General features: G+C 40.9%; 34 protein-coding genes (1 of these 34 only partly in view). 2 read left to right on the top strand and 32 right to left on the bottom strand.

All coding sequences use genetic code 11. The features are described from left to right. Nucleotides 1-569 precede the first annotated feature (569 nt). The 4 genes from V7783_RS14040 to V7783_RS14025 are packed head-to-tail and all read right to left on the bottom strand — an operon-like array spanning nt 570 to nt 7,060. Nucleotides 570-2,975: a GNAT family N-acetyltransferase gene (locus tag V7783_RS14040; protein WP_335679240.1), complete on the bottom strand. Its 2,406-nt coding sequence runs from the start codon at nt 2,973-2,975 to the stop codon at nt 570-572. Next, nucleotides 2,975-4,168, bottom strand: coding sequence for an MFS transporter (locus V7783_RS14035; protein WP_335679239.1), 1,194 nt, complete (start codon nt 4,166-4,168; stop codon nt 2,975-2,977). The genes V7783_RS14040 and V7783_RS14035 overlap by 1 nt, the downstream gene beginning before the upstream one ends. Beyond that, on the bottom strand, nt 4,165-5,481 hold the full coding sequence (locus V7783_RS14030) for a lysine N(6)-hydroxylase/L-ornithine N(5)-oxygenase family protein (protein ID WP_335679238.1): 1,317 nt from the start codon (nt 5,479-5,481) through the stop codon (nt 4,165-4,167). The genes V7783_RS14035 and V7783_RS14030 overlap by 4 nt, the downstream gene beginning before the upstream one ends. Further along, entirely contained in the window at nt 5,474-7,060 is a 1,587-nt protein-coding gene (locus tag V7783_RS14025) for a pyridoxal phosphate-dependent decarboxylase family protein (RefSeq protein WP_335679237.1), read from the bottom strand. The genes V7783_RS14030 and V7783_RS14025 overlap by 8 nt, the downstream gene beginning before the upstream one ends. A 113-nt stretch (nt 7,061-7,173) precedes the next feature. On the opposite strand from V7783_RS14025, the gene V7783_RS14020 reads away from it, so the two are divergent. Together V7783_RS14020 and V7783_RS14015 are read left to right on the top strand one after the other, a co-directional pair. Beyond that, on the top strand, nt 7,174-9,276 hold the full coding sequence (locus V7783_RS14020) for a TonB-dependent siderophore receptor (protein WP_335679236.1): 2,103 nt from the start codon (nt 7,174-7,176) through the stop codon (nt 9,274-9,276). Between the two features lie 14 nt (nt 9,277-9,290). Continuing rightward, a complete protein-coding gene (locus V7783_RS14015; RefSeq protein WP_335679235.1) occupies nt 9,291-10,049 on the top strand; it encodes a siderophore ferric iron reductase in 759 nt (252 codons plus the stop codon). A 77-nt stretch (nt 10,050-10,126) separates the two neighbouring features. Here the strand turns inward: V7783_RS14015 and V7783_RS14010 are convergent, their stop codons facing one another. The 28 genes from V7783_RS14010 to V7783_RS13875 all read right to left on the bottom strand — a co-directional run. Further along, the gene (locus V7783_RS14010; RefSeq protein ID WP_335679234.1) at nt 10,127-10,720 is read right to left on the bottom strand and encodes a DUF1240 domain-containing protein; all 594 of its coding nucleotides are present in this window, start codon (nt 10,718-10,720) and stop codon (nt 10,127-10,129) included. Further along, complete coding sequence (locus tag V7783_RS14005; protein ID WP_335679233.1) at nt 10,720-11,307, bottom strand: hypothetical protein; 588 nt, start codon at nt 11,305-11,307, stop codon at nt 10,720-10,722. The genes V7783_RS14010 and V7783_RS14005 overlap by 1 nt, the downstream gene beginning before the upstream one ends. A gap of 37 nt (nt 11,308-11,344) precedes the next feature. Then, nucleotides 11,345-11,935 (bottom strand): DUF1240 domain-containing protein, encoded by a 591-nt coding sequence (locus tag V7783_RS14000; protein ID WP_335679232.1) that lies wholly within the window; start codon nt 11,933-11,935, stop codon nt 11,345-11,347. A 54-nt stretch (nt 11,936-11,989) separates the two neighbouring features. Beyond that, nucleotides 11,990-12,580 carry a DUF1240 domain-containing protein gene (locus V7783_RS13995; RefSeq protein WP_335679231.1) on the bottom strand — a complete coding sequence of 197 codons (591 nt, stop codon included), beginning with the start codon at nt 12,578-12,580 and terminating at the stop codon, nt 11,990-11,992. Further along, entirely contained in the window at nt 12,580-13,095 is a 516-nt protein-coding gene (locus V7783_RS13990; protein WP_335679230.1) for a hypothetical protein, read from the bottom strand. Before V7783_RS13990 ends, V7783_RS13995 begins: the two co-directional genes overlap by 1 nt. Before the next feature lie 77 nt (nt 13,096-13,172). Then, nucleotides 13,173-13,517, bottom strand: coding sequence for a hypothetical protein (locus tag V7783_RS13985; RefSeq protein WP_335679229.1), 345 nt, complete (start codon nt 13,515-13,517; stop codon nt 13,173-13,175). 108 nt (nt 13,518-13,625) lie between these two features. Next, complete coding sequence (glmU, locus tag V7783_RS13980) at nt 13,626-14,984, bottom strand: bifunctional UDP-N-acetylglucosamine diphosphorylase/glucosamine-1-phosphate N-acetyltransferase GlmU (protein WP_335679228.1); 1,359 nt, start codon at nt 14,982-14,984, stop codon at nt 13,626-13,628. Nucleotides 14,985-15,327: 343 nt separating this feature from the next. Next, nucleotides 15,328-15,750, bottom strand: coding sequence for a F0F1 ATP synthase subunit epsilon (locus V7783_RS13975; protein WP_335679227.1), 423 nt, complete (start codon nt 15,748-15,750; stop codon nt 15,328-15,330). A 13-nt stretch (nt 15,751-15,763) separates the two neighbouring features. After that, on the bottom strand, nt 15,764-17,149 hold the full coding sequence (gene atpD / locus V7783_RS13970) for a F0F1 ATP synthase subunit beta (protein WP_064668236.1): 1,386 nt from the start codon (nt 17,147-17,149) through the stop codon (nt 15,764-15,766). Nucleotides 17,150-17,182: 33 nt separating this feature from the next. After that, a complete protein-coding gene (atpG, locus tag V7783_RS13965; protein WP_064668237.1) occupies nt 17,183-18,043 on the bottom strand; it encodes a F0F1 ATP synthase subunit gamma in 861 nt (286 codons plus the stop codon). A gap of 60 nt (nt 18,044-18,103) precedes the next feature. Beyond that, on the bottom strand, nt 18,104-19,645 hold the full coding sequence (gene atpA / locus V7783_RS13960) for a F0F1 ATP synthase subunit alpha (RefSeq protein WP_335679226.1): 1,542 nt from the start codon (nt 19,643-19,645) through the stop codon (nt 18,104-18,106). A 14-nt stretch (nt 19,646-19,659) separates the two neighbouring features. Continuing rightward, nucleotides 19,660-20,193, bottom strand: coding sequence for a F0F1 ATP synthase subunit delta (atpH, locus tag V7783_RS13955; protein WP_335679225.1), 534 nt, complete (start codon nt 20,191-20,193; stop codon nt 19,660-19,662). 16 nt (nt 20,194-20,209) lie between these two features. Beyond that, nucleotides 20,210-20,680: a F0F1 ATP synthase subunit B gene (atpF, locus tag V7783_RS13950; protein ID WP_016710497.1), complete on the bottom strand. Its 471-nt coding sequence runs from the start codon at nt 20,678-20,680 to the stop codon at nt 20,210-20,212. A gap of 41 nt (nt 20,681-20,721) precedes the next feature. Further along, nucleotides 20,722-20,955, bottom strand: coding sequence for a F0F1 ATP synthase subunit C (gene atpE, locus V7783_RS13945; protein WP_004588071.1), 234 nt, complete (start codon nt 20,953-20,955; stop codon nt 20,722-20,724). 60 nt (nt 20,956-21,015) lie between these two features. Continuing rightward, complete coding sequence (gene atpB, locus V7783_RS13940; protein ID WP_064668240.1) at nt 21,016-21,870, bottom strand: F0F1 ATP synthase subunit A; 855 nt, start codon at nt 21,868-21,870, stop codon at nt 21,016-21,018. A gap of 15 nt (nt 21,871-21,885) precedes the next feature. Beyond that, nucleotides 21,886-22,266 carry an ATP synthase subunit I gene (locus tag V7783_RS13935; RefSeq protein WP_335679224.1) on the bottom strand — a complete coding sequence of 127 codons (381 nt, stop codon included), beginning with the start codon at nt 22,264-22,266 and terminating at the stop codon, nt 21,886-21,888. Nucleotides 22,267-22,408: 142 nt separating this feature from the next. Next, on the bottom strand, nt 22,409-23,326 hold the full coding sequence (locus tag V7783_RS13930; protein ID WP_335679223.1) for a ParB/RepB/Spo0J family partition protein: 918 nt from the start codon (nt 23,324-23,326) through the stop codon (nt 22,409-22,411). A gap of 17 nt (nt 23,327-23,343) precedes the next feature. Continuing rightward, the gene (locus tag V7783_RS13925; RefSeq protein ID WP_064668243.1) at nt 23,344-24,129 is read right to left on the bottom strand and encodes a ParA family protein; all 786 of its coding nucleotides are present in this window, start codon (nt 24,127-24,129) and stop codon (nt 23,344-23,346) included. Nucleotides 24,130-24,143: 14 nt separating this feature from the next. After that, the gene (gene rsmG / locus V7783_RS13920; RefSeq protein ID WP_335679222.1) at nt 24,144-24,764 is read right to left on the bottom strand and encodes a 16S rRNA (guanine(527)-N(7))-methyltransferase RsmG; all 621 of its coding nucleotides are present in this window, start codon (nt 24,762-24,764) and stop codon (nt 24,144-24,146) included. A gap of 15 nt (nt 24,765-24,779) precedes the next feature. After that, complete coding sequence (gene mnmG, locus V7783_RS13915; RefSeq protein WP_335679221.1) at nt 24,780-26,669, bottom strand: tRNA uridine-5-carboxymethylaminomethyl(34) synthesis enzyme MnmG; 1,890 nt, start codon at nt 26,667-26,669, stop codon at nt 24,780-24,782. 428 nt (nt 26,670-27,097) lie between these two features. Then, the gene (locus V7783_RS13910) at nt 27,098-27,547 is read right to left on the bottom strand and encodes a flavodoxin domain-containing protein (protein WP_335679241.1); all 450 of its coding nucleotides are present in this window, start codon (nt 27,545-27,547) and stop codon (nt 27,098-27,100) included. 635 nt (nt 27,548-28,182) lie between these two features. Continuing rightward, nucleotides 28,183-28,341: a hypothetical protein gene (locus V7783_RS13905; RefSeq protein WP_335679220.1), complete on the bottom strand. Its 159-nt coding sequence runs from the start codon at nt 28,339-28,341 to the stop codon at nt 28,183-28,185. Next, nucleotides 28,328-28,885, bottom strand: coding sequence for an isocitrate lyase/PEP mutase family protein (locus tag V7783_RS13900; RefSeq protein WP_335679219.1), 558 nt, complete (start codon nt 28,883-28,885; stop codon nt 28,328-28,330). The genes V7783_RS13905 and V7783_RS13900 overlap by 14 nt, the downstream gene beginning before the upstream one ends. A gap of 156 nt (nt 28,886-29,041) precedes the next feature. Further along, a complete protein-coding gene (locus V7783_RS13895) occupies nt 29,042-29,614 on the bottom strand; it encodes an OmpA family protein (RefSeq protein ID WP_335679218.1) in 573 nt (190 codons plus the stop codon). Between the two features lie 5 nt (nt 29,615-29,619). Beyond that, nucleotides 29,620-30,924 carry a TolC family outer membrane protein gene (locus V7783_RS13890; RefSeq protein WP_335679217.1) on the bottom strand — a complete coding sequence of 435 codons (1,305 nt, stop codon included), beginning with the start codon at nt 30,922-30,924 and terminating at the stop codon, nt 29,620-29,622. A gap of 12 nt (nt 30,925-30,936) precedes the next feature. Further along, the gene (locus V7783_RS13885; RefSeq protein WP_335679216.1) at nt 30,937-32,244 is read right to left on the bottom strand and encodes an HlyD family type I secretion periplasmic adaptor subunit; all 1,308 of its coding nucleotides are present in this window, start codon (nt 32,242-32,244) and stop codon (nt 30,937-30,939) included. After that, nucleotides 32,237-34,351 (bottom strand): type I secretion system permease/ATPase, encoded by a 2,115-nt coding sequence (locus V7783_RS13880; protein ID WP_335679215.1) that lies wholly within the window; start codon nt 34,349-34,351, stop codon nt 32,237-32,239. The genes V7783_RS13885 and V7783_RS13880 overlap by 8 nt, the downstream gene beginning before the upstream one ends. Then, nucleotides 34,348-45,602, bottom strand: partial view of a T1SS-143 repeat domain-containing protein gene (locus V7783_RS13875; protein WP_335679214.1) — the 3' portion only. The gene runs 8,401 nt beyond the window's last position; only the last 11,255 of its 19,656 coding nucleotides appear in the window; its start codon lies beyond the right edge, outside the window; its stop codon occupies nt 34,348-34,350. The genes V7783_RS13880 and V7783_RS13875 overlap by 4 nt, the downstream gene beginning before the upstream one ends.

Genomic DNA, 45,602 nt, shown 5'->3' with positions numbered 1-45,602 from the left:
GCTCAATGAATTCTGAATTTATTTAATATCTTTCGATATTGAATTGACTGTGCTGCAATTCTTTTCTTAAGTAAAACCTAAGTAAGTTATTGCTGTTGGTCACTCAGTTTCAATTGAGACTCTAAATTTTTTGCCTCGCTTAGCGAACTAAGTTTGGCTGTTAGAACTCAATCTGTACGAGTGCCCACACAGATGATTGCTTTATATTGTTAAAGAACGTTTGAGTTGCCTTAGCGACTCAAGGGAAGCGAATCTTACGCTTTCCTATTTTTTTGTCAATACTTAATTTTTAGTTTCTTAATAAAAGATTTCAAAGCTAAGTTTTACTCGACTTACTTACCGTTTGTTCAGCGCTTTTCATTGCTGCCTGCCGGGTCAGTGGATGCGCATTATAGGGATATTCTTGAGGCCGTCAACGCTTTATTTCAGTTTTATTAAATTAATTAAATATTTGTTCAAAAGGCATACAAACAAGGCCATACAGCTCTATTTTCGCTTAAATTATCAGCTATGAGAACAATCAAGCTGCGCATACAGACCCGATCCATCTCATAGCTAAATAGTAATTATTAAATAATTACACTGTTATCTTTTTTAATGGGATTAAATACAGCTATCGGATTGATTAGTTTTCCTTCAAACTTTAGATTTTTTGCCGGATCAGCCAAATCTATCATTTGTTGGTTATTGCTTAACTGCAACCGGTTTAAACAAGACAGTGTAAAATCAGCACTAAATAGGTCGTACTTAGTAAACTTCTCTTTTAACTCTGGATGAGATTGCTGGTAACTAATTACACACTCTGAAACTTGTTGCCAAAAGTCTCGTTCTGAATAGTCGTTTTGCTGATCAAGGATATCGGCCACGAACCTAAAGAAACAATCGAACACATCAGTAAAAATTGACAGCACCTTTAATTCATCGGGCACATCGACTGTTAAACGTTGAATATTGTCAGCCAGAACTAAATCTTTATTTAAGATAGCTATTTCTTCGGCAATATCTTTCATGATTGCTTTGACTGGAATATTGTCCTCAAGTAATAGAATCAAGTTTTCACCATGAGGCATAAAGACTAAGTCATGGGAGTAAAAACAATGAAGGAGTGGATCTAAGTATGATTTTAAATATTTAGCAATCCAAGTATGGGTATCAATCTGTGCTGATTTAATTAAAGCAGGTAATAGTGCTTGGCCTTGATTATCGATATGCAGCAGCGACGCCATGGTCATTAAGCGTTGGTTGCTCTTTAAGTTAGGCATTGGGCTCTCACGCCAAAGTGCAGAGAGCATTTTTCGATATGGACTGTATTGATCGGTTGCGGCCTCTAAAGCGTGATTATAATAACCAATAGCAGCCACCTCTCGCAGTATCGTAAATCCTGAGTCAGCTAAATATGGATCTTGTGATACAACCTGCGCCACCCAATCATTTATGGCCGGTGTTGCACTCATATAATAAGGTGATAGGCCTCGCATAAACCCCATATTCAAAATAGACAGTGCGGTCTTAACATACCGTTTATGTGGGTGTGTTTTATTGAAAAAAGTACGAATAGACTGCTGCGGTTGATATTCATCTTCACTGTATCCTAAGCAGACCAAATGTTGATCAGCAATATCGTTAGAGAATAACGACGCGAGTTTATTAAACCACTGCCAAGGGTGAACGGGGAAAAAGAAGTAATCATCACTATTCACTTCACGCGCTAATAGCTTTTGTTTAAATGACTCTATGGTGTGCTGTGATAGTTCTTGCGTTATGAGTATTTGATAATCTAAATCATCGGTGGTCGAAAATACCACTCTATCTTTATGCGCACCTAGCCAAACCAACTGTAAGTGCGCGCCAGTCTCAGGCGCATATTGGCGATAATCATTGGTATCAAAACCGATCCGACCATTATTTGCGATAAAGCAAGGATGACCTTCCGTCATCGCACTCTCTACTTGTTGAAAATCGGCGGTGGTGAGTTGCTCAGCAGTCAATGCTGGCAGCTGATGCTTGTAAGCACTGCCATATAATGTACTGGCTATTTCTTCTAAATAAGTGGGCAACATAGCTTGGCTGATACCTAAACTATGTTGTAACTCACAAATAAAGGCGATTGAATCAAGCTCGGCCACTTGGTTATCGATTTGTTTCTCGATTGAGTCTGCTGCTATATGCCAGTGATTCAAACTACCCAACTTGGCTTTAAAGCGATAAACGATGTTTTGTTTATCTGTACTTAGCTCAAAATATTGCCAATCTGCATCTTCATTGGTCAATTGTGGTTTTATTAATCGCTCATGGGCAAACTCACTTAAGGCTTTGCGAACATGCAACCTATTTACATGTCGCCATAGCTCTGGGGTTAAATGACTTACGGCTTGCTCTGGGCTCAAGGGAATGTGCTTCATAGTAGTATTATCCTTATTTAATGCGTGATAGAAGTCATCACGAGTACAAAATGCGAGATGAGCGGTTTTATGCGTTAACTTCACCGCTGATTGATAACGAAAACCGGCTTTAGTATTTAAAGAATGGATTTTGTTATTGCGAATATCGGGTTCAACAATAACGCGCTGATTTTTGTCATTAGCAAAAATGAAATTCATCACCAATTGAAACACCGACCAAGTAAAGCCATGCACCTTGTTATTGCTTTGAGCAATCAGAATGTGCATACCAATATCACCTGCTTTGACGGGGTAATGATCACCTATTTCATCTAATTGAGGTTCATATAACTCAACTAAAAAACACGCGCTATTGTTTGCGTAGCCGATATAAATATCGCTGCGCGCTAACAAGCTTTGATACTCTTGCTGTAACTGAGCAATAGTGAACTCTTGCATCCCCCAAAACTGGGCATGAGATTGAGTAACCCACTGATGGATCAATGCTAAGTCTTGCTTTAAGTTAAGCGGCCTTAAACTAAGCATGGCTATATTAGTAAATTGCTGACAAAAAACGGGGGGTGAATTAGACATTACTGAGCCCTCGATGTTGTGCCTTGATAGGCTGAACAGACATGGCGTTTAGTTTGCTTACTTAGTAACCATAAGCACAGAGCGGATAGAGTAAGCCCTGCAGCGGCAATCCAAAACGGCATCACTAGGCCATAATCTTTCACCAGTACACCAGCAAAGTAAGAGGCCAATAGCACACCTAAACTTTGGCAAAAGCTGACTTTGCTAAAGTCTTGGGCATATTTGTCTGGCGTACTTACTTGGTAAAGCAGCAGGTCAAGACGCACAATGATGATAAATAGTGATAAACCAAACAGACAACGCCCAGCAATCACCACCAAATAGGCTGGACTTGCTTGTAATGCAACACCGGTGATGATCAATATAAAGACAATTAATAAGTTAATGGGTCTGGTATTTTTCTTTTGTCGCCACTGATCAAAGCAAAGCGCAAGCAATGCCATAAAAGCAGGGATAGAAAACACCATACTCGCGAGAACGATATTTGCGTTATCGCTCATACTTTGCCAATACGCAGCAAAAAAAGGTCTGATCAAAAAAGCACTGAAGTAAAAGCACAGCATAACAATGCCAAGCTGATAAATAGGCCAGCGAGTTGATGGCATAGCCGATGCGACTACAGGCTCAGGCTGCTGTTTACTCGGTGCTAACTTGATAAGATAAGCGCACACTAAGACCTGAGTAAAATCACTCAATGCCATAATTAAAAATGCCGCCTTAGCTGGCAATGCCGATAACACCACACCACCAGCAAGTGCGCCAAGTATGCCGCCAAAGTGCACCACCACACTGAGCGTTGCAATAGTGGTAACGTGCTTGGTTTTTTCTTCTAAGCTCATTAAGTACGGATAAACTAATAAGTAACTCGCTTTAAAAGCAAACATTGCCATTGAGGTAAACCAAAACCAACTTAAGTCGTTTGCAAAAAAACTACTTAAGCTGAATATACCCGCCGCGATTTGACTGTATACCAACAGTGGTAACACATGAATATATTTGCTAATGAAAGCCCAAATAGGGAAGCACACCATGACTACAAAACAGCTAGCAGCAAGATAAGTACCCACATAAGCAGGATCGTTGATAGCAAACACAGTACGAAAAAATGTAGGATAAAACGGTAGCAACATTGAATCACTGATCACTGCAAATACCGTTATCGCAATCAACAAGATTTTAAATTGCTTACTCATGCGCGAAACTGCTTTATTTCATCGCAAAACTCAGAGTTAGGTGCAGCAAATTCCTGAAAAGCAATTTTGCGTTCAATCGGGTAATGCTCATGTCCGGTGATCGCGCGAATAATGCAAGAATTTCGATAACACGCCATGCCTAAATCGGGTGTGACAAAACCATGAGTATGCTGTTCAGCGTTTTGTACAAAAATACGTTGATGCTGTTTATCAATAGAGTAATTACGGCCTACTTGATACAGGCCGTCGGCATCACTATCAATACAATGGCTAACTCCAGCTAGAAAGCTTGGCTGATAAGGCTGATAACCCGTGGCAAAAATAATGCTTTGCGTGTTTATTGAATAACATTGCTGTTGCTCGGTTTGCTCTAAATTCAGCTCATAACCTCCTACATGGCTGTGGTGCGTCATATCGATAAGCGCAGAATTTGTGTGTAGGCTAACAGGCAATTTAGCTGTCAGCCGTTTGCTATACAGTAAATCAAAAATATTGTTGATCAGCTCGCTATTAATCCCTTTGTAAAGGTTATGCTGGCGGCGGTTTAACTGCTGACGTTTTTGCTCAGGTAATTGATAAAAATAATCAACATACTCTGGCGAGGTCATTTCTAGCGTTAGCTTAGTGTATTCCAGTGGGTAAAACCGCGAAGAACGAGTAAGCCAATTAAGCTGATAATTATGTTGATCGATGTCTTGCAACAAATCATAAAAGATTTCAGCGGCACTTTGCCCGCTACCAATAATAGTAATCGATTGCTGCTGCTGTAATTGGCTTTTATTCGCAAGGTAATGACTGGAATGAATAATTCCCTCTTGCTGTATAAACTCCTGCGCACACTGTGGGTGGCGAGGCACAGGACCAGTACCTAATACTAAGTGTTTGGCCAAATAAACTTGATCGCATGTTTGTACTATATAGATATCACTATCTTGGCTGTACTCAACATGCTGAACCTCTGAATTAAAACGTAGATTAGGCAACTGCTGAGTAGCCCATTGGCAATACTGATTATATTCTTGGCGTAGTAAGAAAAAGTTTTCTCTAATATAAAAAGAATACAATCTACCTTGCTGCTTTATGTAGTTTAAAAAACTATAAGGGCTAGTAGGATCGGCAAGCGTTACCAAATCAGACATAAACGGCGTTTGTAAGCTGACCTCTGGAAGCATCATGCCTGGATGCCAATTAAATTCTGCATTTTTATCTAAAAAGAGGCTACTTACTCCTTCAAGCGGTGCGGTTAAACAGGCAAGGCTTAAATTAAATGGCCCAAGGCCAATACCAATCACATCATAAATAGGCTTATCCATAACTAACTTCCTCCAGTTTAATACTTAAAGAAGTTGACTCATTGGCTAAATCACTCGCTAGATATTGATACCCATATTGCTTTATAAGCCGAACAACATGCTGAATATCACTGATAGTCGTTGCACAGTTTAGTAAGGTGAATTTTAAGTATTGCTTATCTGCCACCTTAGTTGCGGCTATTAAAGCATCGCCTTGGCGGGACAACTGCTTACGAATGAATTTATTTACGTCGTCCAAATCTGGGTTGCTGCTACCGCCATCACCAATAAAGCGAAATACCAAGGTACTTAACTGTGGCTGATGAATAATTTCAATATGCGCTTCAGAGGCTAATAATAGATAAGCCTGTCGTGCTAAATGCATCACTTGCTCAAATGCTAAGCCAAGATTTTTTGCCCCGACTGTACGCAATGAAAACCATAACTTTAATGCGTCAAAACGTCGTGTGGTTTGGATGCTCTTATTGCATAGGTCTGGCGTGCCTGCTTGCTGCTGGCTCAGTGGATTTAAATATTCAGCATGATAAGTGACAACCGACAGGTGCTGTTTATCTTTAACAAAAAATGCACTGCAACTTACCGGTTGAAAAAATGATTTATGGTAATCAATCGTCACTGAATCCGCATATGCGATCCCCGCTAACTTATGGTTGTTATTAGGTGTTATTAATAAACCGCCACCATAGGCCGCATCAACATGAAACCAAGCGCCGGTTTGCTCAGCAATAGCGGCTATTTGCGCTAACGGGTCTATACTGCCAAAGTCTGTAGTGCCCGCAGTAGCAACTATGGCCATAACAATATCGCCCTGTTGCTGACTGTGTTCGATTGCCTGATTTAACGTAGTAATGTCCATTCTAAAATATTCATCACACGGTACGCTTACCACGCTATCGTAGCCAAGTCCTAAAATAGCTGCCGCTTTTTGAATACTAAAATGACTAACTTCTGAGGTAAAAATTTTTAACCGTTTAAAGTCCTGTGGTAGCCCTTGCTGTTTATTTATATGTCCGCTGTGTTGCTGACATTGAAAATCACGTGCGAGCAACATCGCCATTAAGTTAGATTGCGTGCCACCACTGGTAAACACGCCATCTGAGAGCTCACCAAGGTTCAGTTTTGATAACGTCCAATCGACAATGCTTTGCTCGATGAAGGTCGCGCCACCACTTTGATCCCAGGTTTCAACGGCTGTATTTATCGCTGTAGCCATTAATTCAGCAAGAATGCTTTGATAAACAATAGGACAATTTAAGTGAGCGAGGTAACGAGGATTATTGAAATAAACAGCATCTTTGAGATACAGCTGAGTCACCTCAGTAAGCGCTTCTTGTATATCAAAGAGCGGCTGATTTAGATCAATATCAGCAAATTGTTTGGCCAGCTCGTGAGGAAAAACCCCGCTAAATGGCTTTTTTTGCTCACCAATAGTTTGCGCCAACAACTGTACGACTTGCTCGACACCTATTTTAAACTTATCTAGATTTTCTTTATTAAACATTGAATTAAGCATTGAGTTAGCTTCGTGATTAGAAGCTTGTTGCTGTGCATCTGCGAGCAACACATTTAACTGAACCATGAGCACGATCACCTTTAGTTGAAAACAATTGATAAATCTAAATGAGAATGTATACTAATCGCGTTTCTGATTCAGTGTCAATGTTTAAATAACGTAAAAATTAAGGAGTGATTGTGTTAAAAAAATCAATGTTTGGGCTATCAGCCATTTCATTATGCATATTCAGCAACAATGGTGTGGCTGCAGAAGTAGCGATAGACGATGACATAGAAAATATAGCCGTGTACGGCAAGAGCTATCGTTCAACAGGCACTAAATCGAGCTTAACGCCGATTGAATCGCCTATGAGCTTTGAAGTATACGACAGTAAATTACTAGAGTTACGCCAAGTAGATACAGTGAATGAAGCACTGCGCTATGTATCAGGGATCACGCCTGAAAATCGCGCCACAGTGACTATTTTTGATCAATATACGATTCGTGGTTTTGAAAGTTATCGTAATTTTTACGATGGTTTACCACTGCAATACAACCTGGTTTATAACTTAGCGCCGCAAGTCGATGCATATGCGACGCAAAGTGTCGAAATTTTAAAAGGCCCAGCTTCTGTTTTATATGGCTCTGCACCTCCTGGCGGTATGGTTAACCAAACGGCTAAAACCCCACAAGCTCTTTCTGAGCATAACTTTAGAGCCCGAATTGGTACTAATAATTTGGCGGAGCTGGCTGTAGATAGCACAGGCGCTATTACCGATGGTGTGAATTATCGCTTTATTGCCCTTGCTCGTAGTCGCGATGGTCAACAACAAACCACAGAAGAAGAAAGAATTACCATCGCCCCTTCCGTAACTTTTGATATTAGCGAGCAAACTAGCTTAAACCTGAATTTATATTATCAAGATGATCCGAAAATGGTGCCATCAACAACGCTTCCCGCTAGAGGAACTCTTTACGATGCTAGTTATGGAAAATTGGATTCGAATGCATATGCTGGCGATAAAAACTGGGCCGAGTTTGCCCGTGAAGTGACGATGATCGGTTATAAATTGAATCATGAGTTTTCAGACTCAATGTCATTTTTACAAAACTTCCGCTACACCAATGCAGATGCCACGCAACAAAATAGTTATGACTTCGGTTTAGCTGATGCAGATAAAGTATTAACCCGTACTGCGTATAAAACCATTGAGGACGGTGAAGGCTTTGTAGTTGATAACCAACTCGCTGTGCAATTCACTTTAGCAAACACAAATCACAACTTATTAATTGGCTTTGAATACCAAACCCTTGATTCAACGTTTGACTATGCCGATACCTTTGGTGCTAGTACCCCAAGCTTAGATTTATCAAATCCTGATTACACACAGTTTAATGATGATACCACTGGCGCTTTAGATACTTATCGTCAATTTAGTCGTTTAGAGCAATCACAACGCGGTTTTTATTTACAAGATGAAATAAAAATCGATGCACTAACAGTGATTGCGGGCCTACGCTATGATAATTACTACAGCTTAACCGACACCTTGATAAGTGGTGCCACCAGCAACCAAGAGATCGATCAAAGCGATACCACTTTCCGCATGGCGGCGATCTATACCTTTGACAATAACCTTGCTCCTTATGCAAGTTACTCTGAGTCATTCGAACCAACGTCTGGAGTCGATACGTTAACTGGCCAAGCATTCAAACCAACTACCGCAGAGCAAATTGAAGCGGGGGTGAAATATCACAATAATGATTCAAGCACTAAAGTAACCGCAGCATTCTTTGATTTACGCAAACAAGATGTAGTGGTCAATACTCCTGACTTTATGCAGTACACTCAAAATGGTGAAGTGCAATCTAAGGGTTTTGAGATCAGTGTTTATCAGCAACTCACCGACACGCTTGATGTTACTGTAAATCTAACGGATATGGATGTTGAGGTAATAGATAATCCACAAAACCCAGCATTAGAAGGTAAAACACCTATTTGGGTAGCAGAACAACAAGCCTCAATGTGGTTAAATTACTTCTTTAACGATGCACTGGAATTTAATGGCGGCGTACGTTATGTCGGTGAAAGTCAGTTAGATGCCTTAAATTCCGAAACAGTACCGGGTTATACCTTGTTTGATGCTGCCGCTAGCTATCGATTTAACGACAGCTATAAAGTCGGTTTAGCCGTCAGTAATTTAACTGATAAGCGCTATGTGGGAGCCTGTTTTGATATTACTAAATGCTGGATGGGCGCAGAGCGAAGTGTAGAACTTAGTTTAAATGCCTCATTTTAAGATTTACTTTTATAATGAATCTTGAGCAACCCGCCCTTAGCAAGCTGTTAGCGCTTGCTAAGGGCTACCACAGTGCTTTAAAAACACCTGAACTGAATGACAACAATCAAGCAAGCCATTGGCTTGATAAAGAATCGAGCACTGCGCTTATCAAACAATTGCACCAGTATTGGCAGCATCAATACCCCAGCGCTGGGCGTAGCTATTGGGCAATAAAAAGTTGGGGCATGTTATATTGGCAACCGCTCTATTTAGCAATCATCAGTGTACATGAACTCACTATGAGCTTTTCTTTACAGCCGGTGCAACAACACTACCAACAAGGCGTTATCGCAGGGTTACAACTACCCTCTATAAAAGCGCAGCACCATCAAAGCCAGCAGCAGGCTATAACAATTATGGCTGCCCACTTAAAGCGCTATGTTGTTAAATTACTCGCTGAATTAAACTGCGTTACACGGCTTAATGAGCGTTTGGCCATGTCCTTACTTGCTGACACACTATTAGCAATATTACTAATTCATGCACAGCGAAAGCCGCCGTTTAATATTCAAGTCATGGCAGCGCACTGGTTGCGTGCTCTTGATATCCCAGAGGCGGGAGAGTTTATTATGCTTACAGCTTGCTCAGACTCATTAGCGCTAATGCGAAAAACATGTTGTTTGCACTACCAAATAGGTGATGCTGCAAAATGCGCTAACTGCCCAAAACAGCCTCAGCAACTTAAAGTTCAACGGATGCAACAGGAGTTAATTACAGCATGCTACAACTAAATAAACAGCAAAAGCGAGTATAAACTCGCTTTTCTAATCATTTGAGTTTACTCAATGATATTAAGCTTGATTAAATATTAACGACTTTGTTCAGCTCTGGTTTTTTGTATAAAAACTTCTAGAGTGTTAAGAGTTGGCTCAATGCCTTTTTCATTATGCATTTCAAACCAATCATAGATATCACTAATGATTACAGAACCATCTTGTAAACATAACTCATCATTTTTTAACCAAACATCAGGAGCAATCGCTGAAGGAGCTGTATACCAATTACAAAAAACATAACCTTTATCTTCTAATGTTGATTCTACAAAATAATTAAAAGGAATAACTCCAAGAGCCATAAATAAACAACTTAAAATTCCGCTTTTCATGGTCAACTTCATGGACAATTTAAAGCTAAAATTAAGTAAAAATTGAAATGTCGCGATCAGAAAATAAAACCAGAAAGGAAGGAAAGAAGCCAGCAATATTCTTCCACTGCTCTCTTTAAGAAAAAAAGAAGTACTGTCATCATCTAAAAAAAGTAACCGAAACTCAGAGTAAAATGTAACTGTTACTAGATAGATCCCCCCTAAAATCAAAAAAAACAGACATATCTTAGAAAGTATCTCCTTTCTTCGTGCCTCTTTGAACTTGAGTTCCAAAGGCTTCCACTCTAAAAGCTTCATTAGTTATAAGTCTTATTAAAGTTTAAAGTTGGCACACCAAAAAGTCCCTTTATAAAATCGACTGGACTATCTTTATAGTCTTTCTCTAATTTTTGTATTTGATTTCTAATTCTAACCTTACCTGCTTGAATGTTTTCTTCACAAATATGTAGATGTTGAGCTAAGTAGTCAACATAAACAGTCGTATCACGAAAAATCCACGCAACTAGAAAACCAACAGCAACAATAATTACCAATGGAGCTATTGCAGATCCAGCAATCAATGAACCCCCCAATGCTATTACTCCTGAACTAATTCCAATAGCAGCTCCAACTACTGCCATATCAACAGCAATTCCAGCAACTAAGTCATGCCATGTTTTTTGGTCATTTAAAACCTGGTCGATTGCATGAAATGTCACTGAAATAATTAAACTAATAACGAAGCCGGTTTTCATCGCTTTGGCAGCTTCGAGCTTACCCACTCCTATAGTGAACAGCTTAGGGTTACTCGCCAAATAACGGGTACCTGTAAGGTGAGCGCGTATTCCAGGATAAGAGTCAATTATGACTGTGGGTAGCCATTGCAAAATTTTGGCTGTAGACATCTCGAACATATAGCCGAATTATTAGGTCTGCTTTATTTTATCTACCAAGTTCCATTCTTGTCTTTTTAATAAAAGCCTCTAATTCATTTAGAGTCGGTTCAGTTCCTTGCTCATTATGCATTTCAAACCAATCATAGATATCACTAATGATTACAGAACCATCTTGTAAACATAACTCATCATTTTTTAACCAAACATCAGGAGCACGAACTGAAGCACCAGTGTACCAATTACAATAAATATAGCCTTTGCTCTTTAAATTAGCCTCTACAGCTAAATTGATCGGGATTGATAGAATTAAAAAAGCAATTAAGCCTACAACTGCACTTTTAAATGCATTAATTAAAGTTAATTCTATATCAAACCCCAAAAAGCGTTGTAAGGTCGATAAAAACGTTAAAAATAAGCAAGGTAATAATAAAAAAGATAGAAGTATAGTGGCTTGCTCTTTTATAAAAAATTGAGGCTGACTAACTAAAAATATAGTTTCCACTTCGGAAAAAAAGTTTAAGGCTATTTTATAGCACAGTCCTCCACTAACAATTAACAAGAAAAAAATAGATGCGATTTCTTTCATATTTGTAAGAGATAACTTTTTATCTGCTTTTTTCCATGCTAAAAATTTCACAAGTTATAAGTCCTAGCTTTTTGAAAATAGCCGAATTATTAGGTCTGCTTTATTTTATCGACCAAGTTCCATTCTTGTCTTTTTAATAAATGCCTCTAATTCATTTAGAGTTGGTTCAGTTCCTTGCTCATTATGCACTTCAAACCAATCAGCTATATCACTAATGATTACAGAACCATCTTGTAAACATAGTTCATCATTTTTCAACCAAACATCAGGACCTCTAAAAGATGGACTAGTATACCAATGACAAAAACTATAACCCTTTCTTACTAATTTAGACTCGATATAAAAACTATTAGCAATAGATAAAACTATATATAGCGGTATTGCCCAAAGCATAAGTTTTACCATTAGCTTAATTGTTTTCTCGTTGCGATAATTCAACACCCTTTGAAAACCGGCAATTGTCATTAACACAGGAAATGGCGCCATTGCTATTATTGGAGCCAACAAGCCAATTTCTCTAATATAATAAAGCGAATCATCAAAATAAACATTTTCAACAAACCCGTAATAAGAAAAATAAAATAAAGTCGTCGAAAATAAAACAAAAATAACCAAGCCAATAACAACTGTTAACTTATGTTCAAAAGTTTGCTCTAAGAAGCGTTCTTCAGATTTTTGCCATTCTAAAATAGACATTAATTGTACTCATTTTTATTGCGATTGATATTTATTGTTGGGACTCCAAACAGAGAATTAAAAAAAGCATAAGGATCTTCACTAAAACCCTTCTCTAATTTTTTATTAACCTCAATCATCTCAGAGCGAAGATTGCTTTCAAGTTCTCGCAACTTATAAGCAATGGCATCCGCAATAGGATCTGTTGAAAAAACCATAGTTAAAGCAGTAAAAGCTATACCTACACTGACAACAATAAGGAGAGGTATTGCAGCAGTAGTAACAATCACGGCCCCAGCAAAAGCGGTTGCAAAATACGTCACTGCAAATGTTGTAGCTATAGCAGCTCCAACCACAGCCATATCAACAGTAATTCCCGCCACTAAGTCATGCCATGTTTTTTGATCATTTAAAAGCTGATCAACAGCATGGAATGTCACTGAAATTATCAAGGTGAGAGCAAAGCCGGTTTTCATCGCTTTGGCTGCTTCGAGCTTACCCACCCCTATAGTGAACAGCTTAGGGTTACTAGCCAAATAACGGGTACCTGTAAGGTGAGCGCGTATTCCAGGATAAGAATCGATTATGATCGCGGGTGAGCCATTGTAAATTTTTATTTTAAACTTACCAAAGCATTACCTTGGCGCTGCATTGCAGCCGCTATTATGGCTAATGACTTCATATCATCAAATAAAGGGTAAAGACCTGCGCCTGTTTTTAAAGGATCTTTTATTCGCTCCCAAATACTCGATGCTGAGTTATGCTGTGCTAATACACCATCAATCCAGTCAACCGCTTCAGAACGAGATTTACCTTGTTTCATCTTTACAGAAATAATGTAATCAGCAAACTCTGCTGAATTCATTAGTAATAGAGTATGGTTGTTACCAGCAAGAAGCGTTTTTATTTGGTGTTGGCGTTGTCTTTGCGCAATTGCACGACGAGCATGAGCAGACATAGTAAATCCTTATTGTCTATTGTTAATCCATTAATTAGTCATTCTAGCGGCTTTAAAAATTATGACAATAAAAGCGAGCTAATAAAACTCGCTTTTAGGTACTTAGGCTTACTTTTTAACTGGGCGTTTCCAACCGGTTAAGTTACGCTGTTTTGAACGCGCGATGGCTAGCTGTTCATCTTCAACGGTGCTAGTGATCACTGAACCTGCACCAATGGTGGCTGTTGCACCAATATTCACTGGGGCAACCAGTGATGAGTTAGAGCCAATAAAGGCATTATCACCTATGATGGTTTTAGATTTATTCACGCCATCGTAGTTACAAGTGATAGTACCGGCGCCAATATTAACTTTTTCACCAATTTCCGCATCACCTAAGTAAGAAAGATGATTTGCTTTAGAGCCTTTGCCTAAACGGGTTTTTTTCATCTCAACAAAGTTACCAATGTGCGAGTCTTCTTCCATAATCGCACCTGGGCGCAGGCGAGCATAAGGGCCTAACGTACACTTATCGGCTACGCTAGCATCCTCAATTAAGGTATTAGCTTTAATAATTACGTTATCGCCAATAGTACAATTTTTAAGTACACAGTTAGGGCCCACTTCAACGTTGTTACCAAGGGTAACTTTACCTTCAAAAATAACGTTTACATCAATTAGTACATCTTCACCCGTTGTCACTTCGCCGCGTACATCAATGCGAGCAGGATCAGCCAGTGTTGCACCGTTTAACATTAATTCTTCTGCTTGCCATGCTTGATAAGCACGCTCAAGGCCTGCAAGTTGTACGCGGTTATTTGCGCCCTCAACTTCCATCGGGTGATCTGGTTGTGCTGAGCTGATCTCAACACCTTCACTGTGCGCCATGGCGACTATATCTGTGAGGTAGTATTCACCTTGCGCGTTTTCGTTAGATAAGTTGCCTAACCAGCTTTTTAATAGCTTGCCATTTACAGCCATGATGCCAGTGTTTACTTCGTTAATAAGTAACTGCTCTGGGGTTGCATCTTTTTGCTCAACAATCCCTACTAGCTTGCCATCAACACGTAACATGCGGCCATAACCATTAGGGTTAGCTAAATTTACAGTAAGCACGGCTAAGCCGTTTTCAGGTGTGGCAGCGAGTAAACGCTCAAGGGTTGATTGCTTTGTTAATGGTACGTCACCGTATAAAACCAATACAGTGTCTTCATCATTAATATGTGGGTTTGCTTGTGCCACTGCATGGCCAGTCCCAAGCTGCTCAGCTTGAAGTACCCATTTTACATCGTTGTCAGCAAGTTGTTGTTGTAATAATTCACCGCCATGACCAAAAACTAAGTTAGTCGATGTAGCACCGAGTGCTTTAGCATTATCGATAACATGTTGCACCATAGGTTTACCGGCAACTTTATGCAATACCTTAGGTAAAGCTGAACGCATACGAGTACCTTTACCCGCAGCAAGAATCACTGTAGTCAGAGACATTAAAACAATTTCCTTCTTTCTTTGTTTTATGAAATGAGTAAGCGTTTGTAAATTCAAAAAAGATTGAGTAAGTCACATCATGTGCACTTACTCAGCAGCAATCTAGCAGTAGCCACTGAATCTAAGCTGAAATCATTATTCGCTTTATTTGTGACTATTGTAACGAGGATTGGTGAAGGATATAAGTAAAAACAAGGCTAAATACCGCTTAAAGTAAATAAAATCAATTTACGTAGGGTTAATCAAAAAATGACAACGTAATCATATTAATAATTTTTACGGTACTCATAAAACAGACACAAAAAAGCCCACATAAAGTGGGCTTTTAATAAACCGGATAGGCTTACTTATTACGTAATTGCTGAATAACGCGTAGCTGAGCGATTGCTTCAGCTAGTTGCATTGCTGCTTGGCTATAATCTAGCTCAGCAGAGGCACCTTGTGCCATTTGTTGTTCAGCGTCACGTTTAGCTTGTTCTGCAGCTTGCTCATCAAGGTCTTCACCACGAATTGCAGTATCTGCAAGTACGGTCACTATGTTCGGTTGAACTTCTAGTGTACCGCCAGCAATATAAATGAGTTCTTCTTCACCAAATTGCTTAACTAAACGTACCATACCAGGTTTAAGGGCAGTTAGTAGTGGAGCGTGACCAGCATTAACACCTAGTTCACCTTCACTACCACTTACTTGAATAGATTCAACTAAACCAGAAAATAAACTCTGCTCAGCACTTACTACGTCAAGATGTACAGTCATAGCTGCCATACTACCCTCCTAATTACATGCTTTTGGCTTTTTCTTGAGCTTCTTCGATAGAGCCAACCATGTAGAACGCTTGCTCTGGCATATCATCAAATTCACCGTTTAAGATGCCTTTGAAGCCAGCAATTGTGTCTTTAAGTGACACGTATTTACCCGGCGCTCCTGTGAATACCTCTGCCACGAAGAATGGCTGAGATAGGAAACGTTGGATTTTACGTGCACGAGATACAAGTTGCTTATCTTCGTCAGAAAGCTCGTCCATACCTAGGATTGCAATGATGTCTTTAAGTTCTTTATAACGCTGAAGAACTGTTTGAACGCCACGTGCTGTATCGTAGTGCTCTTGACCAATTACTAATGGATCAAGTTGACGTGAAGATGAATCAAGTGGGTCTACCGCTGGGTAGATACCAAGTGATGCGATATCACGTGAAAGTACTACTGTTGCATCTAAGTGAGCAAAGGTAGTTGCTGGAGATGGATCCGTTAAATCATCCGCAGGTACGTATACCGCTTGGATTGAAGTAATTGAACCAGTCTTAGTTGAAGCGATACGCTCTTGTAGTACACCCATTTCTTCAGCAAGTGTAGGCTGGTAACCTACCGCTGATGGCATACGACCAAGTAGTGCAGATACTTCTGTACCAGCAAGCGTGTAACGGTAGATGTTATCTACGAAGAAAAGTACATCGCGACCTTCGTCACGGAACTTTTCAGCCATAGTAAGACCAGTTAACGCTACGCGTAAACGGTTACCTGGAGGCTCGTTCATCTGACCGTATACAAGCGATACTTTATCAAGTACGTTTGAATCGTTCATTTCATGGTAGAAATCGTTACCCTCACGAGTACGCTCACCAACACCTGCGAATACTGAGTAGCCGCTGTGCTCGATTGCGATGTTACGGATAAGTTCCATCATGTTTACGGTTTTACCAACACCGGCACCACCGAATAAACCAACTTTACCACCTTTAGCAAATGGACATACAAGGTCGATTACCTTGATACCAGTTTCTAAAAGTTCTACTGAACTTGATTGCTCTTCGTAAGTAGGCGCTGCACGGTGAATAGACATACGGTCTTCTTCGCCGATTGGGCCAGCTTCATCGATTGGCTCACCAAGTACGTTCATGATACGACCAAGTGTTGCTTTACCAACTGGAACTTGAATCGCTTCACCTGTGTTTGATACTAATGCACCACGACGTAAACCGTCTGTAGTACCTAGTGCGATAGTACGTACCACACCGCCACCTAGCTGTTGTTGAACTTCTAGAGTCAAACCCGCTAAATCGCCATCTGTTACTTTTAGCGCGTCATATACGGCTGGCACGTTGTCTTGTGAAAACTCAATATCCACAACGGCACCGATAATTTGGACGACCTTACCTAAACTCATGTCTATTCCTCTCGTTAATCTTTGCCAGAAGCATTAAACTGCGGCTGAGCCAGAAACAATCTCACTAATTTCTTGTGTGATTGCCGCTTGACGGGCCTTGTTATAAACAAGCTGTAACTCATCCATAAGGTCGCCAGCGTTATCAGTTGCAGCTTTCATTGCAACCATACGGGCGGCCTGTTCAGAGGCAGCGTTTTCAACTACACCTTGGTATACTTGAGACTCAATGAAACGCACTAACAAAGACTCTAAAATAGCCTCTGGGTTTGGTTCATATAAGTAATCCCATGTGTAAGCAGATACTTCTTTTTCAGCTTTTGGCAAAGGGAGTAACTGATCTATCATTGGCTCTTGCTTCATGGTATTAACGAAGTTGTTATATACCAAGAATAAACGGTCAATTTTGCCTTCAGAGAATGCATCTAGCATTATTTTTACAGGACCAATAATGTCTTGTACTGAAGGTTTATCTCCTAAACCCGCTTTTTTAGCGAGTAGTTGACCACCAAAACGTTGGAAGAAACCAGCAGCTTTGCTGCCCAAAGTTGCAAACTCAGCGTTTACACCTTTTTCTTTCCACGCTTTAACATCTAGTGCAACTTTTTTAAACTCGTTAGAGTTTAAACCGCCACACAGACCACGGTCAGTAGAGATAACAATATAACCAACTCGTTTTACTTCACGCTCTTCTAAGAACGGGTGAGTAAAATCAAGATTTGCTTGAGCAACACGACCAATCACTTTACGTAATTTGTCAGCGTATGGACGGCTTGAAGCCACTCGTTCTTGCGCCTTTTTCATTTTAGACGCAGCAACCATTTCCATTGCGCTAGTGATCTTTTGAGTATTTTTAATACTGCCGATCTTGCTTTTAATCTCTTTTCCGCTGGCCATGACTCTCTCTCCGAATCAAGGTGTGCTTTAGCTAACTAAAGCGCACCATTAATAACTAAATTACCAAGTTTGCGTAGACTTGAACTTCTCTAGAAGTTCTTTAAGTTGCGCTTCGATCTCGGCGTTGTAGTTACCAGTTTCATTGATTTGAGCCACAAGCTCTGCGTATGTGCTGTTTGCATAAGAAAGTAAAGCTGCTTCAAAATCCATGATTTTAGGGATTTCGATATCTTTCAGATAACCTTTCTCAGCTGCAAATAACGACAAAGACATTTCAGCAACAGACATTGGCGCGTACTGTTTCTGCTTCATTAGCTCTGTTACACGCTCACCATGCTCAAGTTGAGCACGTGTTGCATCATCAAGGTCAGACGCGAACTGCGAGAACGCAGCTAATTCACGATACTGAGCTAGGGCTAGACGGATACCGCCACCTAGTTTCTTAACGATTTTAGTTTGTGCAGCACCACCAACACGCGATACCGAGATACCAGCATTTACTGCCGGACGGATACCTGAGTTGAATAAGTCAGTTTCTAAGAAGATCTGACCATCGGTGATAGAGATAACGTTAGTCGGTACGAACGCAGAAACGTCGCCGCCTTGAGTTTCAATGATTGGCAATGCCGTCAATGAACCAGTTTGTCCTTTCACTTCACCATTGGTGAACTTTTCAACGTACTCAGCGTTTACACGCGATGCACGCTCAAGAAGACGAGAGTGAAGATAGAATACGTCACCTGGGTATGCTTCACGACCTGGTGGACGCTTAAGTAGCAATGAGATTTGACGATAAGCAACAGCTTGCTTAGATAAATCATCATATACGATTAATGCGTTTTCACCACGGTCACGGAAGTATTCACCCATAGTACAGCCCGAGAACGGAGCTAAGTACTGAAGTGCCGCAGACTCAGAAGCAGATGCAACAACTACGATTGTATTTGCTAGTGCACCGTGCTCTTCTAATTTACGTACTACGTTAGCAATAGTAGAAGCTTTTTGACCAACCGCAACATACACACACTTAACGCCTGTGTTTTTCTGGTTGATGATTGCATCGATTGCTAGTGCAGTTTTACCTGTTTGACGGTCACCGATAACAAGTTCACGTTGACCACGACCAACTGGGATCATAGCGTCGATAGATTTATAACCAGTTTGTACTGGCTCATCTACTGATTTACGCTCGATTACACCTGGTGCAATTTTTTCTACAGGTTCAAAACCGTCGTTATCTAGAGCGCCTTTACCATCGATAGGTGCACCTAGTGTGTTTACAACACGACCAAGTAGACCAGCACCAACAGGAACCTCTAAGATACGACCAGTTGTATAAACTTTTACGCCTTCAGTAAGGTCAGCGTATGGACCCATTACTACTGCACCAATTGAGTCACGCTCAAGGTTTAGTGCGATAGCATAACGGTTGCCAGGAAGCTCAATCATTTCACCTTGCATACAGTCAGCTAGACCGTGAATGCGGATGATACCGTCTGTAACAGATACGATAGTACCTTCGTTACGAGCTTCACTTACAACTTCGAACTGCTCAATACGTTGTTTGATCAGATCTGAAATTTCAGTGGAATTAAGTTGCATGCTCTTTTTCCCAATTACGATTGTAGTGTTGTGGCTAAGCGGTTTAATTTACCGCGTATTGAGCCGTCGATTACAGTGTCACCAGACTTAATAATAAGCCCACCAACCACTGCTGCGTCTTCACTACAATTCAGCTTAACTTTGCGTGCGAAACGTTTTTCAAGTGCCGCTACCAATGTATCCTGCTGCGCTGCAGCAAGAGGAGTTGCCGAAATCACGTCTACTTCGATTTCTTTATCGTATTCTGCTTTAAACTTAGCAAATAACTCTGCAACTGCTGGTAGGGCTATCAAACGTCCATTTTCAGCCATCACCTTAACTAGGTTCTGACCTTGTTCGTTGAGCTGCTCGGCACAAATTTTGTTAAATAACTCAGCTTGTGCTTTAGCAGTAGGCATACCAGCTAAAACGCTTGATGCTTGTTCGTTGCTGGCTACTTGGCCAGCAAAGAACAACATGTCGTTCCAACTTTCAATGGTGCCTTTTTCAACGGCAAGTTCAAAAGCCGCTTTAGCGTATGGGCGAGCGATAGTAGTCAATTCAGACATGCTCATACCCTCCTAATTACAGCTCAGCGACAAGTTTTTCAACGATGTCACTATGTGCGGCTTGATTGATTTCGCGCTCTAAAATACGTTCAGCACCAACCACTGCCAGAGTAGCTACTTGTTTACGTAGCTCTTCTGTTACGCGGTTGCGCTCTGATTCGATTTCAGAATGCCCTTGAGCAATAATTTTTTCACGCTCTTGCTGACCACGAACTGTTTCTTCGTCAACAATTAGCACGGCACGCTTTTTAGCTTGATCAATGATATCAGCCGCTTGAGCTTTTGCATCTTTAAGCTGTTCAGCAGCTTTCTTTTGCGCAAGTTCTAAGTCTTTTTCGGCTCTATCAGAGGCAGCTAAACCATCTTCGATTTTCTTCTGGCGAGCTTCAATTGCACCGTTTAGTGGTGGCCATACGAATTTCATACAAAAAAGTACGAACACCGTAAATGCAATTAGTTCACCGATAAGAGTGGCGTTTAAGTTCACGACCGCTCCTCCTTAAATAGTAAGCTGTTCAAAAAATAAAATTAAAGTACGAACAAGATTACCATCGCGATACCAACACCGATCATTGCAACAGCATCGATTAGACCAGCAAGGATGAACATCTTAACTTGTAGTGAAGGTGCAAGCTCAGGTTGACGCGCACATGCTTCAAGGAATTTACCACCCATGTTACCGAAGCCGATTGCAGTACCGATAGCACCAAAACCGATAAGTAAAGCAACTGCGATATACTTAAGACCTAATACTAGTTCCATTTTTTTCTCCAAAGTTTCAATTGTAAATTAAAGTTAAAAGTAAATTTGTAAAGCTATAAATTAGTGATTGTCTGAACTTGCCATGCTTAGATAAACAACCGTTAGCATCATAAATACGAATGCTTGTAACACGATTACTAAGATGTGGAAAACAGCCCAAACAAAGTGCAACGGTAGTTGCATTAAACCAACTGCGCCGATCAAGATGAATATCAACTCACCAGCATATAAGTTACCGAACAAACGCAGTGCTAACGAGAAAGGCTTAGACACAAGGGCAATTAGTTCTAGTAATAAGTTACAAGGGATTAAGAAAATCATTGCAATCTTATTGTTTGAGCTAAACGGATGAAGTGTAAGCTCAGCAATAAAGCCAGTAATGCCCTTGATTTTAATTGAGTAACCGATCATCAGAATAAACACGCCTAATGCTAGTGCAGCGGTTAAGTTGATGTCAGTTGTCGGTACAATTTTCATGTATACATCATGAGAATCCATACCAAACGCATTTTCGCCAACAAAGCCGGCAAATGCAGGTAAGAAGTCAACTGGTATTAAATCCATTAAGTTCATTAAGAATATCCAAACGAATATTGTTAATGCTAATGGTGCAATAAGCTTGCTCTTACCATGGAAGGTATCGCGTACGTTGTCACCAACGAACTCAACGATCATTTCAATAAAACATTGAAATTTTCCTGGTACACCAATTGTTGATTTTTTAGCGGCACTACGGAAGATCCATAAAAATATTAGACCTAGTCCGATAGACCATGCGAGGGTATCTATATGCCATGTCCAGAAACCACTGTCCGCACATGCTTTATTGAAGGCTAGACCGGTATCGGTCGAGCACATCTTAGCATTGGTTAAGTGATGCTGGATATGGCTTGATATAGTCACTTCTTCAGCCATGTTATATCCCAAAAGTTAATGTTTAAAAAAAACGGGTGCAAACAATCCACTAAATAACGCCAGTACATAACTACTAAAGAAAGGTAATAAAATTACCGGAAAATGCTTTAGTACTAGCGCAAACAATACGATTGTCAGCATAAATTTTAGTCCGTTACCACGTTTTAACGAGGCATACGCTTGATCTGCTCTGCTTGCACCCATATATCTGAATGCATAGATGGCAAATACACAGTGAGGAAGTACGGCTACAGCGCCTCCAGCTAATGCTGAGAGACCGGCACTTACTCCCCAACCTAAAAATACTATAATGGCAGCAACTACAGCTACACAGCCTTGCAAATAGATTATTTTTAATGCAGCCAAGCGATAAGGTGCTGCTAACTTATTTGTCACGTCTAGTTAACCTTATTGGCGTTCTATTTGTCAGGGCATGAAAACTGGCGAAATTATACTGATTCCTGCCAGTTTTGCAACTTGAGTCGGTGTAATGTGGTGCAAATTTACGACGAATGTCTCTTTTTGGACATGATATTTATTAATGCTCAGAATTTTCAGCGTTTATACGGTTTAGAATTCCGTCCAACTCTTCTAAGCTAGTGTACGAAATAACTAGATTTCCTTTGCCTTTTTTATTGTAGTTAATTTCCACTTTAGCGCCTAAGTTATCAGCCAATTGCTGTTCTAACTGTTTGACATCTGGATCTTTTTCCAAAACTTCCTTTTTAGGAGCAGGCTCTAAAATTGAACGTACTAGTTTTTCAGTTTCACGGACGGTGAGAGCTTTAGCAACAGCCAGTCGGGCAGCATCAGATTGCGCTTCACCTTCAAGGGCTAAAAGGCAACGCGCATGACCCATTTCAATGTCACCATGTTCCAACAATATTTTAACATCATCATTAAGATTATTTAGTCGTAATAAGTTGGTAACGGTAGTGCGAGATTTGCCAACTGCATCTGCTACTTGTTGATGAGTAAGTTCAAACTCTGTTAATAAGCGATGTAACGCAACCGCTTCTTCCATTGCATTTAAATCTTCGCGCTGAATATTCTCAATCAGTGCAATAGCCACAGCCGCTTCATCAGGTACGTCTTTAATTATACATGGCACTACATCAAGCTTGGCTATTTGTGCAGCGCGCCAGCGACGTTCACCGGCGATAATTTCATAGCTGTCCTTTGCAACCGGACGCACTACGATAGGTTGAATAATGCCTTGCGAGCGAATTGAACTGGCTAGTTCTTCGAGCGCTTCTTCTGACATGTCTTTACGTGGCTGATATTTACCTGAATGTAAAAATTCAATGGGTAGCTTTTGCAACTCACTACTGGTTGGCTGAACTATAACATCCTGCTCACTCGTATTGAGTTGTTCTTTGTCGATACTCGGTGCAGGTTTAGACGAACTTAATAAAGCATCGAGTCCTCGGCCTAAGCCACGTTTTTTAGCAGACATGTTCTTTTTACCTCAAGTTAGGCGACGATTGGGGATATTTTTTCTTTTCTGCGTAACATTTCACCAGCTAGTGCTAAATACGCTTTAGCACCACTTGATGCCCGATCATAATACATTGCGGGTGCACCAAAACTGGGCGCTTCTGCTAAACGTACATTACGTGGTATCACTGTGCGGTATACTTTATCGCCAAAATGCTGTTTAAGCTGCTCTGATACATCATTGGCCAAACGATTACGTGGGTCGTACATAGTACGTAAAATCCCTTCAATCTGTAGTTTTGGATTAACTAACTTGGCTAATTGGGTGATGGTGTCCATTAATGCGGTCAAACCTTCTAAGGCGTAATATTCGCATTGCATGGGAACTAAAATAGAGTCGGCGGCTGCCATGGCGTTCACTGTTAACATATTCAGTGAAGGAGGGCAGTCGATAAAAATAAATTCGTACTGATCCTGAATTTTTTCAAGCGCGTTACGTAACCGCACTTCACGGGCATAGAGTTCCATGAGTTTGACTTCTGCTGCGGTTACATCACCGTTTGCAGCAATCATATGGTATTCGCCTGACGTTTCTTTGATAATAACGTCATCTATTGGTTTATCTTCAATGAGTAAGTCGTAAATAGTTGGCACGTCACCATATTTATCTACGCCACTTCCCATAGTCGCATTACCTTGCGGATCAAGATCAATTAACAGCACTTTGCGTTTGGTTGCAGCCATAGACGCAGCGAGATTTACAGCGGTCGTAGTTTTACCCACACCACCTTTTTGATTTGCTAATGCGATGACTTTTGCCACAGTGTCTCTGATCCCTAGTCTTTAGATAAAATAATTAAATGCCTTTGCGCATCTAACTTAGGCACTTCCAAGGAGATTTTTTGCTCGAATTTAATACCCGCAGGTAATGATTCTAGCTCTTCACTTGGAAACACGCCTTTTAAAGCAATAAATTTACCTGAATGATCAATCAAGTGCGAACACCAGTCAACCATATCTTGTAAAGATGCAAATGCGCGACTTAATACACCATCTAATTTAACACTTGGTTGATAATCTTCAACTCTAGACTGCACTGGGGTTACATTTTTAAGGCCTAGCTCATGTTTTACCTGCATTAAAAAACGCACTCGCTTGCCTAAGCTATCTAGTAAAACAAATTGTGTGTCTGGTAATGCAATCGCTAACACGATACCAGGAAGGCCAGGACCTGTTCCAACATCAATATAATGATGACCGGGTAGGTGAGGAGCAACAACGAGGCTATCCATAATATGCTTAATCATCATATCCTCAGGTAAACGTACAGAGGTTAAATTATAAGCTTTGTTCCATTTATTAAGTAACTCAACATATTGAACAAGTTGTTGCTGTTGTTTTTCGGTTAGCGCAATATTAGTTTGCGCTAACAATGTGGTTAATTGTTGCTGTAACACAGTATTCCTTAATGGCTACGCAATTTTGCGTAGCAAGCCTTGCTTCTTCAGATACACTAATAATAGCGAAATCGCCGCAGGCGTGATACCTGAAATACGCGATGCTTGGCCTATAGTATCAGGACGCGCTTCAGTTAATTTAGCTACAACTTCATTTGATAAACCTGAAACAATCGAATAATCATAGTCTTTTGGTAAAACAGTTAATTCATGACGCAGCTGTTTATTGATCTCATCTTGTTGACGAGCAATATAACCTGCGTACTTAGTATGGATCTCAACTTGCTCTAATGCAGCAGCGTGATCAAACTCTGATCCTAAGCCATCGATCGCCATCAGATCATTATAACGGATCTCAGGACGACGTAATAATTCTTCTAAACTCGCTTCACGCGTTAATGGTGTTTTTAGTAAGCTATTTACTTGTTCAATAACTGCGTGATCTTTATGGATCCAAACGTCTTTAATACGTTGTGATTCTTTAGCAATAATGTCCATTTTGTCATTAAATGCCTGCCAACGCTCGTCATTAACCAGACCTAACTCACGACCTTTAGCGGTTAAACGGATATCAGCATTGTCTTCACGTAATAATAAACGATATTCAGCGCGGCTTGTGAACATACGGTACGGTTCTTTAGTGCCTAGCGTCGTAAGATCATCAATTAGTACACCAACATAAGCTTCATCGCGACGTGGTGTCCAAGGTTCTTTACCTTGTACCTGCAATGCCGCATTCATACCTGCAATAAGACCCTGTGCACCGGCTTCTTCATAGCCAGTAGTACCATTTATTTGGCCTGCAAAGAATAAACCGTCAATAAACTTGGTCTCTAACGACTTTTTAAGATCGCGAGGATCGAAGAAGTCATACTCAATAGCATAGCCTGGGCGACAAATATGGGCATTTTCAAAACCAGTGATCGATTGCACAATTTCTAATTGCACATCAAACGGTAAGCTCGTTGATATACCATTAGGGTAGAGCTCATAAGAAGTTAAACCTTCAGGCTCAACAAAAATTTGGTGTTTGTCTTTATCAGCAAAACGAACAATTTTATCTTCAATAGATGGGCAATAGCGCGGGCCAATACCTTCAATTACACCTGAGTACATAGGAGAACGGTGTAAATTATTGCGAATTACTTCATGAGTTTTTTCATTAGTATAAGTGATATAACAAGCAATCTGTTGTGGATGATCGGCTTGTTTACCCATAAATGAAAATACCGGTGTTGGTGCATCACCTGGTTGTTCTTGCATTTTACTAAAATCAACAGTGCGTGCGTCAATACGTGGTGGCGTGCCTGTTTTTAAGCGATCAACGCGAAATGGTAATTCACGTAAACGATTAGCTAAAGCTATTGAAGGTGGATCACCAGCACGACCGCCTTTAAAGTTCTCTAAACCAATATGGATCTGTCCACCAAGAAACGTTCCGACTGTTAGCACAACTGATGGGGCACTAAAACGTAGTCCCATTTGGGTTACAACACCGGTTACTTTATTATTTTCTACAATTAGATCATCACATGATTGTTGAAAGATCTTTAAATTGTCTTGATGTTGTAAAATATCTTGGATAGCGGCTTTGTACAATGCGCGATCAGCTTGCGCACGAGTAGCTCGTACAGCTGGGCCTTTAGAAGAATTTAAAGTGCGGAATTGGATACCACCTTTATCAATAGCTTGAGCCATTGCGCCACCAAGGGCATCAATTTCTTTTACCAAATGACCTTTGCCAATCCCACCAATTGCTGGATTACATGACATTTGACCAAGGGTATCCATATTATGAGTCAGCAGTAGAGTATTCATACCCATACGTGCAGCAGCTAACGCAGCTTCTGTACCTGCATGTCCACCACCTACAACAATAACATCAAAATTTTCGTGAAAAATCATTTCGGGATCCTACTTAATCAACCAGCAAACTTCCAAGGGGGAGCGTATTCTACCTATAAATTGTCAGAAGATAAATGATTAAACTATGGGCAAGATCTAAGTAAATGATCTCTAATAATATAAAGGATCTTTTAAAGAGATCTTTTATTACTGTTACTACTACTGAGCAACATTTCTGTTGATAAGGTTTAATTCACTTATTAAAACATAAAGTTAGATCGGATCTAAAGGTGTTAGTATGATCGGATCTAACTGATTATAAGCTCTGATCAAAAAGGCTATTTATACACAGGGGGTATTGGATCAGATCTTATCCAATGGATAAGATACCTTTAAAACGCAGTTAGATCATAGTTTATCCACAATCCGATCTAAATACTCAGTAAATTGTGGGTAACTTTTATTATGGATCTGTTTTGTGATCTTAATTAAATACTGCTGACTTTTTCGATCCAGCTAGGTAACCAAGCTAAAGCAGTGTCTTCTGGCAGTTGTTCATCAAGAATATTCAACTCTAAGCGATCAGCGATACGGTTTGCACCTTTGCTTAGTAATAACTGCTCTAGGTTACGTCCAGCTAGGTTGTAAGTATCGTAACTGGTATCACCTAAGCCGATCACTGAAAAATTTAAACCTTTTAAATCATCAGCTTGATTAATATCTTCCACGAAAGCTAAGAGGTTCTCTGGATAGTCTCCCGCGCCATAAGTAGATGTACAGACTAACCAAATAGTATTTTCTTGATTTATTTCAGAAAAGCTAGGTTGATCATGAACTTCGGCACTGATCCCTTGAGTAATTAGCTGCTCTGCAAGTTGTTCACCTACATACTCAGCAGATCCCATTTGGCTACCTATAATGATATTAACGGAGTTCATATTCGATCTGATCACACAACTGCTTATTAGTGCGCTTATGATAACTGAGTTTACTCAGCAGTAAAGCCTTGAATATACTTTTGTATAAGTTTTTTAGGTACAAATGTTTTTATTTTTAATTTTTTATCTGTAAGTTTTTGATATTTAAATAAATAAATAAAATATTCCAATGTGTAATCTTCTGATCAAGCTGTTGATAAAAAGTGGGAAAGTAAGATCAAAAACTCAAGTGTTATTATTTTTATGATGCTAACTAATTGATTTTACTTTTTATAGGTGGTGAATTACGCGATTGCTTTAAATTTATAAATTGGCGATCTAAATGTGGATAGATCAGTTGTTGATAACGATCATTGATGCTGCAAATTAATTTTGAAAAAGTTAAGAATGATGTCAAAAAGAGCACGGATCAGAAAATAAAAAGCAATTAACAATGTTTTTGTCGGTTTATTGTACGTAATCGGTGATTAGATCTAAAAAATAAGATGGTTTTTATTGATCGTTTTGTTAAAAATGCACAAAAAAGCCCAAATTGTGGATAACAATTTAGGCTTGCATTGATCAATTTTCAGATTTGCTGGTATTTACGCCACTAATTTGGGTTTTAATTTTGTTTAATTCCCGTTGAAAAGCCATTACTCGAATAAATGATCGCAACTTTTTGTGGTATTAAAGGCAGTGCTGGCTGTTAAAATAAAGCGTTTTGTTGCATCAAATAGAGTGTTTCCAAGCGAGAATCGCTGCACACCATAGGTAAATAAGCGTTGTGGATCGGTTAGATCAACGTCTGCCATTATATTTACAGGAACTCTCAGCGCCGGCTGTTTGGTAAGCCTGAGCTCTGGTTATTGTGGAGGCTAATTCGGCTGTTTGCAGGAAACAATCGGTTCGTGCATTTATGAATAATTGCGAAAACCCATGCCGATTTAAGATGTTTTTAATGGCGACTAGTATCGCTATTTGTTGTTGTTGAGTGCGTAATTTGCCCGTTTTTTTATCAGAATCTTCTATATTTATACCCACAGCCCCCAATTTAGCCACGGCTAAAACATGCTGAAAAATGGTGTTTATATCATTACTGTATCCTGATTCAATATCGACAGAAATAGGGATACTAACCGCATTTACAATTGGTTTTAGTTGATTTAAAAATTCTGCAAATGAGCATTGCTCACCATCTTGTTGGCCACGTGCTTGTGCCATTCCCCAACTTGTTGTGGCGATTGCTGCAAAGCCTGCTTGTTCTAATAGGCGAGCGCTGAGTGGATCCCATGCGTTTGGCAGTAAAAATGGCTGTTGTTGTACATGTAATTGCTGAAATATTTTATATTTGTTCATAATGATCTCTAAAGTGAATCTCATCATGACTATAAAAGATCACGCTAACTTTGCTGGCCGTAATCGGTATTGAACACTAATTTAAATAAAAAAAAGCCTTTGCTGTATTGCAAAGGCTTTGTATTATTTATAAATGATAATTTGAGCTGATATTGCTTAGTTACCGTAAAGTTGCCACTGTTTTTTGTAGCCTGTTGAATCAGGGATACTTAATACAGCTATTAAGCGTGTATCACGTCCTGCAAGGTTTTTAGGCATATGGATAGGGTACTCGTAGGTTTCTGTTTGAAAACGGCTGCTATTTACTCCATTAGCAATCAGAATATCGGTTACCGTTTTTACGCGGCGTTGAGCAAGTTTACGGTTGTATTCATCAGTGCCTTCAACACTGGTATCGCCAATTAAATATAATTGGGTTTGCGTATTTTGTTTCATTTCTTCTGCAAGTTCGATCACTTTAACTTGTTCTTGCGGAGTTAAAGTATCCTTATCAAAACCAAAATCAATAACACGCACATCAGCGTGCGGAATATTGGTAGCTGCAGGACAACCATCGTTATCGGTTACTGCTTGATCTTGCGTTTGGGCGCAGTTATCGCGGGCATTGATCACCCCATCGACATCGCTATCATATAGATCGCGTGATTGTTCTTGTGGGCCATAGATGACTGGATCAGACGCACAGGCACTGAGGCCTAGAATGGTCGCAATTACTAGTAAGTTTTTCATAGTGATTATTCCTTATCGTCTTCTATTTGCCATGCTTCGGGCGTATCAACACGCAGTGCTTCCACCAGCTTTCCTGTTGCATTAATTAACCGATAGCTTGCTTTACGTTCATCGAATGCGGCATTTAAATAGTTACGACGAGCAACAAAGAGTTCTATTTTTGAATCCAGTACATCTAAGAGTGAACGGCGTCCTAGATCAAACTGTTTGTCATAGCCTTGCTGTGCTTGGCTAGCAAAATCGACATTTTGTTGATAAAAGTTTTTCTGTTCGCCTACAAAAGTATAGGCATTCCAGGCCAATTTTGTGCCTTCTGTAACTTGGCGCAGGGTATTATCGCGCACTGCGGTGGCTTCTTGATAACGCCATTTTGATGCTTCTGTTTTGGCATTGGTGCGTCCACCATTATAGAGATCATAGCTCATGGTCAACATGATACGAGCGTCATCATCAGGGCCCTCAAAACCGCCAATATTCTCGTTATCATTTACATCCAGCTCAAGTGCAAGCTTAGGCCAGTAACCACTTTTATCACGTTCTATTTGTTTGTTTGCTGCGTTGATATCCAGGTTCGCTGCACTTACTTCAGGGTGTGAGGTGACAGCAAGTTGGATTGCTTGCTTTAGATCCTTCGGTACATAGTTGGCATCTGGTTTTGGCACCATTAAGTTATCAGGGTAGCCGCCGACTAAATCATAGTAATTAGCTTCTAAATCGAATTGATTATTTTTAGCGGCTAATAATCCTGATTGTGCTGTTGATAACCTAGCTTGTACTTGGGCAACATCGGCGTCACTACTGAGCCCTTTGGATTTTCGACTTTGGATATCTTTTAAGATGTTTTGGTGATCGACCACATTTTGTTGTTGTAATTTAACTATTTCTTGGGCTTTGATCAGATCTAAATAGACTTGGCTTACTTCCAAACCAATATTTTCAGCTTCTGATACTAAACTTTGCTGATCTGCACGCATTTCATAATCAAGGCGAGCAACATCTGATGAGGTTTTAAAACCATCAAATAGCATTTGCGAGATCCTAAGCCCTAGTTCACGGCGATCCATTTCAGTATCGACGGAGTTACCGCTATTGTTGGTAACATTTTCATAGCCATAAGCAGCGTAAAGCCTAATTTGTGGTAAATATTCGCTAAACGCGGTGCGTTTATCGCGATACTTAGCCTCAAAGCGCGCATATTTTTGTAGTAAGCGCGGATTCTTGTTGAGTGCCTCAGCAACAGACTGTTCGAGTGTTAAAGCATGAGCAGTACCACTCAATGCTATTAATGGGAGTATAGCTAAAATACGCATTCCGTGTCCTTTTTATGGTTCTCTCATGGCATTGGCTTTGGCACGCAAAAGCGGCTTTAGCCAATACTGTAAAACGGTTTTTTTACCAGTCAAAATATCTACACTGGCTTGCATGCCGGGTATTATTGGCTGCTGAGCCAATATATTCCCATCGGTTTTTATATGGGCTTCGTAATAGGTTGTGCCATCTTCAAGTTGTGAGGCATCAGGACTCACATAGATAACTTCTCCTTTTAGTCCGCCGTATATGACAAAGTCATAAGCGCTAAATTTCACCATGGCAGGCATGCCTTGGCGAATAAAGCCAATATCTTTAGGTGCTATTTTGGTTTCGACAATCAGTTTGTCGTCCAAAGGTACAATTTCCATAATGACTTGGCCAGGCTCGATAACTCCTCCCACTGAGCGAGAGGCGATATTTTTTACAGTGCCAGTTAATGGCGATTTAATCTGGGTTTTTATTAATCTGTCTTCTAGCGCTTTACTACTTTCGTTAATTTTAGCTAAGTTATTAGTAACTTCATCTAATTCATTTTGCGCGTTGGCAATGTAGTCTAGGGCAACTGACGTTCGCTCTTCTTTACCTTGTTCTTTTGCTGCCATTAATTGTTGTAATAAAGCATTGGCACGATTAACTTCACCAGAGAGCATCACCTCTTCTCGTTGTAATTTGACCAGCTCCATTTCCGCCACAGCGCCATCATCAACGCCTTCAGAAGTTAGTTTTACTTCACGGGAAATCAATTTTAGGCGTTGTTTTAATGAATCAATATTGGCTTGTTGTTCAATAATAGCTTGGCTTTGTTGCAAAATCATTTGCTGGCTTTGTTGTAGCAAAGAACGCAGTTGCGATAAACGCGCTCTGTAGCTATTGCGGGCACTGTTTGCAATGTGGGCAGGAATGTCGCTTACTGATAAGTTGACCTCTGTGATTGCAACGCCGGTCACTGTATCACGGTCGATGACGATGGTTTCAAGTTCAGCTGTTAATCTAAGTTGTTTCGCTATTAAGGAGTCACGTTCTTGATTAGATTCAGCAAATGCAGCGGCAAAGCGAGTATCATCTAATAATAATACGGGTTGGCCTTGTTGCACTAGCTCGCCTTCTTGTACTAGTACTTGTTTTAAAATGCCGCCATCGAGGTTTTCTACCGTTTGTACTGTTTGGGCGGGTACTACATTACCTTCGCCGACAATCACTTCGTCTAAGGTAGCAAAGGTTGCCCAAGCGATAGTACACACTAAGACTAAAAATACGATTAGGATTAACCTTTGTGCTTGGCGTGCCGCTTGAAGTTGCGATATCTCTAAGTTACTCATTGGATGTCGCTCCATGAGGCTTTACTGTGATGCTACGTAAGCGGCGGTTACTACCAGTAAACAATTGTTGTGGAGTTTGAATACTGGTGAGCTCACCTTTCTCAATCACAATAATCTTATCGCATAGTGAAAGTACCGCGGCTTTATGGCTTGCGATCACCATAGTGGTATCGGTAATATTTTTTAAACTACTTATGATATGTCGCTCACTGATTTCATCCATTGCACTGGTAGGCTCATCCAGCAGTAACAATTTAGGGCTTTGCAGTAATGCGCGCGCTAAAATAACTGCTTGGCGCTGACCGCCGGATAAGCAGCGGCCAAACTCACCAACTTGGCTTTCAAGGCCGGTTTCAAGACGATCAATAAAATGATGAATACCTGCCATGTGGATCACTCTTGATAGCTCTTTAGGATCGACTTGTTGGCAACCGACAGTAATATTTTCTAATAAGCTGCCATAAAATAAACTCGGACTTTGTGCCATCCAACCTGTGTGTTTACGTAAGGTTTTTAGTGACCATTGCTTTATTTCAATATCATCAAAGAATATTTGTCCTTGAGTGGCTTGATATTGCCCTGCAAGTAGCGCTAATAAAGATGATTTCCCCGAGCCTGCGGCTCCATAAAGACCAACTTTTTCACCTGCTTTAATATCAAAATTGAGTTGCTGTAATACCGCTAGTTTTTGTTCCGGGTAGTTAAATGTGAGGTTTTTAACACGAATATTACCGCTTAGTTCACTGTGGCTGCTAAGTATACTTTGTTGATTTTCTTGCGGTAGTTCAAGTACTGCTTTGACAGATTCGATGGCTGATTCTGTTTGCTTATACTTTAACAGCAATGACGCTATTTGACTGATTGCGCCACCAGCACGGCCGCTGATCATCACCATGGCAATTAAAGCGCCCATACTGACTTCGCCTGCTTGAATTAAATATACCCCTGCAACAATTAAACCTATGGTGGTTACTTGCTGTAGTGCGGCAACTGTATGGCTGAGTGTGTTGGCACTGTGGCGAGATTTATTTTGCCAGGTAGCCATTTGAGCCATCGTTTGCTCCCAGAGTCGCTGGGCTTTTCCTTCACTGCGCGATTGTTTTAATTCAACAATTTGATTTAAATATTCAATTAAATAAGCTTGCCGTTGAGTGCTAAGTTTAGCTGCTTCTTCAACACTGTTGGTGAGCCTGCCTTGTAAGAATGCACCGGTAAGTACAATTAATAACATAGTGGTGATCGGTATCAATACGATTGCACCACCTAACCAACCTATTAGCGCTAAAAACATTAATGTAAATGGTAAATCGATAGCAGAAACTAAAGTGGCTGAGGTTAAAAACTCTCTGACACTGTCAAAATCTTGCACTTGTTTTGCGTAAGCGCCTGCTGATTGTGGGCGGTGCTCTAAGCGCATGCCAATGACTTTGCTAAATAAGGTGCTTGATACTTTGAGATCAATACCTTTCCCCGCGGTGTCTGTTAGTTGCGTACGGGCTTGCTTTAAAAACCAATCAAAGCTGATCGCAATCATTGCGCCAAATGCGAGTACCCATAACGTATCAAGGGCGGCGTTAGGCACAACACGGTCGTACACATTCATAGTGAATAGTGGGATCACCACTGCAAGCAGGTTCACGGTGAACGAGCCTAGTAATAATGAGCCATAAAATGGTTTTACTTCATTAAATACAGGTTGCAGCCAATGGGGAATTTTTGAGTGAATAGAGCTACTGCGCTTATCGATCACTTGGTCAATGGTGAGGTGCCAACTGACAAGCCAGGTTTGTTGCTCAAGTTTAACGGTTGTTATTTCAGGATCGGCAGTTTGAAATAACACGATGATTTTATCATTTTGTTTATCGAGCAGCCAAAGGTGTCCTTGTTGATCAATCGTAGCGGCAGGAAACAGCATTTGTGATAATTGTAAGACTTGTTGTGTGCCAGCAATATTGCCATTGCTTAATGCACGCTCTATATGATGTGGCGCTAGCTGCCCATCAGGTAGTCCATCACTGAGTTGATCTCGATTGCAGCGCTGTGCAAACGCAGTGTTCGCACAGCTTACAAATTCGACTACTTGATCATGAGTGAGTGTTAAATTCATGGTTCGATAGAGTCCATATTATCCATAATTTTCATTAAGTCTTGCTCAAATTGACCGCTGTCATGACTGGTACCTAATTCGCTGTCAGCGCTGCGCATTGGGTCAGTTGGCTCTTGCGAGAGAATATATTGTAATTGTTCTATCGTGAGTGATCCCGTTGCATTAGCTTCTTGAGCTGTGCTGGCTACGCTTACTGAGATCTCTTGTACCGCACCGCTTTGGGTTTCGCCATTAAGTTCGGCATAAGGGGTCATGATCAGGGTAAAGTTATCGCCAGCTTCAGCGCCAATGATTTGTAAGTTGGCAACATCGGCTAAGTCAATGACCCAGTTATTACCGTCTTTGCTTCCTGCATTTAAACTTAAATCATCAGGGATCCCGCTAATTGTTAAGTAACCAGTTTCTGTTGCTGCTGGGTTTTGCAAATCTAGACTGAGGTTCAGCGGTATATTATCAGGGTCTGTTACTGATATATCGCTAAAGCTGAGCCAGACTGGCGCATCGACTTCAGGTTCAAGCGTTAAAGTAAAGTTGGCTGTTTTAGAGTCGCTGGTATCTGACATTACAGTACCATTGACTGTTGCGGTATCTATGCTCGCAACATCAACTTGCATGTTTAAGTTGCCCCAAGCAAGAGTACCAGCGTTAAAATCAAAGTTTTGTAGTTGATTACTAGCCACAACTAAAGTGGCAATATAGCCACCCGCGCCATCGCTGGTAAAGTATACTTGTTGGCCATCTACTTCAATATAAGCGCCGTTTAGTCCAACTAATGCTGAGGCATCTGAATCCGCGTTAATTTTAACAGTAAGCTGAATTTGCTCGTCTTCATTGGTATCTTCACTTATTGCTAATAAATTGATGGTAACAGTTTCATCCTCATTTGCTGCGTAGGCGCTATCTGGCGATCTAACTAAATCAACACCATCACCAATAGGGCGAACACCGACTACAAACTCAGCAGTGGTGCTTAAGTAGGTAGCAGGGTCTTGATCTTTAGTGATAGCTTTTAGCGTGAGTGGAATATCACCATTAAAATCTTGTGGTGGAATAAGCACTACATTGCCACTAGCTAGTTGTTCAGGGGTAACACTCCAGTTATAAGTTTCTAAACCTCTAAAATCTCCGCCGTCAGTGCCATTATTTGCAAGAGCTGTATAGGTACCATCACCATTGTCTATGGCTAATACACCATTATTTGGCACTCCTGAAATACTTAAGTACATTATTTCAGAGCCGTCATTATCAAATAGTTCAGCACTGATCCCGGTCAGTTTTATTGCTGTATCTTCGTCACCTAAAATATTAGCTACCGTTAATGTTGCGTAATCGGTAACCGGTTTTATATCCAAGGAAATAGTGGAACTAAAGCTGCTAGTATCAGTTACTGTACCAGTCGATATCAGTGCCGTATCAATCACTTGACCACTAATTTCTAATCGTAGTACGCCAGAACCTGAGACATTTAGTGGTGGCGTAACACTAACGTTTGTAAGTGCTTGGTTGAGTTCATTGCTATTGCTGCCAGTAAATACATAACTATTACTGGTACCATCAACAAGTACGAACAAGCCTGATGGGTCATTCAATGTGCCACCATCTAGCAAGGTGATAGTTAAATTGTTTGCCGTATTTTGAGTATCGATCACCACACTCTCAACACCGCCGGTAGTTGCTGAGCTGTCATTATCAATAAAGCTAAGTGTTATACCTAATGGTTGCGAGGTATCTTCTTCAATTGCAGTAGTATTGGCACTTACAGTAACACCATCAGCGATTGGACTTACGTCGACACTAATTATTTGACTATCATCAATGACAGTATCACCACTGATTGGGTCGACAGCGATAACGCGAATTGGTATATCGAGTATGCCTGCAAAGTGAGTTCCTGCAGTCGATATTGTAATTCCCTCTAATGCGCTAGCTGGGAATACATATTCAATGACTGATTGACCGCTGGCATCGTGAATAACCTCCACACCAGCGCCACTGACAACAGCACCTACTGGTAAATCGGATGCTAATATCCTAAAGCTAATTTGATCATTGCTGTCATTGGTAAATGTATTGGTAAAGTGACCGCTGAAGTCAATTACGCTGTCTTCTTCGGCATCAATAACGGTTTCTTGGATTTGATTAACTGGGCTTGCTGCAGAGTCTGCGGCTCCTTGAGTAAATTCAACTTGGATTGTGCCAAAGATCGCATCGTCATCAGTTAAGTCTGTGACTTTTGCCGCAACAATGATTTCTATTGGGCCGTTGGTCGCATTATCACTTATTAGGGTGACGCCACTTAACACATCAACAATATCAACAGTTGATGCAGTGGTACCAGCATCGGTTGGTATTAACCAACGACCTTCACCGTCAGGTAAAGCACCTGGGTAATCAACGTAGAAACCATCGCTGTCTGGCAGAATTAAAACTATGTAATCAATGGTTTCTGAACCATCAATATCCGCTTCACTAAAGTTCATTGCGCCGGTTAAATCTAGGCTTCCAGTATTACTAACTAAAATACTGCTTGAGGTGGTCACCAGCTCACTACGGTTGCCATCAATTTCGATTTCTTTGTCAAAATCAGGGGCAATAGTCACTGTGCTGGTGGTCGCAATATCTACTGGTGTGGTGTTACCGGCATCTGAGGTATCGATGACTGTGTAAGTTATATCAATCACAAAATCACCAGAGGCATCTTCAGGTGGCAAGATTGCTAACCGGCCACTGGCTAAGAAGCCTGCTAAGTCACCATCAGCTAGTGTTGCTAAATCGAGTGAACCATTAAATTCAATGGCAACCCCATCTAGTAGAAGTATCACTGAACTTGGGATATTGGTGATCACAGCACCGGTGATTATTTCGCTGTTATCAGCATCAGCTGTAGTTGGGTTTATATTTAGTACAGCGGCTTGATCTTCAATACCTGTTGAGCTGGTGGCAAGGTTTGACTCATTAGAATCAAGGATAGGCGTAAGATCTATATTTACGTCCATTGTAAACTCACCTGCATCGCCGTCAGGTTCTGTGGTGACAGTTATAATATTGAAGTTAATGCCGCTGCCGCTAAAGTCACCTTGTGGTTTAAGATATAGAGTTTGTAATTGTTCCGCAGACACGCCATATACGGGTTTGCCATTTTCTGCTCGAATAATCTCAAGTTCAACAGGGTTGCCATTGATATCGACGATGGTGACACCATCTGGTAAGTTGGAGATTAGTAAGTTTATAACCTCAGAGCCATCATCATCAGATGTTCTTACTAAGAAGTCTAAGGCGATCAAGTCATCTTCATCAAACTCAGCAACGTTAGTTAATAGCGCCTGTTGTTCATCAAAACTCCAGTTGGCACCAGTGTCTACAGTTGGCGGGTCAATAACCCCTTTAACTATAACTGTTAAGTCTTTTGCTTCGCTGCGTGCCGATTCACTGCCTGGTTTAATTGCAACACCATCAACTTCGGACTCGTAAGACACAGCGACCACAGAGATAATAAAGTTATTATTAAATGAGCTTATGTCGGTTTGCGGAATAAGTTGAATATTTCCGGCGGTAATATCCTCACTGCTTGCGCTATAAGTACCGTTACCTAAGTCGGTTAACTGTGCACCATTGAGGGCATTCATACTCCAACCATCTGGAATTGTGAACTCATAATACAAGGTTTCAGAGCCGTCCGTATCAGTAAGTTGCCCTGCAACAAGCTGACTAACATTGATAGCTTGATCTTCATTAGAGCGAACATTTGCTACGATCAAATCTGGTATATCTGCAACAGGTTGTAAATCAATGGTGACTGTTTGTGTTACTTGTTCGGCGGTATCGTTATTATCTTGCTCTGTGGCAATTGCGGTAATATCAAAATCAAACGAGCCGGCAAGATTTACGTTGCCTTCAGCTGTTAGAGTTGCTATATCTGCGCTCGATAAAATATCGCCATTACTGACTATATTGCCATTCACCTTTAGAATTAAACCATCTTCAATATTTTCAATTCGATAGCTAATTATTTCTGAGCCATCAGTATCTTGAAGGTTGGCTAATAGGTTTAGTTGTATTGGCGCGCCGTCTTCTTCACCCAAGTAATAAAACTCTGTATTGTCATCCCAAAGTGGCGTGTCTGCAACAGAGTTAATGGTGACATCTAGAGCGCTATTTATTTCACGGCTGCCGTTTTCATCGGTGATTTCAACAGTAACATCAAGTGTTACTTGCTGACTGGCAATTGCATCAGAAGTATTAGCAGCAGGTGTAAATAATAAGTCGCCATTAGGTAACGCTGTACCTATATGTAGAACGGTGTTGTCAGGCAGAGTCAACTCTTGCTCTAATATGCGCATGTTAGAGCCTGAAATTATTACGAAGCCATCAACAATTGGCAGAGTTATAATATTGCCAGCACCGTCATCTAGGGTCAGTACGCCGCCGTTTAAAGATGCTTCGCTAATTTTGATTTCGGTGATCACATCGCCACTATCAAGGTCACCAGGGTAAGCCGCGAGTTGTACTAAAATCGCTTCGTCTTCATTACCTTCTGGTTGATAAAAAGCAATACGTCCTTCGCTATCTAAAACATGTAGATTAAGGTTATTGGTGACTGTATCGCCATCGCTATCTGTAACTTGATAACTTATCGTGTCGTCAAATATGTTTGTATCCGAAGCAAATGGGTTAGTAGAAATAGATACGGTGCCATCACTGTTAATGGTTAAAGTGCCATACTCTTCATCCCCGTTTCGTAATGTAATAGTGTCGCCTGCATTGTAATTAACACCTAAATAAGTAACTTGTGTTACTACGGCACCATCGGCACCCTGTTTAATACCATCTAATAGATCGGCCGTTAAGCTATCGCCTTCAGAGAAAGTTAAATCTGTATCAATTGCGACAGGGATATCATCTTTTACAGAGACTGTTAAGCTTTGAGTCGCTGATTTATCACCATCAGCATCGATAGCTTGGATCTCAAAGTTAATATCTAATTGGTTAGTGCCGTCACCAGTTTGATGATCAAGTGCTGCTGTTTGTTTATATTCATAGGTGCCATCAGCGAAGAAGCGGATTCTAAATACTTCGCTATTATCAGCTGTTGCTATATACCAACCATTGTCATTGGCAGTTTCAGATAAACTGACTGTATTGCCATTTTTGGAAATGCCAGTAAGCGTAAATCCATCTGCTAGCGCGACTGCAACAATAGCATCACTGCCTGTGGCCAGAGTAAAGCTGCCTGTTGTGGATATTGAGTCATTACTGTTTAGGTCAAATTCATCAACAATACTATTTGGTATCCCCGGAGTGACAATTTCTGGGGCTAAACCATCATCCACGTTTACGGTTACTTCATTTAATATTGAAGTATTATCGGCATCAATAATAGCCACCGGTACAATCAGGCTGAGTTGTGTATCTTGCGCTGCTAAATGATCGATGGCGCCAAATAATTCAAAATTTATGGCCGCGCTGGTTGTTTGCCCTGCATCAATAGTTAAGCTTGATGGTAACGTTACTTCAAACACAACGGTTCCATCAGGTAATTGACCTTGTGCTTTGCCATTACCTAAGTTTATCCAAGAGATGGCTTGGCCATTTTGGGTCAGTGCATTACCTTGGCTATCGAGTACGGCAGCACCGCTATTAAACTGGTAGCCAATGGCAACAATAGCATCATTACCGGCCACGATAGTGATTTCACCGTTATCTGAATTAGTATAACTACTATTATCTTTAGGTAATTCAGTTACATTAAGTATTGGTGTATCGCCGTCAATTGACTCATCATCAATGATGGTTATGTCTAAGTTAGCGGATACAGTATCACCATCAAAGTCGGTCATTTCAATTTTTAAGTTGATAGCATCTGTGACATCTTGATCCAATGCCCGATAAAGAGTAACGATATAATCTTGGGCCAATGAGTCTGTGCTACTGCTAAAGTCACCGGCAAGTTCAACTTGGAAAACAGGATCATTAACATCACCCGTATGACCAATAATGGTTTTTCCGTCGGCACTAATAGCATAAATAATGGCGAGACTGTTACTCGTTAGCTGTGGTTGCTCATTGCTTGGAGAAAAGATAACTTCAACAATTTGATCAGAGCCAACTAATGTTGATAGCTGACCAGTTGCGACTTGGGTGCCTTGAGTTAAATTATTTTCGTCTAAAGTGACCGCTGTAATGCCGGCAAATTGTGGATCATTACCATCAAAAATTGTAATAGATGCATCGCCTTGGGAAATTTGCGTTCCATCTAAATCCTCAGCAGTAATGGTCAATACAAGCTGTAGCTGTTCCGACACTTCATGATCGATAGGACCTTGCTGTTGATATACTGCCGTTGCTGATAAATCATCACCATTATTTACTGCCGTTAGGTTGATCGTAATAATGGTATTTCCACCTGCAGTTGCTGTCAGGATTTTACCATCATCAGATAGAGTAAACGTTAGCGTGTTGCCATCGCTGCTTAGGTTTAACGCATTTAAGCGAGCTAATGTTGTATCACTAAAGGCTATTGAGTCAGCTAATAATGTGTCGGAGCCAGAGTGAACGGTAAAGTTTATATCTCTATTTAAAACTTGGTCATAATCAGGTTCAGTAAGGTCTAAGTTTTGATTATCTACATAGCCTGCATTACCATCTAAAATATTAATAGTGGCAGTTGCGCCGTCTAAAGTACCGTCTATATCTGAAACTGTGTAATCAAAACTAAAGCTTTGTGGCAGGGTATGGTCTAAGTTATCGTTCGCGGTAAATTGCCAAGTGCCGTTGCTATTAACAATAAGTTCGCCGTAGCTCAATGTGACCGTTGCGGGTGTGTTTGCAGTGACAGTATAAGTTTGTCCTGCAACTTCAATCTGGGTGACAACTAAGGGTCCTTCAATGGTGTAATCATTACCTAATACACTGCCTGAACTTACGGTATCTTCTATAACGTCATAGTTATCATCACGAGCAAAAGGGGGTGTATCATTGATAGTAATGTAGGTAGGCAATAGTACAAGCTCTGAGGTACCATCATCATCAGTTTGTAATGCTTCTATTATCACTGACGTTGTTAGTGTATTACCTATAGGTTGATCGAAAGGCTGGAATTGGGTGATCCGTACCGCATTTGGAATAAGCTCAATTGTCATTGCAATGGTGTTATTACCATCTTCACGGATCACATTAAGAGATTGGCCATCTGCTGCTACTTCAATTCTGACCGCATTACCACCTTCATAGGTCAGGGCTGCAAGTGCGTCTTGTACGTTGGCAAAGGCTAAATCTGCATTGCTGATATTTAACGCACTGGTATCTGATGTTGAAGCTGATACATCTAAAATATACTCATAAAGCTCTTGGCCACGTACGACATCCAGTGTTGGCATGTCATCGGTAGCTGTATTACCTGCTATATCAGTAACGGTGGCGGTTAACTCCCATGCAGTTGCATTATTCAAGGTACTGACATTGATATTATTGACCTGCCAAGTCCCGTTACTTCCCACACTACCAGTAAAGTAAAGAGTTTGCCCGCCATCAAAAATTGCAATAGTCACTAGTTGGCCACTTTCGGCGTCGGTGCTCCCATTAATTGAGGTTAGTTCACCAGAGCGGAAAGCCTCTAAATCAAAACCATCACCGGTATCAATATCAATATTTACCGTGGTGTCTATGGTTGCATCATCGGAGTCAGTAACATCATTTCCTGCTAAATCTGATGCTTGTGCTGTAACTGTAATACTTCCATCACTCCAGGTTGATAAATCAACCGTGGTTTGGAATGATAAATCGTTTTCTACTAGTGCTGTTACTGTGATGGTTTCATTATTTGCACCTACCAAAGTTAAAGTAACAGTTTGGCCAACTTCTATATTAGTAACATTACCTTGTAGCACTAATTGACCTAATTCATCAGCAACAAGGTAGTTATCGCCACCAGAGATTATCTCTACATTAATCGCAGCTAAGGTATCTTTACCTGTGGTGGTGCTTGCATCGGCTGGATTGCCTGCTATGTCACTTACGGTCGCGGTATAACTTAATTCGCCATCAACTAAGCCGGTTAGATCTTGCGTTATTTCCCAAAGACCTGCGGTGACCATGGCGGTAAAGGTCAGCTCTTTACCATTTTCATCTGTAATGGTGATGGTCACTAAGCGGCCATCTTCGACATTATTAACAGTACCAAAAATACGTGTCGCAGGCGCTTCTGCGGCGTTGATTACATTGTCAGTGAAATCAGCATTGGTATCGACTTCAATAGTTATACTTGCCTGTGTATCTTTTATAATAGTCGTCGTATCAGTGGCATTATTCCCAGCGATGTCTTGGGCAGTTGCTGTAATATCGATATTTCCTTCAGCAAAGCCTGAAAAATCAACGTTCTCGACAGACCAATAGCCATCGACCACTGTGGTGGTAAATGTTTGTGTATTACTACCATCTGATACGGTTACAGTGACTGTTTGGCCATTTTGGATCCCCAGTACTGCACCACCTAAATCGACACTATTTTGTTCGCTTTCATTTATAACCCCATCAAGATCAAGTGTGGTAGCGGCGATGATTGCCAGCGTATCTTTATTGAATATAAGTGTATTAGAGGCTGGGTTTTCCGCCTGATCTGCCACTTCGGCTTGTACTTGAATTTTACCGTCAACTAAGTTGCTCAAATCAACGTTATCGATACTCCAAGCGCCAGCAATCACCGTGGTTGTTGCGGTTGCGGTGTTACCGTTTCTGTCTACAAAATACAGCGTCACTGTTTGACCATCTTGTACATCCGTCACGGTGCCAGAAAAGTTATTGTTGGCGGTGACTTCATTCTCATTGATAACTTGATCTGCTAGATCTGTATCGCTTAGCGCTATGGTGATCCTTGCTACGACATCTTTTTGTGCCGTATCGGTTGCTTGATTACCATTGCCAGCACGATTTTCCACACTGGCAACTGCGGTAATTTCACCATCGACTAAAAAGCGTGAATCGAAGTTTTCAATTAGCCATTGGCCATTTTCAACGACCGCTGTTAGCTCAATGGAGGTTCCTTGAGAATCAGTAACGACGACCGTTACAATTTGACCGTTTTCAGCGTCGGTGGTGCCACTAATTCGTACGGTGGGTGCTTCAGCGGCATTGATGGTGTCATCTTGTACGGTATCAATCTCAACCGTGATTGCTGGTGGTTGAGTGTCTTTAGATACCGTGTTTGTAGCAACAGCAGGGTTACCAAAGCTATCAATACTGGTTGCAGTGAAGGTTAGATCGCCATCCAGTAAACTCGATAAATCGCCATCTTCAATAATAAAGAAACCATTTTGCACTGTGGTATTAAAAATTAAGCGGTTACCGGCTTCATCACGGACAATAATTTCAACCGGTTGGCCGTCTTCAATGTCATTGGCAACCCCACCAAACGTAGCGGGATTAACTTCGATGCTATTTAAAATACCGTCGCCATTGGTTTGTATCTGCATCGAAATAGTGGATAACGTGTCTTTAAATGTTTGCGTGTCTGCGTTGGCTGGGTTACCTGCTGCATCGCTGGCGCTGACAGTAAAGCTTAGCTCACCTTCTGCAAAGCTTGTGAGGTCAAGCTCCCCTAAACTCCATGCGCCATTGGCGACAGTGGTGGTGTATTGCTGATTAACGCCATTTACATCGGTGATGATGATGGTCATTGTTTGACCATCTTCAATATTAGTGGCGGTGCCATTGACCAGAACCGCACCGACTTCACGAGCATTGATTGAGTTATCGCCGCCATCATCGACACTGATGGTAAGGCTTGCTTGGGTGTCTTTTACCACGGTGGTGGTATTGGTTGCCGTATTGCCTGCGACATCGGTGCTGCTGGCATCGACGGTGAGTTCACCTTGTGCAAACACAGTTAAATCAAGGTTATTCAGGGTCCAGGCACCATTGACAACAGTGGTGGTAAATTCAAGGCTGCGGTTTTGGCTGTCTGTGACCGTGATAGTGACTGTTTGGCCTTCTTCAATACCGCTTACGGTGCCTGATAAATCCACTGCGCTTTGCTCAGCGTTATTGATAACTTGGTCGCTATCAATCACGTTCACGGTGATTGTAGCGACGGTGTCTTTAGTAAAGCTGACGCTATCAGTCGCGGGGTTTTCCGCGACATCGCTGATACTGACAGTCGCTGATATTTGGCCATCAGCTAGGTTTGTTAAATCTACATTATCAACCGCCCACAAGCCGCCGCTAACCGTGGTTGTTACTTGGCTTGTGTTGCCATTAATATCAGTGAAGATAAGGGTAACGGTTTGCCCATCTTCGACATTAGTGACGCTACCAGAGAAGCTATTTGCGCTGCTTTCTGCGCTATTTAAAATCTGGTCAACGTCATTGAATGTCACGTTAATATCAGCGATTACGTCTTTTTGTACGACTTCTTGGTTACTGCCTGAGTTGCCTGCTTGGTTAGTAACGGTTGCCGTGCCGGTAATATCGCCATCAACTAATTGTTGAGTGTCAACATTATTAATTGCCCATACGCCGCCATTAATAGTGGCTGTGCGGGTAATGCTATTTCCCGCTGAATCACTAAGTACCACAGTAACGGTTTGGCCATCTTCAACATTACTGACGGTGCCAGTGATATCTACCATCGGTGACTCTGCATCATTAATAATGTTATCTTGAATGGTGTCGATATCAATGGTGATCTCTACTGGCGCGGTGTTTTTTATCACGGTAGTGGTGCTAGTGGCAGGGTTTCCGTTTTGATCCGTTGCTGTTGCAGTGAAGGTAAGCGTACCATCGGCAAGGCTACTTAAGTCTTGCTCATTTATGATGTAAAAACCGTTTTGTACTGGGGCTGTAAAGCTTAATGTTTGGTTATTTTCATCAGTGACGGTTACCGTAACTATTTGACCCGTTTCAATATCGTTAGCTGATCCACCAAACGTCACAGTGTCAACTTCAGCGCTATTAAGTATGCCATCGCCATTGCTACCAACTTGAATCCCTAGTGCCGACAGAGTGTCTTTAAACACACTACTTGAAGCGTTGGCTACATTGCCTGCAGCATCAGTGCCTGAAACGGTGAGTGTTAGCGGCCCTTCAGCAAGGCTTGATACATCTATATCGTCTAAGGACCAGGCTTGGTTGGCTACTTGCACACCATAGCTTAGTGAAATCCCGTTACTGTCGGTGATCACCACAGTAACCGTTTGCCCGTCGTTTATGTTTTTAGCTTGGCCAAAGAAATCAACGGCGCCAACTTCTAACGCATTGA

The sequence above is a fragment of the Pseudoalteromonas sp. genome, assembly GCF_036960685.1.
Classification (GTDB): domain Bacteria; phylum Pseudomonadota; class Gammaproteobacteria; order Enterobacterales; family Alteromonadaceae; genus Pseudoalteromonas.
Note: the sequence above shows the minus strand (reverse complement) of the source record. Positions and strands in the feature narration are given on the sequence as shown.

Coding starts and splice junctions, on each gene's coding strand:
- V7783_RS14040 (WP_335679240.1), bottom strand. CDS start 2,975: ATGTCTAATTCACCCCCCGTTTTTTGTCAGCAATTTACTAATATAGCC.
- V7783_RS14035 (WP_335679239.1), bottom strand. CDS start 4,168: ATGAGTAAGCAATTTAAAATCTTGTTGATTGCGATAACGGTATTTGCA.
- V7783_RS14030 (WP_335679238.1), bottom strand. CDS start 5,481: ATGGATAAGCCTATTTATGATGTGATTGGTATTGGCCTTGGGCCATTT.
- V7783_RS14025 (WP_335679237.1), bottom strand. CDS start 7,060: ATGGTTCAGTTAAATGTGTTGCTCGCAGATGCACAGCAACAAGCTTCT.
- V7783_RS14015 (WP_335679235.1), top strand. CDS start 9,291: ATGAATCTTGAGCAACCCGCCCTTAGCAAGCTGTTAGCGCTTGCTAAG.
- V7783_RS14010 (WP_335679234.1), bottom strand. CDS start 10,720: ATGAAGCTTTTAGAGTGGAAGCCTTTGGAACTCAAGTTCAAAGAGGCA.
- V7783_RS14005 (WP_335679233.1), bottom strand. CDS start 11,307: ATGTCTACAGCCAAAATTTTGCAATGGCTACCCACAGTCATAATTGAC.
- V7783_RS13995 (WP_335679231.1), bottom strand. CDS start 12,580: ATGTCTATTTTAGAATGGCAAAAATCTGAAGAACGCTTCTTAGAGCAA.
- V7783_RS13985 (WP_335679229.1), bottom strand. CDS start 13,517: ATGTCTGCTCATGCTCGTCGTGCAATTGCGCAAAGACAACGCCAACAC.
- glmU (WP_335679228.1), bottom strand. CDS start 14,984: ATGTCTCTGACTACAGTGATTCTTGCTGCGGGTAAAGGTACTCGTATG.
- V7783_RS13975 (WP_335679227.1), bottom strand. CDS start 15,750: ATGGCAGCTATGACTGTACATCTTGACGTAGTAAGTGCTGAGCAGAGT.
- atpD (WP_064668236.1), bottom strand. CDS start 17,149: ATGAGTTTAGGTAAGGTCGTCCAAATTATCGGTGCCGTTGTGGATATT.
- atpG (WP_064668237.1), bottom strand. CDS start 18,043: ATGGCCAGCGGAAAAGAGATTAAAAGCAAGATCGGCAGTATTAAAAAT.
- atpA (WP_335679226.1), bottom strand. CDS start 19,645: ATGCAACTTAATTCCACTGAAATTTCAGATCTGATCAAACAACGTATT.
- atpH (WP_335679225.1), bottom strand. CDS start 20,193: ATGTCTGAATTGACTACTATCGCTCGCCCATACGCTAAAGCGGCTTTT.
- atpE (WP_004588071.1), bottom strand. CDS start 20,955: ATGGAACTAGTATTAGGTCTTAAGTATATCGCAGTTGCTTTACTTATC.
- atpB (WP_064668240.1), bottom strand. CDS start 21,870: ATGGCTGAAGAAGTGACTATATCAAGCCATATCCAGCATCACTTAACC.
- V7783_RS13930 (WP_335679223.1), bottom strand. CDS start 23,326: ATGTCTGCTAAAAAACGTGGCTTAGGCCGAGGACTCGATGCTTTATTA.
- mnmG (WP_335679221.1), bottom strand. CDS start 26,669: ATGATTTTTCACGAAAATTTTGATGTTATTGTTGTAGGTGGTGGACAT.
- V7783_RS13910 (WP_335679241.1), bottom strand. CDS start 27,547: ATGAACTCCGTTAATATCATTATAGGTAGCCAAATGGGATCTGCTGAG.
- V7783_RS13905 (WP_335679220.1), bottom strand. CDS start 28,341: ATGGCAGACGTTGATCTAACCGATCCACAACGCTTATTTACCTATGGT.
- V7783_RS13900 (WP_335679219.1), bottom strand. CDS start 28,885: ATGAACAAATATAAAATATTTCAGCAATTACATGTACAACAACAGCCA.
- V7783_RS13895 (WP_335679218.1), bottom strand. CDS start 29,614: ATGAAAAACTTACTAGTAATTGCGACCATTCTAGGCCTCAGTGCCTGT.
- V7783_RS13890 (WP_335679217.1), bottom strand. CDS start 30,924: ATGCGTATTTTAGCTATACTCCCATTAATAGCATTGAGTGGTACTGCT.
- V7783_RS13885 (WP_335679216.1), bottom strand. CDS start 32,244: ATGAGTAACTTAGAGATATCGCAACTTCAAGCGGCACGCCAAGCACAA.
- V7783_RS13880 (WP_335679215.1), bottom strand. CDS start 34,351: ATGAATTTAACACTCACTCATGATCAAGTAGTCGAATTTGTAAGCTGT.